The sequence below is a fragment of the Tenacibaculum sp. Bg11-29 genome, assembly GCF_002836595.1.
Taxonomy (GTDB): domain Bacteria; phylum Bacteroidota; class Bacteroidia; order Flavobacteriales; family Flavobacteriaceae; genus Polaribacter.
In genome coordinates this window covers 3,675,515-3,732,832 of sequence record NZ_PJBB01000003.1, presented here as the reverse complement: position 1 = coordinate 3,732,832, position 57,318 = coordinate 3,675,515, and the positions used below count along the sequence as shown (strand labels likewise).

The following is a 57,318-nucleotide window of genomic DNA, read 5'->3' as shown; positions in this document are numbered from 1 at the left end:
ATGATTCTTCAAGGGGTTTTATATGTGTTAAATTAAATGGGAAATGGGGATTTATTGATAAAAGAGGTAAGGAAATAACACCTTTAATATATGACGATGTAAATGGTTTTTTAGAAGGTTTAGCTCATGTTAAATTAAACGATAAATGGGGTTTTATAAATGAAAAAGGAGAAGAAATTATTCCGTTAAAATATAATTCCGTTTCTGGTTTTTCAGAAGGGCTAGCTTGTGTGTCTCTAAATGGTAAATCAGGTCATATAGATAAAAGTGAAAACAAAATTACTCTCTTAAAATATAAATTTGTTTCTAGTTTTTCAGAAGGATTAGCAGGGGTTTCTTTAAGTGGTAATTGGGGTTTTATAGATAATAAAGGGAAAGAGGTAGTGTCTTTAAAGTACGATCACGTTGAAAAGTTTTCAAATGGTGTTTCTATTGTTAAGTTAAAAGATAAGTATGGCGTTATAGATAAAGCAGGAAAAGAATTAACACCTATAAAATATGATAAGATTTATAAATTTGAACAAGGTATGGCTATGGTTATACTAAATCGTAAAAAGGGATTTATTAATATGAAAGGAAAAGAAGTTATTCCTGCGAAGTATTATAGCGCACAAAATTTTAATGACGGTTTAGCTCTTTTTAATTTAAAGGGTACATGGTACTTTATAGATAAAACAGGTAAAATGTTAATTGAAGTTCGAAAGCCAATAAAATCAGGCTATGTAATAGATGGTCAATAAAATTAATACTTGTTTTAATTTTAAGCTTTATTATTATTATTATTATTATTATTATTTCAGAAAATTATTTGGCTATATTTATTACAAAACCTATAATTAACGAGGGGTTTAGTATTTAAACCAAAGTGAAAAAGATAAAACAGTATAATTTTTTTTAGTTAAGTCTTAAATAGAAAAAACTTACTTTTTACTCTACGACTTAGCATAGCTAAAACATTATTGTGTCTAATATTAAAACCTATATACTTAAAAAATAATGCTATTCATTTCTTTAACTTTTTTGAATTTAGTATATGTAATCTTTTTAGGTCTACGAAAAAAATATTTTTTAAATGAAACTAAAGAATACTTTTACAAAATATCTATAGAAACGTTATTTATGAGTATAGTTATTGGCTTATTAGAAGGGAGTTCGTATTCTCATGGTTTTGATATACCATGGTGGGGTTTTAGTTTAATTAGTTTTGTACTTATATTAAGTTTTACTTGTTTGTTTATAGGAATGCTTAAACTAAAAAATAAATTGTATTCAATGATTAAAACAAATTTTGATTAATTACATCTTAAAAAGGATAAAGGAGAGTAATAGACTAAATTTAAATCTCGTATTTTTTTAAAATGAAAAATATAATCAAAAAAATACTGATTGTAATTTTATTCAATAGTTTAACATCTTGTTCTCAAAATAAAAAAGTAACAATAAATCAGGTTAAATTTTATTCAGAGATAAGTTACCAAGCTGAAAAACAAAATGGAATTCAATGTAAACATATGATAATTTTAGAGAAACAGTTAAAAGAATAAGATGAAAAAAATCAATAGAATAATGACAAATATCTGTTCTGATAATTTACCAGAAAGCAGAAATTTCTACACAAAATTATTTGACTTTAATGTTGATTTTGATAGTGATTGGTTTATTCATTTAATCTCGAAGGATAAAAAACTTGAATTAGGGATAATAGACCGAACAAATGATATTGTGCCGAAGGATTTTCAAGACAATCCACAAGGATTTTATGTAACGTTTGTGGTTGATAGCGCAGACGAAATATTTCAAATAGCTGAATCGGAAAACTTTGAAATTATAAGTGAGCCTACTGATACATTTTACGGTCAAAGACGATTATTACTTAAAGATCCGAATGGAGTTTTAGTAGATATATCTTCTCCTATTGAAGGATTTAATTTTTAAGGTAAAAACTGATTGTAGGTTTAATTAAAAGCAAATTAGGCTTTTTCTTAAGTCATAACTCTAATTAAAAATCCTTTTTAAATTTGACCTTTTTTCATAAGTTATTGAGCTGTTTTAGTAACTTGATAAGATAACTCTCAGAGTATTTTTGCATCAAATATAATAACAATACTAAAACAATGATTATGAATATAACATTAAGCCAAGCGGAAAAAGCAATCATAGCAGCAAAACAAAAATCTAAAGCAATTAAAACAAAAATGAACATTGCAATTGTAGATTCTGGAGCAAATTTAGTGTCATTTGTAAGAATGGATGGAGCTTGGTTAGGTTCTCTAGATATTGCTATTAAAAAAGCAAAAACAGCTCGTTATTTTGATATGAATACTGGAGTTATAGGAGAGTTATCTCAGCCAGGACAGCCATTATTTAACATCGAACATTCAAATAATGGATTAATTACATTTCCAGGAGGTGTACCAATTAAAAACGCAGCAGGCGAAATTATTGGAGCTATTGGTGTAAGCGGAAGTTCAGTTGAAAATGACCACGTAGTTGCAGAAGCTGGAGCATCAGTAATTTAATAACTTACAAATTAATTTAAAGAGGGTAGCTAAAACTAATTATTCTCTTTTCTTTTTAAAAAGGATATGAAAAAATATTTAGCTGAGTTTATAGGAACATTTGCTTTAGTTTTTTGTGGTACTGGAGCAATAATTGTAAATGAACAATCTAATGGAAGTTTAGGATTAATAGGAGTAGCATTAACTTTCGGAATAATAATTAGTGCTATGATTTATGTTTTCGGAAATATTTCAGGAGCACACATAAACCCATCTGTAACTATAGCATTAGTAATTGGAAAATTATCATCAAAAAGAGAGGCTGTGTTTTATATTTCAGCTCAAGTATTAGGAGCTGTTTTAGCAAGTAGATTACTAAAATTTACATTTCCTGAAAACTTAACATTAGGAATTACAAAACCTTCAGGAGAATTATTACAATCTTTTATAATCGAATTTATTTTAACTTTTTTTTTAATGCTTACGATTTTAGGTGTAACATCTAAAAAAGAGTTTTCTAATATTGCAGGATTTATAATTGGATTGGTTGTAACAGCAATCATTCTTTTTGCGGGAACAATTTCTGGAGGCTCATTTAATCCTGCAAGGAGTTTGGCGCCTGCAATTGTATCAGGAAACTTTACTGCTCTTTGGATTTATATCGCAGCGCCCATATTAGGTGCAATTTTAGCAATGTTAGTTTGGAAAATATTTAATAAAGTAGAAAATAACAGGTAACGAATAACTGTAATGAAAACTAAACAAGATATTTATTTTAGGTAAACAGATACCTATTTTTTTACATTAAGTTAATCCTTATTTTAATTGTAAAACTTTGTTTTATTAATTTATTAGTGATTATGAGCTAAAGGTGATTTTATACTCTTTCTTTTTTGAATATAAAATATTTACACGATTTATTGTGTTTATAGGCATTGAATGAACAGAAAACAAAAGTTTTCGGAACTTTATGTTTCATGCAATACTAATTTTGTTTCTTATATATCTTAACAAATAAAATAATAAAAAGAGCCTTCTTTTATGTTGATTTACACATATTATTCTATTAAATTTGAAATAAAAAATAAACGTTGGGTTTTAGATAAGCTAACGTTGCGTGCACATTAAAAGATTACAAATACCATCCTATTAAATGCAAGAAATCACCATTCGTAAGATAAAAGAATCTCATTTTCCTGCGAGCTTTGATATTATTAACCTTGGAGATTTACTTGTAGATATAAATATGGAAGAGGGATTGCATCGTCATGATTTTTTTTTCCTTATGGTATTAGAAGAAGCAAGTGGTAAGCATCATATTGATTTTAATAGTTTTTCCATAGCTTCAAATACCATTTTTTTTATCCGCCCTGGGCAAGTTCATGAATTAATTCTTGAACAAGGCAGCAAAGGCTATCTTATTACATTTGACGCTAACTTTTATTCGTTTAGCAGTAACCAAGAAAAAGAGGTTTTTCGAAAGGTAATTCAACATAATTATTACAATTTTGATAATGAAAAGTTTGAAGCTGTTTTATCAATTTTCAAATATATCTTTAATGAATTTACTCAAAAAAAAACAGGGTATAAAGAAGTGATTAAAGCAAATCTAAACGTTCTATTTATAGAATTGATGCGAGATATTATGAAAAATAATACGCAAAAAAAACAGAACGATCCATACGAGCAAGAGTTACTTGAAAAGTTTGTGCAATTATTAGAAAGTAAAATATGTACAAATAAACAAGTAACTGAATATTCTAAAATGTTACACATTACACCTTATAAACTAAATGCTATTACCAAAAAAATGTTTGGAAAAACCAGTTCTCAATTAATAAATGAACAAATTATTCTTGAAGCAAAAAGATTGTTGTTAGCAACATCCAATCAAATAAATGAAATTGCATTTAAATTATGCTATGAAGATCCTGCATATTTTATTCGGTTTTTTAAAAGAAATACGGGATATACACCTCAGGTTTTCCGGCAGAATTTTAAATAAGTACAATCCCTTTTGATATTTGTCCTATCAAGATAATTGGATTGCGAGTCATCTTTGCAAAGAATTTAACAATTTAATATAAAAGATGAATGCAATATTTAAAATCGTACTAATAGGAATTGGGGGTACTATTACAATGGATGTTTATGCCTTTATTTTAAAACTATTCAAAATTAAAGGGCTTGATTATAAATTTCTAGGTCGTTGGATTGGGCATATTTTTAAAGGGAAATTTAATCACAATAAAATATTTGATGCTGTACCTATTAAGTACGAGCAAATTATCGGGCAAGTAAGTCATTATTCTATAGGGATAGCCTTTGCTTTTTTACTAGTAATTGTTTTCGAAAAAAAATGGCTAGATAATCCTTCACTTTTCCCAGCTTTAGTTATTGGTTTGCTAACAATGATTGCCCCTTTTTTTGTAATGCAACCTGCATTTGGTTTTGGTGTTGCAGGTTCAAATTTACCAGATCCAAACAAAGCTAGGTTAATGAGTCTTTTTATTCATTGCGTATATGGTATTGGTTTATTTATAACAGCTTTCGTTTTAAGTAAAACTAAACTTACTGATTGAAACGAATACATAGCAAGTAAAGTAAAACACAAGTTATTTTTAAGGCTTGTTTTTGCTTTTTAAAAATTAAATTAAGAGAGCTTATAATTAACTACTATATCATTTTTTATTAAGATATTTGAACACAAATAAGTTGTAATAATTTTTTTAAAAAAAACTATGAAAAATAGAATAATAGGCGTTTTAATGGCGCTAGGGCTAATATCGTCTTGTAAAAATGCTGAAACTGAAAAAAATGCAGATGACTATAATAATAGAATTGAGTTTACAGATGGCAACGGGAATAAAATTTCAAAAAAAGAATTAGCCACTTCAACAGGAAGATTTAATTATGAAATTTATGGAGTAGAAGGGGTGTCTGATTTAGCGAAATCATTACATAACCAAGCAAGACAATTAGGACAGGCTGGTGATTATACTAGTGCAATTAAAAAATTGAATGAAGCTAATAAAGAAGTACCTAATTGGCCATATCCGCTTTATGATTTAGCATATACTTATTTATTGCTAGATGATCACGAAAATGCTTTAAAGTATTATCGAATTACAAACAAAATGGCACCTAAAGGATTTTATACGTCTAAAACTGCTTTGCATACGTTAGAACGAGAAAATAAAGGTGAATTAAAAAAAGGGTTATATAAATCATACTTATCTCTTCAGTGGATAAATAACCTTACCGAAAAAAAAAAATTATAAAGCTATTAGTTAAAAAGTATCCTTCTTTTGCACCAGCTTGGAAAGATTATTCAGATTTATTAGTAAATGAAGAAAGGCTAGCGGCTATAGAAAAAGGACTTGAGCAAAATTCAGATGTTGAAACAAAGGGGATTTTACTTATTAATAAAGCACTTGTAATAAATGAGAAAGGAAATTTAAAAGAAGCAGTCGAACTATTAACCAGCGTAATTTTTGATTTAAATGCTACTTTAGGAAATGTTGAAATGGCAAAATTTGTTTTAAATAATATTTCTGAGAATAAATAATTGGCAGTGATATTGTATTTAAAGTGATAAAATAATGGTGTACGTATAAAACGGTAGGTAAGTTAGAATGGTTAATGAGTGGAGGCTGAGACTACTTATGCATTATCTGATTTATTAATAACACTCAATAAACGAGATTAGATAAAGAATGATATAAATTCTGAATAGCCAATCTGTGTTAGTACTGTAGCATGATATAAGTTTTGTATATAAATGAGTTGCTGTTAATTTGAAAACTACTTATTACTAGGTATGTTTTTAATTATAATTTCAGTTTAATTTTAACGATTCATAACTAAATCAAATAAATATGAAAAAACGTTTCAAACAGTTTGGGTTTGCTTTTATAGCATCTATTGCTTTATCAAGCTGTGTTAATTTAAAGCACGTTAATCAATTTTCTTCAACATCATTAAAAAGTATAAAAACTTTTGAGAAATTAAATTATAGTTTTACACAAAGTTGCATTGACAGGTGTGTTATTGAAAGCTTCAATAATTTAAGAATTGATTTTAAAGAATGTGATTGTAAAATGGATAAAGTTGCTGATAGCATTACTTTAAAAATTTATGGATCAATAGGTGGTTATTTTAATAGTTTAGCAAAACTATCTGATAATGGTCTTACAGCATATAAGACTGAAATTTTGGAAACTGCGTTGACTGAAGGAAATTTTGGATCAATTACAATCGATAAAAAGCATGTAGTGTCTTATTCTAAAATATCTGAACTATTAATTGGAGCATTTACTGATGGTTACAGAAGAAGTAAGTTAAAGAAATATGTTAAAAATGCTAACGAACCTGTAAAAGAATTGATACGGTTTTTAGATTTTAATATTTCTGAAAATCTTAAGGGAAAATTAGCTGTTAAAAAAAATAGGGTTAAGGCGGTTTATTTTGATTTGTTAGCAGAGAGTTCTCTTTCTACTGTAGAGAAGAGGAATTCGATTGAAAAATATTATACTGAAATTAATAAAATTAATAAGCAACAGAAAAAATTAGAAACGTATTCAAAGGCTTTAAATAAAATATTAAAAGGTCATCAGAAACTATATGATAATATAGATAAATTAAAAGTGAAAGAAATTAAGCAATCTCTTTTTCAGTATGCAAGTGAAATCAATTTAATAATTTCAGAATTTAAAAAAATAGAAGAATAAGATGGCTAATTTAACTTCACAACAAATAAACGTGTTGGCTAATAATTTTTTAGCATTGGCACAAGCAATAGGAGAATATAGGTATACTAATTATGAATCTTTAACAGATAATCAAAATATGGTTCTTCGTGATTCACACAGGCGTACACTCGACTATTCTGATAATTTATTTACGCTGTCTGCAACTTTAGTAATGAATGATGTTGATGATTCACTGGCTAGATTAGATGCAATAACGCATGAAATAAAGAATACCTATGAATCACTATCAGATGTTCAAAAAGCGATTAATATAGCGGCAACTATTGTAACGTTAGGAGCTTCTGTTTTTAGTTTAAACCCACAAGCAATAGTTGATGCATTGTCTAATTTTACAGCTGCAATAGAGAATTAATAGAGTACTTCTAGATTATTTTATTATTAAGATATTTCAATATATTAGTATGCTATAAAGAAGCGTGAAACTTCTTTTATTTGGGTAATTATTCAGATAAATAGAAGTTTTTTTTCTAAACAGGTTATATACTATGAGACCAATAAGGTTTGAAAAATGTAAAAAAGGACAAATATTTGAATATCATTTTACCAGAAAGATGATCAACTAATTATTGACTTAGATGAACACTTTGGTAATAATAAAATACTTTAGAGAAATTGGTGTAAAAGTTCAATATATCTAATTTCAAAAAGTAGAGAATATTTTACCCTATAAGCTGTTTATTTGGGAGTTAAGTGAAAATGAAAGGTTACTTGGTAATGGAATTTACAACGTATTAGATTTCAAATATAAAGAGAGTTAAGAAATCTCAAAGTATGGTTTACATGAAAAAGAGAACATTGATATGAAAAAAATATAAAATGAATTGGATTTTTAAGAATTTACACCTTCTTATTTCTTTGTTGATAGTTATACCAACAGGAATAATTTACGGTTCGCCATCAATTTTACAAAAGCAATTAGATATTCAAGTAAACACTATCGACCTTTCAAATATGCTGAAAGCAAATATGTGCTTGTATCTTGGGGTTTCACTCGTATGGATTTTAGGAATTTGGAAAACCCAATATTGGAAACGAGCTACCGAACTGAATATATTATTTATGTTAACGCTTGCAACAGGACGTGCGCTGAGTATGATAATAGATGGGGTATCATCAGAAGGTTATATTTTTGGGATTATAGCGGAGCTTGTGCTAGGTGTTTTTTCGGTTTATCAGCTTAAAAAATATAATGTAGTTACGTGTTATTAAATATCATTAAAATGAAAATTAAACAGCTTTCAGAATCAATTTGGACTATTGACAATTTTTTGACTCCAACAGAATGTAATAACCTTGTTTTGTTTAGTGAGCAAAAAGGGTATGAAGAGGCAACTGTAAGTTTAACTTCAGGAGCTAAAATGATGAAAAACATTAGAGACAATTATAGATTAATTCATTTCGATGTTGCTTTAGCCAATAAATATTGGGAGAAGCTACTTCAATTCTGTCCTAAATATATTGAGAACAATGAAGCTGTTGGATTAAACGAACAATTTAGATTTTATAAATATGAAGCAGAACAAAGGTTTAAAAGACACATTGATGGTAGATTTAGACGAAGTGAATTTGAAGAAAGTAGAATTACCTTTATGATATACTTGAATGATGATTATATAGGTGGTCAAACGAAGTTTAATGATATAATTATAACACCAAATATAGGAACAGCATTATGTTTTATACACGAACAAAAGCACGAAGGTATTCCTGTTAAAAAAGGGGAGAAGTATGTTTTAAGATCGGATGTTATGTATCGAAGAATAACGAATGTATAGTAAAAAGTTGAAGTGAAATTCTGTATTTCCAACTTATATAGGTTGGATAATGAGATATGGATTCCGGATATAAATAATTTGGGATCAATTGAATAAAACTACACATATTTAAAAGGAAGAGCGATGAAAAATTTTCAATTATTACTATTTATTTTACTATTAATATTAGTTTCTTGTGAAGAGAGATTTAATGGTAAAGATGAAGAATCTATAAAAATCTCGATAGAAAAAATTATAAAAAAACTTAATCAAATAGAAAGAGCTAATTTATCTAAAGCACTGGATATTCTTACATTTGAAGCTTATCGATTAGAGGGTGGAAAATTAAATAAATATAAGGGGAAATCTAGCAAGGACATTTCATTTGAAATGATTGACGGGTTAACGTATTCAGCAGTATTGAATTTAGCGGATGTTATCTTGAAGAATAATAACAAACGAGATATTAAAGAGTCAACAAAAATAATTGATAGCTTAAGTCTTAAAAAAACGAAACTGGTAACAATTAGTAACCAACTTAACCTATTTAAAATAAGTTCAGTTAAAATCGTTGAATTTGTTTTTATGGATAAATTGACTCCTAAGTTAGAGGTAGAAATGGAATATACAGGTAAAAACAAACTTGTAGGGAAGAAGTCAATAATGTATCTAGTTGATACCAAATATCAGTACATTCGTATGGAATATAATTATGAAAGAGATTTAGAATGTGGTGATATACTAAAAGGAAGTGTGATTTTAACGTTAAAAGGTGAAGACTATCCAAAAAAATTTCCGGTGGAGAATCCAATTTTTTCCGATTATGGAGGTGAGTTTAATGTTAGTGTCAAGAGTTTGGTTATCGATGGAAAGACAGTTGAAATGCCTGATGGAAATATTTTGAAAATTGAGACTGAAATAGAAAGAAATATAGAAAAGTTAAAAGGGTTAAAAAATGAAAAATAAACTTTGTACAAGTTGAAATTCAGGGATAAATGAAAATAAACATTGAAATTAATGATTTAACTGATTTACTGAAAATTTAGTAAATAATCTAGAGTAAAAAAAACTATAGCTAGTAAGGGTTTTAGTGGTAGTTTCAAAGTAAATACATGTAATAAACTCATGGGGAGGTGTTCCCCCTTTGGGTGTATCGTTATAACGCTGAGTAGAATTGTAAAAACCCAAGTTTTCCTTGGGCAAAATAATATTCTAAAAATTAAATTTCGGAAATATTGTTTCCGCTTACAGTTGAAAAGTATTTAATTAGGAAAGAGAAACTCGACAGTCAAAGCGCAATAAGAATTGTAGATAAGATGGGATTAAATTGAATGATAAGTTTGAAAGGATTGGTCTTATCAATAGAAAATCGCTAATTATAAAAGCTCTTTTCGAAAAAAATAATTCTATTCTTATTTATCTTATCTTAAGAAAAATCTCTCTAAAAGTTATTAATAGAACACTTTCTAAAAAATTAATTCATAGCTCTCGTGGAATGATAATTAAGAAAGTTATAAATATTATCTTATCATTGATTTTTCTAATTATTACTTCACTAATTTGGGGAGTAAAACAAGCTGATTTAGCATTGTTTATAGGTTCCGTTTTAACATTTGTAGGAGTTGCCTTTTTTGCTCAATGGTCGTTACTGTCAAATATTACTTGTAGTATTATCTTATTTTTTAATCACCCCGTTAAATTAAATGATTCTATTATTATACTAGAATCAAAAGACTATGTAATCGAAGGCAGAGTTGTTGATATAGGTTTATTCTTTGTGACACTTGAAACAAAAGAATCTGGAAAAATTACTTTACCTAATAATATTTTTATTTTAAAAAGCATTAAGAATATTACGAATGAAATTAAAATATCAAATGATAATGTTTAACTTTATTTAGCCTAAAACTAAATCAAACTCTAAAAAATGAAAAATGAAAAAGCTTACATCAAATATTGGACTTTTAACTAAAATGATTTTTTTAGTTATAATTATCTGGATCGTTTCAACAATTCTAATAATATTTGGTCTTGATAATTGGTCTGACAGAGGTACTTTTGGTGATTTATTTGGAGCGGTAAATGCTTTGTTTTCTGGATTAGCTTTTGCAGGACTGATTTACACAATAGTATTACAAAAACAAGATTTAGAATTACAACGGAATGAAATTACTTTGAACAGAGCAGAACTTAAAAAGACTGCTAAAGCACAACAGAATTCTGAAAAAGCATTGATTGAGCAAGTTGAACAAATGAAAAAAGCATCGAAATTAAATGCGCTAAAAACATTAATTGACTATTATAATATTCAAATTGATAATTCTAATAATACTCCTGAAGTTATATTAAAAGCGAAAGAAAAAAGAAGAGCTACGATTAAAGAAATAGATATACTAATTGATAGAATAGAAGATGACGATTTAGAATAAATCAAGATATAGCAATAGTAACCGTTACATAAGCCTATAATTATAAAAATGACGATCATATAAGCTCTTTTTAGGACTTGTTTTTTATAATTTTATCTTTATTTTTTAAAACAACATATATAGTGTAAAAATTATGAGTGTAAATTGTAGCTATATTTCAGAACTAGAAAACGTAAAAAATACAGACTAATGCTTAATGTAAATTAAGTTTATACATTTTTATTATGAAAAAAATAATTTATTTCTTTATTATACTTTTAAGTTTAAATCAACTTAAAGCACAGGTATCTATAATCACTGACCAATTTAGTTCAATGATTACGAATAGGGGTTGGGATTATTCAAGTGACAGAAAGCTGTTTGAGGTAGAGTTAAATGATAAACTTACAAAAAATTATGTAGTTGTTTCTAAAAATAAAAGTGGAGCTGAAAATGATATACTTTATATAGAGAAGTTTACAAAAAACAAAAAAGCAACATTTATTAAAGGATTTGTAAAAACATTTTCTATAAAGTTTACACATAAAACAAATTTAAGTCTTTCTTTTGTTCGTAATAGAATGATGTATAAAGACATTGATAAAGATGGAAATGTTGAGTTTATTTATATAATTAAGGAACAAGAAAATGGAGTAAATAGCCCATTAATGAAAATTATTGGACTAATTATGTATAAAAACAAAGCATATAAGTTGTGGGTTCATGCTAAAGAAAGTTTTAAAACGACACATTTTGACGAAAACTTTAAAGAACTTCCTGAAAATGTATCTTCCGAATTTTTAGAATTTTGGGATAAACTTAAAAAAGAATAATTTAGTTTTATTATAAAAAAGTTATGCCCCTTAAGTTATAGAATTAATTTTCTTTAATGATAAATAAAAATAGAGTGTAAGTATAATTATACTTGTTCTATTGATAATATAAAGATTGCCTATTTTTATAGTAATTTTGTAAAACAATAAGTACCAGTTTAATAAATGAGAATCAAATCGATAATATTAATTGCTTTTCTTATTATGTGTAGCTAAAATATAAAGGATTTAACATTAGAAGAAAGTATTAGAGCTGTTGTGAATAAAAGTTCTATTAGGAGAAAAGAAAAAGTAGAGAAAATTGTTATTTATAAAAGTATTCCAATTCCTGAACTTATAGGGTTTGTAAAAGAAATTGAAAAATCTTATTTGATTTCTATTACTTTAAGATTACGAAAAAAGCTAATGAAATTTGGCATGAACAATCGACTAAATTAACTATTAAATTTTTCAAAAACGCTAAAAGTATCTGGGGTTATTTTTACAGAGATAAAAATGGAATTGATACAATATCTGAAGGCGTAATAGAGCAATGAGAATTTGAAAACGAAGAAGATGCAAAGAAAGCTTTAGAGCAAATTCAATCTGTTGGTCATTTGGTTTATTTTAATACAGAGCCATTTCATTGTAGCGTAAAGAATTACTTAATTACATTTAGAACAAGAGCTATGGGATTTAGTTACGACCAGAAAAAAGTATTTGAAGAATTTAAATCTAAAATTGAACCTTAAAAACAACCAAGGTAAAATCAAAATATTCTTAAATTTTCACAAAACACCATATATTAACTACTTAAGTTTTATTGTCAAGCTGTTTTTTCTGTGTTTTGTACATGTTTATTTCTTGAAATAAAAACTGTACATTGAGTGAAGCTATGTTTTTGTACAGAAAAAAATGAAAAAAATGAAATAAATAGAAATGTACAAGTGATGTACATTTTTTAAAACTGAAAAAAAACTGTACAAAAATGATAAAAGAAATAAGAAAACACTTTGATGCAAGAATTATATCTCTAGCTAATTATTTAGGCGTTTCTTTCGAAACAATGCAATCGATATCTGTACATCGTAGAAGCTATAGTTTTGAAGGAATGAACAAATTGTTAACACTGTAGAAAGCCTTGTCTTTAAAAGCTCCTTTAAAAGAATTACCTGGTGCAGGTGATTTTTTTATGGCAGAAAAAAAAGCTGCTGAAAAACCTTTAAATAAATTGTTAGCTACAAAAAAGAGAAACTTATATATACGAGAAACATCTTTACAAACATTAGAAACAAAACGAAAAGCTTGGCAAAGGGGATTGCATACTTCTATTAAGTTGCTAGAAAAAAGAACGTTAACCAATAGTGATGTAAAATGGGTCGATTTACGTAAAAGGCATTTAGAAATAAGATTAGCCGAGAATACTTATTTTAAAGAGATAGAATTAAAAGCAAAAACACATAGCTTAAAAGCTGAGGTAGCTTACATAGCAGCTTTTATTGCTGAGCAAAATAATGGTAATCTTTAATAATGGTGTCTACAAAATCTACTGGGTTTTGTTTTGTTGTAATTCCTGTTACTTCTATAATTTTTAAATGTAGTTTTGAAATTACTTTATGATTTCTTTTTTTTCTAGCATCATTATATACCTTTTTTATGGTATGCATATCATCATCACTTAATAATGTTGCTTGTGCGTAAATAGGCGTATAATTATCAGATATATCATTCGCAATAGTATCTCTTAAAGTAATTCTTTTCTTTTCAGTAATAACAGTAGTACCAGCGGCTAAATCGCCAAGTCGCTGCCCTTTTCCGTTTAAAAGAATTGTTAAAACAGCAACAGAACCACTAGCAAGGCTAAAATCGATAATTCGCAATAACCAACGAATTAAATAACTACCAAAAGTAGGTTTAGAGCCGTCTATTTTTACAACCCTAGTTTGGTTAAAAAATTTACCAGGAGTTTGCCCGTTCATTAAAATTTCAAAAAGTAAACTGTAAAAAAAAGTAGGCAAACCTAAAAGAAGGTATAAGCTCATATACTCCATGCTAGGTACCATATTTAGCATCCCCATTATTAAGAATATAATAATATAGTAGCCAATAATAAATAAAGCATCGATTAAATAAGAACCAATACGGGTAGTAACATGGGCTACATTTTGGGTTATAGCAATATTTTGAGCAGTTTCTATTTGAAAATTATCCATTAATTAGTTTTTCATTTTTGTTGTTGATAATTCTATAACTTTTTTTAGATTAGCGAAGATAAAAATATTCTATGAAAAGAGAGAGTTCTCATAAAACTTGCTATAATTTATTTTTTAAATGAGAGAAGCTGCTTTTGTAAAAAAAAATAAAGAGAAATGGCAGCTGTTTGAAGATGCGTTGTATAATAAAACGAGCCTTTCTCCTGATAAATTATCAGATTTATATGTTGAGTTAACAGATGATTTAAGTTATGCTAAAACCTTTTATTCAAAAGGGAATACCTTGGTATATTTAAATGCAATAGCTGCTACAGCACATCAAAAAATTTATAAAACTAAAAAAGAAAGTAAAAATAGATTCATTAGTTTTTTTAAAACAGAATTTCCATTATCATTTTACAAACATCAAAAGCAATTATTAATAGCTTTTAGTGTCTTTGCCTTTTTTAGTATCGTGGGTGCTTTCTCATCAGCAAATGATGTTGACTTCGTACGCCTTATTTTAGGTGATAGTTATGTAAACATGACTTTAGAGAATATTGAAAAAGGAGATCCTATGGCCGTTTACAAAAAAGCCAATGAGGTTGATATGTTTATCGGAATTACCATAAATAATATAAAAGTAGCCATGTATGCTTTTGTTTTAGGAATGTTATTCTCTGTAGGAACCTTATATATTATGATGCAAAACGGTATAATGTTAGGCTCATTTTTATATTTTTTTTATGATAAGAATTTACTTTGGGAATCTTCTAGAACAATTTGGATTCATGGTACTATAGAAATATCAGTAATTATAATAGCTGGTTGCGCAGGTTTAGTTTTAGGAAACGGATTACTATTCCCCAAAACCTATTCTAGATTAGAATCCTTTAAAAGAAGTATGAAAGACGGATTAAAAATAATGGTAAGTAGTATTCCGTTTTTTATAATCGCTGGTTTTTTAGAAGGTTTTGTAACCCGCCATACCGAAATGCCTGATTGGTTAGCAATTCTTATCATTTTATTATCATTAGCAAGTATTATATTTTATTACGTTATATATCCATTTCAATTACACAAAAAACAAAAAACAAATAACCAATGCATAAAGAGTACATAGAGTTTAAAAAAGAAAGAGATTTAGGTGCTATTATTAGCGATGCTTTTAAATTTATACGATTAGAAGGGAAAGAATTTTTCTTAACAATTTTTAAAATAGCTGCAATACCAATTTTAATAGCCGTTGCCGCAATGTTTTATTATATGACAGCTATCCCATCATTAGCTACACAAGAAGTAGGTGGTATAATGGGGATGTTTTCAGCAATGCTTTTAATGATGGTTGCTTATCTCGTAACTTTTGTTGTTATTAATTTAGCAGGAATGCATTATATAAAATCGTATATAGAAAATAATGGACAGGTAAATCAAGAAGAAATTACAAGAAAAACAAAAGAACGTTTTTGGTCTTTTATGGGATTTGGAACACTATCTGGTATTGTAATTGTTATTAGTTTTTTACTATGCTTTCTTCCTGTATTTTATACTTGGACAGTATTATCTTTAGGAGGCTCTATATTAGTTTTTGAAAACGAATCAGGAACATCAGCATTTGGTAAATGTTTTAGTTTTATTAGTGGTCATTTTTGGGAAACTTTTGGGGTTATAATAGTTGTAGGGCTTTTAGTAGGTATGTTAGGATACATTTTTCAAATACCAGCAACGATATATCAGTTTATTCAAATGGGTATAGGAATGAATAGTGAAGATCCTACAGCGGTATTTGGTTTATTTAGCGACCCTATTTATTTACTATTAAATTTAGTTTCTATTTTAGGACAACTAATGTTTTACTCAATAACACTAATAACGAATGTGTTTTTATATTTTGATATAAATGAGCAGAAAAACTTAACAGGAACCTTTGAAAAAATAGACGGCTTAGGTCAGTAATAATTTGAAACACTTACTTTTTTATATAGCATTTTTATTGCTTTCTTTTTCTGTGTTTTCACAAACAACAACGAAGGAAGTTAAGTTTGATGAAGCATTTATTGAGCAACGAAAATTTGATGCAAAAAAAATAGAAGCATACAAGCAACAAGATGATTTTATATATGTTGTTGAAAAAAGAGAACCTACTATTTTAGAAAAAGCATGGAGCTGGTTTAAACGAAAGGTAAAAAGCATACTGTCTTATATTTTTGATGATATTAAACCAGCTGTGGGTTTTTTATGGAGTCTGTTTAGAATTTTACCGTATGTAATTGCCGTTTTAGTACTGTACTTTATTATTAAGTTCTTTTTAAAAGTAAATGCTAGCAATATTGTAACAGGTAAAAAAGCGAAGTCGATTGTAAACTTATCTGATGAAGAAGAATTAATAAGAGATAGAGATTTACCAAAATTAATAAAGGCGGCAATAAGCGATGGGAATTACAAATTAGCAACGCGTTATTATTATTTACTGTTATTAAAAAAATTATCAGAAAAAGAGTTGATTTCTTGGCAGCAAGAAAAAACAAATGAAGATTATATAAAAGAAGTTTCATCAAATAAAAATTTGCATAAAGAATTTAAAGAAGTAACACACTTATACGATTACGTTTGGTACGGAGAATTTTTAATAGATAAAGAAAAGTTTTTACAAGCAGAAGTTAGTTTTAAAAAAGTGATTGCTAAAATTTAAGAATTTGGATAAAAAGCTAAAAATATATATTGGTTTATTGGTGTTTATTGTACTTGGTATTATATACATCGAATTGATAAAACCAAAAGAAATTAATTGGTTTCCAAGTTATGACGCGAAGCATAAAATACCATACGGAACCTATATTTTGCATAAAGAAATGCCCTCACTTTTTGCTAATAAAAAGGTAAGAGACGTATATCAAAGTCCGTATTTGTTTTTAAAAGATTCAATAAATAAAGGAACTTATTTTTTTGTTGATGGTAAGCTAAATTTTGGAGAAGAAGAGTTTAATGAGTTGTTAAAATTTGTAGCAAGAGGAAATGATGTTTTTATAGCTACTAATGGCTTAAACTTAGATACATTAAACATTAAAACAAAACAGTTAAGTACTACTGCTTTTGAAGAAAAAGCATACCAAAAGATAGTTAATAAAAAATTAGATGCGAATGAGTATCATTTTGATAGAGATTTTCCGAAAGCCTATTTTTCGAGTGTAGATACTTTAAAAACAACTGTTTTAGGAGAGTTGCTTATTAAAAATGAAAAAGATTCCATTGTAAGTCATAAGCCTAATTTTATTAAAACAGAATTCGGAAGAGGGTCTTTTTACTTACATACATTTCCGCAAGCATTTACCAATTACAATATGCTTTTAGATACCAATTATACCTATGTAGCAAGTGTATTATCGTATTTAAATAGGAATAACAATAATAGTTTAGGAGAACAGAATACGAGTTCTAGTAATAGTACAATTCTTTGGGATACGTATTATAAAACAGGGAAAAGCGGAATAAGTTCGCCAATGCATTATATTTTAAGTTCAAAACATCTTAAGTGGGCCTATTATATGGCTTTAATTGGTGTGTTGTTTTTTGTGATTTTTAAAGGGAAAAGAGATCAACGACTTATACCTGTAATTACGCCTTTAAAAAATCAAACATTAGCCTTTACCAGAACCATTGCGAATATGTATTATGAAAAATCAGATCATAAAAATATAGCAATTCATAAAATTAATTACTTTTTAGAATACATAAGAATTACACACCGGTTATCAACTTTAAAAATTGACACCATTTTTTATGAAAAATTAGCGAGTAGAAGTGGAAATTCGTTAGAAAAGGTTGAGGTTTTATTTAAAAAGATAACTATAATACAATCAAAAGAAAAAATTACCCAAGAAGAGTTGATTGTCTTGAATAGGGAGATTGAAGTGTTTAAAAAATAAAAAGACAGTAATTGATATGAAATTGAGCATAACGATAATTACTTTGTCATTAATATTATTTTCTTGTAGCGATAAAGACGATGCTGATATAAAAATAACCATATTAGATAAGGAAATTAATGTTCCTTTTTATGAAGAAAATTGGAATAATATTAATTACATTAATAATTATAAAAATCAGAAGGTAGTAAGGGTTAATTTTAAAATTGAAAATACAAGTAATAGTAATTATCTTTTTTGTCCTATTTCAAAAGATTTAATTAAGGGAAATGCACCATTTAATGCTTTTCCTACCCCTTTAAAAGGACTTAGTTTAAATAATTTTATAATTAAAGATGAGACAGGTAAAGTAATAGAAAGTGAAATAGGAAATGTTTTAGGCGGACAAAGTGAATGTGCAGAAGAGTTAATACAAAATACAAACCTTTTTTTTAATAAAATGGGAGATAGCATAAGTGATTATGATGCTATGTATAAAGGATTAGTTTCAAGAAGTTTATTTATAATTCCAAATAAAGCTACACTTTATTTTCAATCATATATAGGCTTACCAATGAACGTAACTGATTTTGAGATGTCAGATATAGAAGTGATTGATATAAAATCAGAAAAAAAATATTCAATTCAAATGATATTTTCAGCGGATAATAAAGTTGTGAAAGAGAGATTAACAAATGGATATAAGAAAACGCTAAAAGAAGGAGGTTTTAAAATTTTTAATGGAAGTATATATTCAAATAAAATACCTCTAATAATTAATAACACTAAAGACAAAAAATAAATACTTAAAAAGTATCTTACCTTATAATGATAGAGTATAATAAGTATTTATTAGATAAAAATAATACTATTAATATAATTTTTTATTTTAGAGTATTGAGTATAAAAAATTATTATGATCACTAAAGTGTATTAACAACAATTTTTAGAGTTAACGATAAAAGGAATTAAAAATGATTAAAACAGGGTTCTTACTAGTTATACTTTTCTTTAATTTAGGGTTAGGATATCGTTTACCTATTAATGCCTTAGGGAGAAACTCTATTAGTTCATTAAAGTTAACAGAGATTGGTGAATTTGGTTTGCTAAGAAAGGAAAGACCTCACGTTCCAGCTCATCTTCATACAGGAATAGATATTAAGAGACCTACAAATAATTATCAAAATGAACCAATATATCCAATATTTGAAGGAATTGTAATTAGTAAACGTCAAGATGGACCATATGCACAATTGATAATTGAACATGGAGGAGATCACAAATTTTGGACAGTTTATGAGCACATTTCAGGAATAGAAGTAGATTTATTTGATTCTGTAAGTACAGAAACTAAAATAGCTAGATTCATGAATAGAAACGAACTTAATAAGTATGGATGGCAATTTGATCATTTTCATTTTGAAATTTTAAAAGTTCAGCCTATTAAATTAAAGCAAAATAATTTAAATCCAGAAAGATTATTTTCGTCGTATACTTTGGTAGCTTACACGAAAGAGGATTTAAACAAGTATTTTTATGATCCGTTAGATTTTTTAGAGAAGCATTTAAATTGATGAATTATAGCACTGTTATCATGCGAATTTTGTTTGTAACAGTATAAATAAGTGTTAAAGGTATGTATTAATAATGGAGAAGGTAGAGTTGAAACGCTAGTATTAATAGAGGATTAAATGCTTTTAAAAGGAAAGGTTATGGATTATGAGTTAAGGGTAGAAGAATTAATAAAGGAATTAAAATTAATAAGGCGTTTAGAGTTACAAGATGTTATTTACTTAGAAGTAACGGAAGACTTAACTGAACTTATTTGGAGTAATGAATGTTTTGTTTTTCAAGTTTTTAAAAGAGACGCTAGTTATAAAAAGTTAACATATATAGAGTTTATTGAGGGGCATCTAACAAAAGAAAATTTTCCCGAATTATTTATAGAAAAAGAAGTTGTTATTGATGATGTAATTAAACGTATTAAGAATAATAAAATAATAGAAGCATGTGATGTTTTTGATTTAAAAAAAATTAAATTACCTAATGAAAGTGTTCACATATCTTATTTTAATTATACATATAGTTCTTTTGTTGTTGTAACCGAAAGTGCAAAAGTAGTTGATGTTTTTATAAAAATTTTAGAAACTATAGGTCTTTCAAATAAGAGGTTACTTAATAATAAGCTTTTAGAGGTAGTTATTGATTTAAATTTTTCAAGAAAAAAAAATGATTCAAGAGAATTTATCAATTGAAAATATAAAAGGTATAAATGATTTTTCAGATTCGATTAAGAAAGAAAATTGTGTTAGATTTGAGTTTATCAAAATATTAATATCATTAAATTTTGAAGATGATGTTTTGGTAGAGAAAACAGAAATTTTACAGAAATCAGTTTCTTATGTTATTGAATCTGATGATATAAAAGTGATTAATTTTTTAGCTAATGTGTTAGAATTTTTAGCTGTTAAATATAATAGAATGTTGTATGATAAGAATTTGGAAGTGATTAGTACTCCATACTAATATAATACTTAGAGTATAACAGGATGTGTAAAGTGAATAAAGAGTACTCAAGAATAGATAAAGAATAAAAAAATAAGAGCATGAATACAGATAATAATCAAACAACAGAAACGAATGAATTGTTTTCTAGTAGAATAGATTTATCAAAACTAAAAGAAGCTGTTGTTAATATAAAAGAGCAGTTGGCTAAAGTAATTGTTGGTCAAGAAGATTTTATAGAGTTGTTATTAGTTTCGTTATTAGCAGACGGACATGTGTTAATTGAAGGAGTACCAGGAGTTGCAAAAACAGTTACAGCAAAATTGTTAGCAAAAACTATTGCAACCGATTTTAGTAGAATTCAGTTTACGCCCGACTTAATGCCTTCGGATGTATTAGGAACGTCTATTTTAAACATGAAAACGTCTAATTTCGAGTTTAAAAAAGGGCCGATTTTTTCAAACGTTGTATTAATTGATGAGATAAACAGAGCACCTGCAAAAACCCAAGCAGCATTGTTTGAGGTAATGGAAGAAAAGCAAATTACCATGGATGGAACTCAATATAAAATGAGTCCGCCATTTATGGTTTTAGCAACACAGAATCCTATAGAACAAGAAGGAACTTATGCATTACCAGAAGCACAATTAGACCGTTTTTTGTTTAAGATAAATGTAGGATACCCTAGTTTAGAAGATGAAATTAAAATAATTGCAGCGCATAACGATCGAAAAGGAGCATTACCACAATCAAAAATTGAAGCTGTATTAACAGAGGCAGATTTATTAGAATACAGAAGTAAAGTATTTGAAGTGTTGGTAGAAGAAAAAATTATTAAATACATTGCGCAATTAATTTCAAATACGCGTAACAATGCACATTTATATTTAGGAGGGTCACCAAGAGCAAGTATTGCAGTATTAATGGCGTCAAAAGCATTTGCAGCGATTAACGGGCGTGATTTTGTGATTCCTGAAGATGTAAAAAAGAGTATTTATCCGGTATTGCGTCATAGAATTATGTTAACTCCAGAAAGAGAAATGGAAGGAATGACGACAGACAAGGTTATTGAGATGATTGTTCAATCTGTAGAAGTTCCGAGATAGTGATTCAATTCTTTAAATCAATATATATTCATAATCGCTTTTTTACGTATATAAGCGTGCTGTCGGCATTGTTTTTAATGTCGTTTTGGTTTCCTATTATATATAACGTAACATGGTTGTTGGTTTTGTTTTTTGCAATAACTATGTTTATAGATTTAGTTATTCTATATCGTTATAAAAACGGTTTTTTAGCAAAGCGAATAGTATCAGAAAAATTATCAAATTCTGATGCTAATGAAATATCAGTAACGTTAGAAAATAACTATCCATTTCAAGTTTTTATAAATGTGATAGATGAATTACCAGCACAATTTCAAAAAAGAGATTTTGCCTATAAAACAGCGCTTCAATCAGCAGAAAAATCAACATTTGTGTATAGTGTTCGACCAGTAGAAAGAGGAGCCTATAATTTTGGAAATGTACATGTATTTGTTTCTTCTGTATTACAAATGTTTTCAAGAAGATATACTTTTTCAGATGATAAAAGTGTAAAAGTATATCCGTCGTATGTGCAAATGAAAAAGTACGAATTTTTGGCAATGCATAATAATTTGACAGAATTCGGAATGAAAAAAATCAGACGAATTGGTCAAACAATGGAATTTGAGCAGATAAAAAATTACATTCCGGGTGACGATGTACGAAATGTGAATTGGAAAGCAACAGCCAAAAGAGGGGAGTTGATGGTAAACCAATACCAAGATGAAAAATCGCAACCCATTTATTCTATTATCGATTTAGGGCGTGTTATGAAAATGCCTTTTGAAGAATTAAGTCTGTTAGATTACGCTATAAATTCAACCTTAGCTTTTTCGAACATAGCCTTGTTAAAAAATGATAAAGCAGGAATGCTTACGTTTTCTAAAAATGTAGAAAAAATTATTGCCGCAAGTAATAAAAAAACAAACCTTTCGGTAATTAACGAAGAACTATATAATATAACAACCAATTTTACCGATGCTAATTTTGCACTATTGTATGCAACGATTAAAAGAAAAATTAACCAACGAAGTTTATTAATTTTATATACAAATTTTGAACATATTTCGGCTTTAAAAAGACAGTTGCCTTATTTAAAAGCAATTGCAAAAAAGCACTTATTGGTTACTGTTTTCTTTGAAAACACAGAATTGGATAGTTTGATAAATGAAAATTCAGAAGATTTACAAGATGTTTATCATAAAACAATAGCTGAAAAATATGCATTTGAAAAGCGTTTAATAGTAAAAGAATTAGAACGAAACAGTATTCATGCTATTTTAACGAAGCCACAGCAATTATCGGTTAATGTGATAAATAAATACCTTGAGTTTAAAGCAAAAGGAATGATATAAAAAAGCGACCAATTTGGTCGCTTTTTTTATGTGATTAAAATTTATTAGTAGAGTATATATACATATTTTTAAACTAACGATGTCAGGTCGAGCGGAGTCGAAATCTATTTATTATAATTTAGTAATTCCAATATTTAAAAGGTTTGAATTTAAGGTAGTTCCTCCAGCATTAATTACGTATCTAACGTTTACAAGATCGTTTTGGTTTAGCGCATACATTAAAGTACCAGTTGTACCCCAATAATCTTGTGAGGGAAAAGAAGTGAACCCTCTAGATAAATATCCACGTCTAACTCCGTTAATAAATACCCCTAAAATATATTTAGTATCACCAGAAGGCATATTTGTTACAGATATTTCTCCTGAAATTAAATAGTTACCATCATGTAGTACTCTAATTTCAGAATTTTCTACAACAGCATAATACAAGGTATTTATAAACTGTATTTGAGGAGTATTTAAAGGGAGGTCGTAAAAAGTGTTAGTACCAGTATTTAAATTAGTAGAACTATTTCTGTTTAAAATAACAGTTTTACTTTCTGTGCTAGGTGCTATTAACATTTTCCAACCGTCAATATCATCCCAAATCTTAGTTTGGGTAGGCGTATTATTTGTGTCAAACCAAATATCATTTTCTAAAGGAGATAAAGGAGCTGTATTTGAGGTTGTTACTTTGTTGTTGTTTACGTATTTAATTGTGCCTTTATTATCAACAACTCTAACTTTTTGAGCATTTAATGATAGGCAGGTAATTATAATACTAAATAATAACGTTAAATGATTTTTTTGATTATAAAACATTTTAATCGCTTGTATATGAGTTTTTTATGGGGCGTAAAAAAAACGACCAATTAGGTCGTTTTTTTATTATAAGTGATAATTTTATTGGTATTTTTCTAAAGCTTCTTGGTATTGATCCATAAAAACACTCCAATCTGTAGTGGCTAATCTATAACCTGTTAAAAGTAAGTAAACTGAGTTTATAATTAAAGCAATCATAGCAACTGTTCTAGCTGTCTTTATCGCTTTAAGTGTCGCAGAATCATAATCGTTTGGATTTGCTTGGGCATCTTTCATTTTGTTATTAGCCATAATAAAAGCAGGTGCAGCTAGTATAATACCTAAACCAGCAAAACAACAGCATAAAAAACTGATTATTGATAGAACGTAAATTACTGTTGGGTTAAATTGTTTTTCCATAGTCTTTAAAATAATTTTATATTAATTGATTCATTTTTATTAGGTAACTTACTACAATGATAAGTACATTAATAACAGCTAAAATACTTATAATTTTTTGAGCGTATTTAATTTTATAAAATAAATTAAGTACAATAATTACCGCTAAAAAAAGTAAAGTATATATAGCAGGATACATTTTAAAAGCAGCAATAAACTCACCATGAATTAATAAGCTTAAAGCACGTTGTGTACCACAGCCTAAACAATCAACTCCAAAGAATTTTTTATTTAAACAAGGCAACATATAATCATCCATTTGTAAGTACATTGTTGTTATTTAAACATATCCATTCCTGGAATATTAGGCATTCCATCTTTTGCAGCAACAGCCAATTCATGCTCATTAATATCTCCAGCCCTTTTTAAAGCTTTATTTAATGTTAAAATTAAGTAATCTTCTAACTCTTCCTTGTCTGCTAATAAAGATTCGTTAATGGTAATTGCTTTTACCTCTCTATTGGCAGTAACAGTAATTTTTAAAGCGCCATTAGCGGCATTTTCATCAATTAAAACAGAATTTAATCGTTTTTTAGTGTCTTCAACCTTTTGTTGAGCTTCTTTTAATTTGCCCATCATCCCTGAAATATCTCCAAACATTTATCGTTGTATTTATAATTATTTAAGATGACAAAAATAGTATTTTCACAAGAAAATTAACCAAACTAAATAAAAATGAAAAAAATAATACTAACTGCTATAGCTTTTAACCTTATTTTTGTGAATTGCAAAAAACAGGAAATGAAAAAAGACATTATAGCTCCAATTGCTGAAAAGCAACCAACAACTTTAAAAAAACACGGAGACGTACGTACTGATGATTATTTTTGGATGCGTTTAACCGATGCACAAAAAGAAGCTGCAATTAAAGACGAACAAACTCAAAAAGTATACGATTACTTAAACGCTGAAAACTCTTATTACAAAGAAAGTACTAAAGAAACAGAAAAGTTTCAAGAGCAGTTATTTCAAGAAATGAAAGGTCGTATTAAAGAAGATGATGAGTCGGTACCTTATAAAAGTAATGGATATTTCTACATTGCACGATATGAAAAAGGACAACAATATCCTATTCATAGTCGTAAAAAAGGAAATTTAGAAGCTGAAGAAGAAATTATATTTAATGTAAATGACGAGGCAAAAGGGCATGATTACTTTCAATTAGGTGGTTTAAGTATATCACCAAATAATAAGTTAACAACTTTTGCAACAGATACGGTAAGTCGTCGTCAGTACGTTATAAAAATAAAGAACTTAGAAACAGGAGAAATTTATCCTGATAAAATAGAAAATACAACAGGAGGTGCTGTTTGGGCAAATGATAATAAAACATTGTATTACACCAAAAAAGATCCAGAAACACTGCGTAGTTCACAAATTTACAAGCATGTTTTAGGAACAGATTCAGCTAAAGATGTGTTAATTTTTGAAGAAAAAGACGAAACTTTCGGAACTTTTGTTACTAAAACAAAATCTAAAAAATACCTAGTTATAGGTTCTTATAGTACTGTTTCTAATGAATATCAAGTATTAGAAGCCGATACTCCAAATGGTGAATTTAGAATGATTCAACCACGTGAGCGCGATTTAGAATATGATATAGCACACTACGAAGATCATTTTTATATTAAAACAAATAAAGATGGAGCAACAAACTTTAAGTTGATGAAAACTCCTGAAAGTAAAACTGAAAAAGAGAATTGGGTAGATGTTATACCGCATAGAGAAGATACTCTATTTGAAGATTTTTCAATTTTTAAAGACTATTTAGTTTTAGAAGAAAGAAATAACGGGTTAAATAAAATCCGTTTTAAGCGTTGGGATAATAGTGAAGATTATTATCTACCTTTTAATGAAGAAACATACTCAGCAGGCGTACACGGAAATCCGGAATTTGATACCGATATTATTCGATATTCTTATAATTCTATGACAACACCAAGTTCTGTAATTGATTTTAATATGAAAGATCAATCAAAAGAAGTTAAAAAAGAACAAGAGGTTTTAGGAGGTAAGTTTGATAAAAATAACTATGTAAGTGAACGTATTTGGGTTACGGCACGAGATGGTAAAAAAGTAGCATTATCAATAGTACATCACAAAAACACCAAATTAACTAAAGACACTCCAATTTTACAGTATGCTTACGGTTCGTATGGGCATATTGTTTCTGATGGGTTTTCAACTACACGTTTAAGTTTATTAGACAGAGGTTTTGTATATGCTTTAGCACATATTAGAGGAAGTGAGTATTTAGGTCGTGATTGGTATGATGACGGAAAAATGTTAAATAAGAAGAATACTTTTAATGATTTTATTGATTGTTCTAAGTATTTAATAGCTAAAGGTTACACTTCTCCAAAACACTTATATGCAATGGGAGGTTCTGCAGGAGGATTATTAATGGGAGCTATTATTAACATGAACCCTGAGTTATATAACGGAATTATAGCTGCTGTACCGTTTGTAGACGTAATATCTACAATGTTAGATGATACGATTCCTTTAACAACTGGTGAGTATGATGAATGGGGTAATCCTAATGATAAAGAATATTATGATTATATTAAATCATATTCTCCTTATGATCAAGTAACAGCAAAAGCATATCCAAACATGTTAATTACAACAGGTTTACACGATAGTCAAGTACAGTACTGGGAACCAGCTAAATGGATCGCGAAACTTAGAGATGTAAAAACAGATGACAACCTATTATTTTTGCATACTAATATGGAAGCAGGACATGGAGGTGCTTCAGGAAGATTTGATGCATTAAAAGAAACAGCAGAAGAATATAGCTTCTTTTTAATGTTAGAAGGTAAGTTAAAAAAATAATTATATTTTTGCACTCGATTTGAGTGTAAGCGTCATTGTAAAAATAACGAAGAATCTCAACAAGATAATTCGTGTTCATTTTTACAATGACGCTTTCTTATTTTATAATAAAAATGGATAGACATAAAGGTATTACCAATTCAATTTTAGATTTAGTAGGGCAAACCCCAATGATAAAGCTAGATAAAATAACTAAAAGTTTTTTAGGTACATATTATGCAAAAATAGAAGCTTTTAACCCTGGGCATTCAGCTAAAGATAGAATAGCATTACATATTATTGAAAGTGCTGAGAAAAAAGGTATTTTAAAGCCAGGAGATATTATTGTTGAAACTACATCAGGAAATACAGGATTCTCTATAGCAATGATAAGTGTAATTAAGGGATACAAGTGTATTCTGGCAGTGAGTGATAAATCGTCGCAAGATAAAATAGATATGCTAAAGTCAATGGGAGCTGAAGTACATGTTTGCCCTGCCTATGTACCCGCAGATGATTCACGTTCTTATTATGAAGTAGCAAAGAGGTTACATAAAGAAAACCCAGGGTCTATTTATATAAATCAATATTTTAATGAATTAAATATAGAGGCACATTATAAATCTACAGGGCCTGAAATATGGGAGCAAACAAAAGGTAAAGTTACTCATGTTGTAATTGCAAGTGGAACGGGAGGAACGATTTCTGGAACAGGGAAGTTTCTAAAAGAAAAAAATCCAGCTATAAAAGTTTTAGGAGTAGATGCTATTGGTTCGGTTTTAAAGAAATATCATGAAACAGGTGAATTTGATGAAAATGAAATATCTCCTTATAAAATTGAAGGGTTAGGTAAGAATCTAATTCCTACAGCAACCGATTTTGATGTAATTGATATTTATGAAAAAGTATCAGATAGAGATGCAGCATTTAAGTCAAGAGAATTAGTAAAAACAGAAGGTTTATTTTGTGGCTATACTTCAGGTGCTGTTTTACAGGCTACCCAACAGTATAATGATAAAGGATTTTTTGATAAGGATAGTGTTGTCGTTGTTATTTTACCAGATCATGGTTCTCGTTACATGAATAAAATTTACTCAGATACTTGGATGAAAGAACAAGGTTTTTTATAAAATAGATTAACAGATTAGATAAATATCTTTAGAGCCATTAAATGAGCGTAGAAAACATACCAGAATCATATCTTAAAACAAAAGGAAACATACCTGATTTGTTTGTCTATGATTTTAAAATGACTGAAAACCTTATAAAAACCAAGGTAAATTTAAACAGCCATATGTTTAGTTTTTTACAAACAGGAAAAAAACAAGTTCATTTTTCAGATACCTCGGTTTTAGTAGATAATTCACAGTCTTTATTGATTAAAAAAGGAAATTGCCTTTGGACAGAATTATTAGATACCGATGAAATTTATTACTGCAAACTTCTTTTTTTTTCGGATAAAAAGATAAAAGAATTTTTACAGAAACACGTAAAGTACAATAGCGAAATACAAGAAGCGCAATCTTATTTTACAATAGAAAATGACTCTTATATAGATTCTTATCTAAACTCATTAGCTACTATAATGGCTGCACCTGTAGCTTTTATGAATACTTTATTAAGCGTTAAATTTGAAGAATTATTATTGTATTTAACGAATAAATACGGAGAAGTATTTGAAAATTACTTAAAATCGTTAATTGAAGAAGAAACTTCTCCATTAAAAAAAACGATTGAAAAAAACGTATACACTTCACTTAGTTTAGAAGAAATTGCTTTTTTGTGTAATATGAGTTTATCTACATTTAAAAGACATTTCATAAAAGAATATAAGCAATCTCCAGGAAAATGGTTTCGAGACAAACGACTGTTAAGGGCTAAAGAATTATTAGAGACTTCAACTATAAAAGTATCAGATATCTATTTAGATTTAGGGTATAATAATTTATCTAATTTTAGTAGTGCTTTTAAAAGTAAATTTGGCATTAATCCTTCTGAAATTTAAATTATCGTATTTTTTTGACCTTTTTTCATAACAAGTTGACCTTTTCTAGTAAGTGTATACTATTATATACTGCTTAAATTTGCAGTGTAATTTATAAAACAAAAAATAAGAAAATATGAATATTACCTTAGAACAAGCAGAGAAAATTATTGGAGTAGCAAAAGTTAAATCTTTAGAGATAGATACTAAAATGAATATTGCGGTTGTTGATGCTGGAGCAAATTTAGTAGCTTTTGCGCGTATGGACGGTGCATGGTTAGGTTCATTAGATATTTCAATTAAAAAAGCTAAAACAGCTCGTTTCTTTGATATGAATACAGGAATTATAGGTGAGCTGTCTCAACCAGGAGCGCCTTTGTTTAATATTGAACATTCTAATAATGGGTTAATTACATTTCCAGGTGGTGTACCTGTAAAAGATGCGAACGGTACTATTATCGGAGCAATAGGTGTAAGTGGTAGTTCTGTAGAAAATGATCATACAGTAGCTGAAACAGGAGCAAACGCACTGTAATTTTAAAAAATAGTAGTAATTAAAAAGGATGGCTTTGCCATCCTTTTTTTTGTAAATAAACATGTAGTTGTACATTTGTTGTTAATAATAGTGTGTTTATGAGTGTTAAAAAAAGAGAAAAGAAACCTTGGCCAACAAAAGAAGCGATGGAACAGGTTTATGAAATGAAGTTGTGGGGAAGTGATAAAGCTAAATTTTATTCTGGTGAAGGTTCTCATAATGTTGAAATTGTAAATCCATACATAGCAGCGATAACTTCATTTTTAACAGCATTTAATATACCGCTTACGGTATGCGATTTGGGATGTGGCGATTTTAATGTTGGTAAAGAATTAGTAAAGTATACGAGTAAATATATTGCGGTAGATATTGTGCCAGAACTTATTGTGCATAATAAAGAGAAATTCAAAGAAGAAAATTTAGAGTTTCATTGTTTGGATATTGCGAAGGATGAGTTGCCTATTGCAGACTGTGTTTTAATAAGGCAGGTACTACAACATTTATCGAATAGCGAAGTAGCACAGGTTGTAGATAAGTTAGCCAATTTTAAATATGTTATTTTAACAGAACACCTTCCTAAAGGAGACTTTGTAGCTAATAAAGAAATTATTTCAGGTCAAGGAACTAGACTTAAAAAGCAAAGTGGTTTAAACTTATTAATTTCTCCGTTTAATTTTAAAATAAAAGAGCAAAAACAATTAATAACTGTTTCTTTAAAAGAAAATAAAGGAGTTATTGTAACAACATTATATACGGTTTTTTAAGAACGTAGTAATAATGTATGTATATTTTATAAAAAAACGCTGTTAATTTAATTATTAACAGCGTTTTTTTATTCATTTAATAGTTTTTCTCTATTTAAAATTGGTCTGGTAATAGGGTTGAGTCTTTTGAGTGTTTCTGGATGAACCCCCCTATCTGTAAAATATTCACCTTCTCCTTTTATATTTTTTCCATACCATACTAATGGGATATTTTTTTTAAAGAAAATTGTACTATCTGTAACAGTAATCCTTTTAAATGTTTCAATATTTATAGCGTATTTTCCGTTGTTAATAGCCTTTTTTGCAAGGCAAGAAGATTTTTCAAAATGATCAGTTTTCCAGATAATACAATTTCCTTTAATTGAATAGTTATTTTGATAAGTATATATTGATAATACTAACATAAATACAGTTGAAGCAATAACGACTAGTTTATTGACATCCTTTTTATACCATTTTATAGGAGTTACTCTATCTATTGTTGTTTTAGCGTTTTCAAAAACAGGATTTTTTTCTGTTTCTAGAGATATATCAGTAGTTTTTTTGATATAATCATCATAATCTTCATGTCCTAAATATTTAGACATATAATTTCTTTGAAATTTATTTGGGTCTTTGACACTTTTCTCTTTTTCTTCAATATATTTTTCATATAATCTAGTCGCTTTTCTTATACCAATGTGGTTTTCATCACCATAATTAATATTTAAATTTTCTTGAAATTCAAGATGCCAAAAACTTGCTTTTGAATTTTTATTTTTTTTGATTTCTTTTTTTTCAATCTCGTTAAAGAAATCTGTTATAAGTTGTTTAACCATAGTTGTTTAGTTGTTTGGTCAAAAATAACCACTTTGGTAAATTTTTGGTTACGGTTATCCATAAAATAGCCAAAACTATTTGGTTAAAAATTGTCTAAATCTTGACGAAATATAAACTCAAAAACCTTCCAATATTTGCAATGTCATTAATCGATAACTAAAAAAATAAAAATTGATTAATACAATTAAAAGGTTTTAAATCAGTGCTTTTATTAGAAGGAAAGCTACTAAATAGTTACTGGTTTTAAACTTCACTTTCCACGAAAGAGGCTCGAGACTCTTTTAAAATTATTAGGCTTTTCAAGTATCATTAAAAACTGGGCAACAGCTTGGAAAGGAAAACTAATGCTCAAAATTTTAAAAGAAAACATGAGGAATTTAATTTATATAGCAGTTTTAGTAGTAAGTGGAGTATTTACATCTTGTACAGATTTAGAAGAAGATATAGTACCAAATCAAGTAGAACAAGAACTTCAGAATACGGGGGGAGGAAATGATCAAGATCCTGATGAAGACGAAGACCCAGAAGGGGGCAAGTAATAATAAATTAAAAAGAGTGCATGTTATGCACTCTTTTTTAATTATTTTTAAAGTATGAAACAGAGAATAAACAAACTATTCCTTATTATACTATTAATTTTTATAGGAGCTTGTACTAATAATCAAAAAAAAGATTCTTTAGGTAAAAAAGAAATTAAGAGAAAGAACCTATCATATGATTTACGTTTAAGAAAGTCTATTTTGAGATATAAAGAGATTAAAAGGGAATCTAACTATCATGAACAGGTAAAAGAGTTGAAAGAAATAACTTTTTGTTATTCAAAGCTTGATAGTTTGGATAGTGTAATTACACATGGGAGGAAAACAATTTTATTGTCAACAAAAATAAATGATTTTTCTTCAATTGGTTTTTCGTACTATTATGTAGGATTAGGTTTTAAAAGGTTAAAACAATATGATAGTGCATATTTTAATTACCAAAAATCTAAAGATTTTTATTTGAAGTTAAAAGATAGTTTTTATGTTGCTAAAAGATTACTCAATTTAGCAAAAATAGAGTCAGCGAATGGTCTTTATTATAAGAGTGATTCAACTGCTATACAAGCTTTAAAATATTTAAAAAATACGAAGTCAAAAATAGTAACTTCTTTATATAATTGTTTAGGTATAAATGCAAATCAACAAAAACAATATAATGAAGCGATTGAATGGTATAATTTGGCTATTAATTCGAGTAATAATAAAATTAAAATTCTTAGATATCGTAATAACAAAGCAAATAATAGTGTTTTCTTAAAAGATTACAACAAAGCAATTTTGTATTATAAAAAAATAATTTCAGATGAATATTATGATAGTATTCCTTTAAAATTAAGAGCAAAAATTATTGACAATTATGCTTTGGTTAAAATATTAAATGGTCAAAATATTAATGAAAATGAATTTTTAAAAGCTCAGAAAATAAAAATAAAAATAGAAGATTATGAAGGGCTAATCTCTAATTATTCATATTTATCCGATTTCTTTAAGTTAAAAAAAAAGGATTCTAGAGCATTGGAATATGCTCATAAAATGTACAGCTTATCAAAAGAAGAAAAAAGGCCCAATGATAGAATAGAAGCAATAGATAGATTAATTAGCTTAGTAAATGATAAAGTTGTTAGAAAATATGCAAAAGAGAGAAGTTATCTGAAAGATAGTATAATCAACGCTAGGAGGAATTCTAGAAATAAGTTGGTTAAAATTATATATAATTTTGACCTTTTAGAAAAACAAAAATTAAAAGCACAAATTGATGTTGAACAGCAAAAATCTCAAAAACAACTTTGGGTTTTTATCGGTTTAACTACTTTTTTAGGATTTATAGTATACTTTTTCTATAAAAGAAATAAGACTAAAAAAGAAAAAATAATAGAAGTATATAAAACAGAAACTCGTTTGGCTAAAAAAATACATGATGAATTGGCAAATGATGTGTATTTAGCGATGAATAAAATTCAGAAAGAGAATAGGGAAGATACTTCAGTGTTATGTGATTTAGAAAAAATTTATTTGTTAACTAGAAACATTTCTCATGAAAATAGCCCTGTAGTTACAGGTGAACAATTTGAAGGCTTTTTAAAACAATTATTTTTAGAATTTTCAATAGATAGTTGTCGGGTTATGAGTAAAGGATTACCGGAAGTACAAGTAAATACTTTGGCTAAAGAAAAACAAATTGTTATGTACAGAGTGTTGCAAGAGTTATTAGTGAATATGAAAAAGCATAGCAAAGCAAATTTGGTAGTAATTTCATTTTCAGTACTAAAAGGAGCGATACAAGTAAGGTATAAAGACAACGGAATTGGTATTGATAATTTAAGTTTAAAAAATGGGTTGCAAAATATGGAAACCCGTATAAAATCGATAGGAGGAACTATTATTTTTGAATCAGAAATACAGAAAGGATTTCAAGCTAAGTTTCAATTAAAAAAATAAATATGTTTCAAAAAGTATTAATAGCAGAAGATGCTGATTTTATGTCAAGTGGAATTAGAGCAGCTTTAGATAGTTTACAAATTCCAGTAATAGAATATGCTAAATATTGTGATGAAGCTTTTTTAAAACTTAAAAAAGCTTTTGTAAACAATGAACCATTTGATTTATTAATTAGTGATTTGTCATTTGTTGAAAACCCCAATCCGCAACGATTAACATCAGGAGAAGATTTAGTAGCAGAAGCTAAAAAGTTAGACTCATTATTAAAAACAATCGTTTTTTCGGTTGAAGATAAACCATATAGAGTACAGCAATTGTGTAATGAATTAAATGTAAACGCCTATGTGTGGAAATCAATATATGGAGAAAAAGAATTAAAAAAAGCAGTACAATTAGTATTTGATGAAGCTTTTTTTATATCTCCAAAATTATCACATATTTTAAAGCATAAAGAAACTTTTGAAATAACCGATTATGATGTAATTATATTAGAGCAGTTAGCAGAAGGATTAGATCAAAAGGAAATTAGTGAAGCGTTAAAAATAAAAGATATTAAACCCAATAGTATTAGTTCGGTAGAGAAACGCTTAAAATTACTTAAAGAAAATTTTAATGCTAATAATCCTACTCAATTAATAGCAATTACTAAAGATTTTGGATTAATTTAATTTGTTATTATAGCGAGAAAAAAATAAGTAATTTTATTTAAAATATTAGAAGCCTTACGGAAATCCGTAAGGCTTTTTGTTTTTAGTAAGGTAGTTTTGAAATGCTAATAAATTAGCGGCTACTAGAAGTAGTTATAACAAATAACAATTAAAAGTAATATGTCAAAAGGAAGAATTGAAAAATTAAAAGAGCAAATTAGTAATGCTCAAGAAAATATAAAAATAACAAGAACAAATACAGCCAATCATAAAGCTAATGGTAATCCAAAGCATTATCAAGAATCTGGTAGAAGAAAGATAAAGAGTCAACAGCAGTTGATAAAACAATATAAAGAAGAAATAAGAGAGCTTAAAGGAAATAAATCGTCGAGTAAAAGAGGTAGTGCTTTTAATGGTAATATTTTATTCTTACCATTTAGAATACTTAGCTGGTTTATTAAACTTGCTTTAAAAGGCTAATTTTATTAAACGAACAATATGAGTAATTTTGGAAGAAGCCTATCTCGTGAGCTAGGAAAAAATACAGGTAAATGGATGAGTAATGCTGTTTTTGGAGATAAGCATGCAACACCACATAAGTTTATTTATAACAGGCAAGTTGAACAGCGTAATAGTGAGCGGATTCAAGTAAAAGAGTATAAATCCCATCAGAAACAACTTGAAATAAGTAGAAGAGAAAATGAAAAGGAATTAAAAAGATTAGCTAATGAAGAAGCAGAATCTCAAAAACGTTTAATAATTGGTAATAATAAAATTGAGGTAGAGGAACATAATACTTATATTCAAGTAATTCAGTCAGTTCATAAAGATTATTCTGATTATGTAGATTGGAATGAAATTGTAAATCAAGACAGTCCTAAATATATTCAAACAGTTAAAGAGGTAAGTGATATAATAGAAAAAAAGGTCGATAGGCATATTGAAAAGTCTGTTGAGATATATAAAAACGAATTAGATCTGTCTTTTTGTAGAAAGTTATTTGACAAGCTATTTAAAAATAGATTTATGCTTATTAAGAAATTAATTTTTGCAGACGATTATAAAAAAGAACAATCGATGCAGTTTAAAATTGAGGAAAAGACTAATAGTCGAGAAAATTTGATGCATAAAAAATTAGAGGAACATGAAGAGAAAAGAGAAATTTATGAACGAGAATTAAAAAATCATGAAGAACTCTTAATGGTGGCAGATGGAGTAATTGAAAAAGATTTAAATGCTTTTACATATGCTATTAACTTATTTAATCCTTTTTTTGATTTAAAAGAATATGGTTCCGATTTATCATTTTCGGTAGAGAATAATCAAATTTCAGTTGATTTTTTTGTTCATGGTGAAGAAGTTTTACCTACTGTTTCAAAAAAAACAATGAGAAATGGTTTAGAAATAAAGGAAGAACTTATACCAACTTCAAGATTTAACGAAATTTACCAAGATTATGTTTGTAGTTGTATTTTACGAATAGCAAAAGAGTCTTTCTTGTTATTACCTATTAACACAATCGATATAAATGGAAAGAGTAGTATATTAAATTTAGCAACCGGTAATTATGAAGAGAAAATAATTGTTGCTGTTCAGGTTGAAAGAAAGATTTTAGAAAAACTAAATTTTGATTTATTAGATCCATCTGAAAGCATGAGTAATTTTAAACACAATATGTCTTTTAAGAAAACAAGCGGATTTATACCAGTTTCTGAATTGGCATAATAAAACAATGCTATTTTGATGATAGTAAAACACAAAACCCTACGGATTCCCGTAGGGTTTTGTGTTTTTTGATAGGTAATTTTGAGATAGTATTAATTTAAATTTAATAAAGATGTCAAAAATGCCATTAGGAACGATTAGAAAAACAGGTCAAAAATGTCCAGAATCAGGAGTATGGGAAGCTCAAGCAAATCCTTCAGGAACAATTCCATTATCAAAAGGAGAAACATTTCCACCACATAATGGAAATGCTGTTGATTGGAAGCTAATTTCATATGCTTAAAATGACTAAAAAGGGTCTCTTGTAGTGAAATACAAGAGGTTCTTTTTTAATATTGATGAAAAAAATATCCTAATGTAAAAACAAGATTAATTGATTTAAAGTCATAGGATTTTTTTTATTAGAATAATGATTTTTGAAAGATATTTATTATGTTGATACTAATTGTGAACAAAACCTTAACCTTAATGAAAAAACATAGAAATTTTATTCTTGTTGGAATACTAACTGTATTTATGGTTAGTTGTTCTGAAAACAAAAGACAATCGGAAGAAAAGAAAGAGATAAAAAAATATAAACCGTTTAAAATTGAATTTGATAACATGAAAATATCTAAATACACAATTGAAGATATTCAAATTGTTAATACAAAAACGATAGTTGGAAGAATGTCGAATTATACAACTAAAGAACTTAATGAATTGCCAAGTAGTAAAAGACTAACGGTGTGTATTGTTGTACCATATGAGATATCAAAAGATATTCTTGAGAACACATTTAAATCAATAGTTGCAGAAAAAATAAAATCAGACAATGATATTGACGAAATAGTAATATTTGCCTACGATGATAAAAAAGATATTGGAAATACACCATATACTTTTGGAAAATTATTATGGTCACCAAATGGTAAAATAGGAATGATGACACCTGAAATAGTTGTAAATAAAGATAGGAGTAGTTATAAGTTTGATATTAAAATAAAAAATAAAGTCGGAAATATTAAAAAAGAAGATTTACCAATTAAAAGGGAACTATACATTTATAACGAAATAATGAATGAAAAATATATAGGAATGGATGATGATAAAATCAGAAAAATTGTAATGAAAAAGTTTAAAATTAAAACGAAAAAGGAGTATGAAAAAATTTATCTTAAAGTTGGAGTTTATAAGCTTTTTTAAATCCTAAAAACAAGTTGTAGTAATCTAACTTAATGCATCGTAATTATAAGGAGAACCTCTTTATTTAAGAATTTTATTAGTAATACAAGGTCAATGGATTAAGGTAAAAGTTAGAAGAACTCAAACCATTGGTTTTGTATATTATAAACATGTTGTTTTGGTTAATGATTAAGTGATTTTTTATATAAAAATAGAAGCTTACGGATTTCCGTAAGCTTTTGTTTTTTAGTGTGGTTAGTTTTGGTGTATGGAAATATTAATTACAAATTATTACGAAACATTAGCACTAGTAGCTTTATTATTAATTATCATAGACATCATTCTTTCTTTTGAGTACCCAACTCACATAGCCTATATTTTATTAACTCTTTTTTGCATACTAAAGATAAAAGCCGCTCTTGTAACTTCAATGTTATTAGCAGTAATCATATGGTTTGTTTTTATCACGTTTCATTATCTAGTTTGGAGAAAACAACTTGAAAAAATACATGATAAGATTATTTCTCCAAGAAAGCATGTAGGAGGTATAGAGAGAGTTATTGGCATGAATGGGAAGATAATAAATATAGAAGGAGAATTATTTATAGAGGTAGAAAAAGAAGTATATCAATTTGAAAGTGTGATTTTAAAAGAGATTAAAGAAGGTGAATCACACAAAATTATAAATGTAAAATCACATAAATTAATAATATAAAAATTAAAAAAGAAATGGCAATTATTTACACTATCCCACAAAACCATGTTGTACTTGTTAAAAGGTTTGGAAAACATAGTAGAGTTCAAAAAGACGGACTTAGGTTTAAAATTCCTTTTATTGAAACAATAAAATACGTTAATAACTGGAACAATGTTGCGAATAAGAAGAATTATCAGATAGAGTTGTCTGAACAACAAACTGATACTCCACCAAGACAATGTCAAACATTAGATAATGTTACTATTGATGCTGATGCTTCTGTTTATTGGAAAATTATAGATCCAGCAAAAGCAGTTTATGATATAGATATTTTACCTAAATCAATAAAAGATGTTGCTTTAAATGCCTTAAGATCTAATATAGGCAAACTAAAATTAGATCAAGTTTTATCTGAAAGACAAAATCTGAATCAAAAAATCTCTGCTCAATTAATGGATATAGCAGAAAAATGGGGTGTTGTATTTACAAGAGTTGAAATTCAGGAGATAAAATATTCAGATGATACAGCAGAGGCTATGATGCAAGAGATGACTGCTGAAAGAAAAAAAAGAGCAATAATAGCGGAAGCAGAAGGTAAAGCGCAAGCAGAAGTAACCGAGGCAAAAGCTCAGGCTGAAGCAACCTTTATTAGAGCAAAAGCACAAGCAAGTGTTTTAGGATTATTAGCTGAGGCAGATGCTAATTATTTGTCGACTCTTAAAGATGAATTAAGCTCAGATAAAGCAAGTGAAATAATTATGTTTCAAAAATACATAGACGGAATGAAAATTATTACAAATAACCCTAGTAATAAAGTTTTTTTACCTACTAATTTTAAAACGGCATTAGAATTAAACACTCATTAAAACATATTATAAGTTATTATGGAACTAACTAGCAAATTAAAAGAACTTTCAGAAAAAATAGTTACGCTAAAAGATCAAATAGAAACAGAAGAAGCTACTAAGACGGCATTTATATTACCGTTTATAAACTTATTAGGATATGATATTTTTAACCCAATAGAAGTTATACCTGAGTTTACAGCAGATATAGGATTAAAAAAAGGAGAAAAAGTAGATTATGCTATTATAGAAAATAGTGTGCCTATTTTAATTATAGAATGTAAACATTGGAATGAAAATTTGAGTTTACACAACTCACAATTATTCAGATATTTTCATGCTTCAAAATCAAAATTTGCACTTTTAACTAATGGAATCGAATATAAGTTTTTTACAGATTTAGATGCAGCAAATAAAATGGATGAAAAACCATTTTTAGAATTTGATGTAACGAAATTAAAAGAGTCAGTAATTACTGAAATATCAAAGTTTCATAAATCAAAATTCGATGTTAATAAAATAGCGAACAATGCAAGTTCACTTAAATATTCAAAAGAGATTAAAAATGTATTTAATGCTCAGTTAATTGAACCTGAAGTAGATTTTATACGATTCTTTACTTCAAAAATTTATTCAGGAAGACAAACGGAAAAAGTTATAGAGCAATTTAAAGAATTGGTTTCAAAATCAATCAATCAATTTATTGTTGAAAAAGTAAATGATCGATTACAAAACGCATTAAATAAAGAAGAAGAAAAATTAATACTAGTAAACAAAGAACCCGAAGAGGAAAGTAAAATAATAACAACAGAAGAAGAGCTAGAAGCGTATAGAATTGTTATCGCGATTTTAAGGAAGAAAGTAGCCGTTAATAGAATAGCTTTTAGAGATACACAGTCCTATTTCGGAATTTTGTTAGATGATAATAATCGTAAACCATTATGTAGGTTACACTTTAATGGTAAAACGAAGTACTTGGGGATATTTGACGAAAACAGAAAGGAAATTAAGGAAAAAATAGAGTTAATAGAAGATATTTATAAATTTGATTCGGCTCTTTTAAAAACAGTAAACTGTTATGAGGAGTATGAGACAGAAGTGGTTAATTAAAAATAGGGTTGTTATGGATATTTGTTTTTTATTCAGAAGGAAAGGAGTAATAAAATAGAAGAAAAAACATTTAAACTATTTTAAGCCTTACGGAAATCCGTAAGGTTTTGTTTTTGTATAAGTTTAGTTTTGAAGTGTCTAATTAAACAATTAAAACATGAAAAAAATAATTTTAACAAGTCTATTTATTGCCGTTTTATCAATTTTAAGCTGTTCAACAGGTGGTGATGATTTAGAAGAGACGGATTTATCAGAAACAAATTTACCTGAAACAAGAACAGAGTGGAGGTGTGGAACTCATAATGGAAAAAAATTATGGACAGGCCCCAAAGGTGGATGCTATTATAAAAATAGTAATGGGAATAAAACATACGTAGATAGATCTGAATGCAACTGTTAGTAGTATGAAAACTATTTATCCGTTAATTAAAAAAGGAAAGAGATTACCGAAGTTTATTTATAGAGAAAGAATAGCAATAACGTTTAATATAATATGTGCTTTTCTATTATTAATAGCGCTACTGCATTTACCAATTCAGTATTATCGATTTTTAAGAATTATGGTGTTTGTTGGATGCTTATTAATTATAATAAATAAAGAAGTTCAATCTTTTTGGAAACTTATTTTTCTTCCTATCACAATTTTATTTAATCCAATTCTCCCAGTTTATCTATACTTAAAACCTTATTGGATGCCTTTAGATGTTGTAGCAGCAATTCTTTTCCTTTTGATTGCCTTTTATGGATATAAAACAAGAACTAAAGAAACAATAAAGGAACCTAAAAATGAAACTCGAAACATGTATAAAATTAAAAACTAAAATATGAATCAAATAACTACCGAACTTAAAAGTCATTTCTTAAGACTTTATCAAATAGCATTTTCAGATGATAATTTTGATGTCTTAGAAATGCAAATGTTATACAAGTTTGCAGAAGAAAGGCAGGTGTCTAAACAAGAGTTAGAAGCCGTTTTATTATCACCACATCATGAAAGTATTATACCCGAAAGTTTAGAACAAAAATTAAAGTATTTATATGATTTAGCAATTATGATTTGGGCTGATGAGGTAGTTACTGATGATGAAATAAATGCTTTAAAAAAGTATTGCTTAAAATTTGGTTTCTTAGAAGAAAATATTACAGAATTGTGCGAATTTTTAATAAGTAACGCGAAAGAAAATACGACAAAAGAAGAATTATTAAAACAACTTACAGTATAAATTATGGGAGTAATAAAAAAAATATTCACAATAAAAAAAGAGGAATTTAATACTGTTAAAACATCAGAGAAAGAAGTTGTAAAAAAACTTAGATTAACTTTTTTTGAAAGCGGTTATGGTAGTTCAAAACAATCATCAGGAAATTCAAAAGTATTTAGAGCTTGTTTGAATGATTTATATATGGATTATAAAACAGAATGTGCTGAAAATGTTGAACTACAAAAAAAATTAAAAGAACCTCATGTTCAAGAAAAAGGAAGAATAGGTATTGAATTAAAGAAAAGACAAACAGCTAAAGGATTGTTTGAAGAAGAGATAAAAAAAGAAGAGGATAAGATAGAAAAGTATAAGCATGAAATAGTAGATGTGAAACAAGATCCAGAAAAATATGTTGAAGATGTTGATAAGAAACCTAGAGCACAATTTTATTTAGGGTTGGCAGTGTTAATACCAATAACTTTTTATCTCTTGGTATTTTATATGTCAGCATCATTTTCTGCCTTTTTTAAAAATTTTGAAGAAGCAGAATTATCCGCAGCAATATTTGATGGTAATTCATTATCAAAATCAATAGAGCACGGTTGGCTAGAAGCTGTTTTTATAATTACAATACCATTTGCTTTTATGGGCTTAGGATATTTGATTCATATGTTTCAAAAACATAAAAATTGGTTGTCACACGTTAAAGTTGGTGCTTTATTTATTATCACTTTTATTTTCGATGCCATTTTAGCATATCAAATAGAAATGAAGATTTATGACTTTAATAAAACACCAGATTCTCCAGAGTTTAATTTGTCAATAGCTTTTAATAAAGTAGAGTTTTGGGGAATCATCTTTGCAGGTTTTGTAGTGTATATTATTTGGGGCTTGGTGTTCGATTTTATAATGAAAGAATACGATAACATAGATAAAATAAAAGCATTTATAAGAGCTAAAAGAGAAGCTATTGTAAATTTAGATAAATTGATTTCGAAAGTAGTTGATAAACTAAATGAAGTAAAAAAAGGAATATCAGAAAAAGAAGGGAAAATTGCGGAGATGCAAAGAACTATTGATGGTTTTGTTTTTCCTAACAAACGTTATTTAACATACCACGCAGAGTATGTAAAAGGTTGGTATTTATCAATAGCAGATAATTATATAGAGTTAGATAAAAAGAATAAAGTACTCTCTACATGTGAAGTGGTAGAAAAAGATCATTTAACAAAATATGATTTGAATGACGAACACACAGAGGGAATTATTTATAAATCACAATTAAATTAAGAAGTAATGAAAAGAAGTGTATTATTTATACTAGTAGCTATTTTCTTTTTTACTACAAATGCATGTAAAAAAGAAAACGCTTCAGTGGTGGCATTAGAAACAGCAAAACAGGTTGAAGTAAAGAAGAAAAATTCGAATTTGAATATCAGTATTTTATTGGATCTTTCAGATAGAATTGATCCAGAGAAATATCCTAAAGAATCAATGGAACTTTTTCAAAGAGATATAGGCTATATAGAATTGATAGCTAAAAATTTTGAAAATCATATTCGAAATAAAAAAAGTAGAAAAATAAAAGATAAAATTCAGTTGTTTTTAGATCCAGAACCATCGGATAAAGCGTTGAATCAAAAAATATCAGATTTAAAGATCTCTTTTGATAAAACAAATGCAACTAAAGAGTTGATATTAGAAACTTCAAAAAAATATACAAAAACCTGTACCGCAATTTATGAACAGGCAATATTAGATGGAAAATATGTAGGTTCAGATACTTGGGGGTTCTTTAAAAATAAGATTGAAGATTACTGTATAGATGATGATTATAGAAACATCGTTGTAATTTTAACAGATGGTTATATTTATCATAAGGATAATAAAAAAAGAGAAAAGAACAGTACTACATATCTAACTCCAGAAACTATTAAAGGATTTAATTTAAGAACAAGTAGATGGAAAAAGAAGTTTGATGAAAAAGAGCTAGGGTTTTTACCAATAGATCAGAATTTAGAAAACTTAGAAGTTTTAGTATTAGGTATTAATCCAGATACAATAAACCCATATGAAGAAGATGTAATGAAGGAGTATTGGAAAAAATGGCTAACAGCTATGAATGTAAAAAAGTTTGAATTGAAAAGAACTGATTTACCTTCACACATTGATAAAATTATAAAAAAATTTCTCTTTAAATAAATATGCACTTAAAAATACTATTCATTTTACTATTATTTATAATACCAAAAACAGTAAAACTACCTGAAAATTTCTGTGCTAAAGTAATTGGTGTTATAGATGGAGATACTATAGAAGTGTTATATGAAAACAAACCAATACATATACGATTAGCGCATATTGATTGTCCTGAAAAAAAACAACCCTTTGGTAAAAAAACAAAGCGATTTGTGTCCAATGAAATTTTTGGGAAGAAAGTGAAAATAATCCATAGTGGTAAGTGGCATTGGAATAGATTAATAGCTGAGGTATATTATGATGGTAATAAAAATTTAAATAAAGAATTGATAAGTAATGGTTTGGCAATGCATTTTAAAAAATACTCAAAAGACCAAAAATATAAACAATTAGAAATTGAAGCCAAAAATAATAAAATAGGTATTTGGTCAGATCCTAATTTAATACCCCCTTGGGAATATAGACGAGGAGGTAAAAAGAGAAAAAGCATTGATAAAATACAACAGATAGAGAAAATGAATATGAAATTTAAAAGTATGAAAAAAATAATACCATTAATACTAGTAGGATTTGCTTTAACTGCCTTTCAAGAAAAAGAAGTTAAAAAAGTGTTTATATGTAAGAGCGTTGCAAGTAAACGTTATCATTTAAAAAAAACATGTAAAGGGTTGAAAATGTGTAAGACAGAAGTGAAAATAACAACAGTAAAGAAGGCGGAAAGACTGGGGAGAATACTGTGTAAATTAGAAAAAAAACAATTAGAAAAGAAATAAATGAAACGCTGTTAATAACTAAATTAGCAGAGTTTTTTTATTTTTACAGTAGGAAATACTACTTTAGCAGAGACTTCAATTTCCTCAACTTTTATGACTCAAGAAACAAAATATACCGAAGATAATATACGCTCGCTCGATTGGAAAGAACACATCCGTATGCGTCCGGGAATGTACATTGGTAAATTAGGTGATGGTTCGTCTGCCGATGATGGAATTTATATTTTAGTAAAAGAAGTTTTAGATAACTCTATTGATGAATATGTAATGGGGGCGGGTAAAACCATCGAAATTTCTATTCAAGGAAATAAAGTAATTGTTAGAGATTATGGTCGTGGTATTCCTTTAGGTAAAGTAGTCGATGTAGTATCTAAAATGAATACTGGAGGTAAGTATGATTCGAAAGCATTTAAAAAATCGGTAGGATTAAACGGTGTAGGTACCAAAGCAGTAAATGCGCTTTCTTCATTTTTTAGAGTAGAATCATCAAGAGATGGTAAATCTGCAGCAGCAGAATTTTCTCAAGGTAATTTAACAGATCAAGAATTCTTAGAAGAAACTTCACGTAGAAAAGGAACAAAGGTTTCTTTTATTCCTGATGAAGCAATTTTTAAAAACTATAAGTATAGAAACGAGTATGTTTCTAAAATGCTTAAAAACTATGTATACTTAAATACAGGGTTAACTATTGTTTTTAACGGAGAAAAATATGTTTCAGAAAATGGATTGAAAGATTTATTAGAAGATAACAATAGTAAAGAAGATATGTTGTATCCGATTATTCATTTAAAAGGAGACGATATAGAAGTTGCCATAACGCATAGTAAAACACAATATTCAGAAGAATACCATTCGTTTGTAAATGGACAACATACAACACAAGGAGGTACGCATCAAGCTGCATTTAGAGAAGCTATTGTAAAAACGATTCGTGAGTTTTACGGAAAGAATTTTGAAGCTTCAGATATTCGTAAATCAATTATCTCTGCTATTGCCATTAAAGTAATGGAACCTATTTTTGAAAGTCAAACAAAAACAAAATTAGGATCTACTGAAATGGGAGATGGTCTACCAAGTGTTAGAACGTATATTAATGATTTTCTAAAAACACAGTTAGATAATTTTTTACATAAAAATGTAGAAACAGCAGATAAGCTACAGCGTAAAATTATACAAGCAGAAAAAGAGCGAAAAGAATTATCTGGAATTAGAAAGTTAGCAAAAGATAGAGCAAAAAAATCAAGTTTACATAACAAAAAGTTACGTGATTGTAGAGTGCATTTAGGTGATACTAAGAAAGATGCTTATTTAGAATCAACATTATTTATTACAGAGGGAGATTCTGCATCTGGATCGATCACAAAATCTAGAAACGTAAATACACAAGCAGTTTTTAGTTTAAAAGGAAAACCTTTAAATTCTTACGGACTTAGTAAGAAAATTGTATACGAGAATGAAGAATTTAATTTATTACAAGCAGCCTTAAATATAGAGGAAGGTATACAAGATTTGCGTTATAATAATATAGTAATTGCTACCGATGCCGATGTAGATGGTATGCACATTCGTTTGTTATTAATAACGTTCTTTTTACAGTTTTTTCCAGAAGTAATTAAAGAAGGGCATTTATATATTTTAGAAACGCCTTTATTTAGAGTTCGTAATAAGAAAGATACTTATTACTGTTATTCTGAAGAAGAAAAAAGAGAGGCAATAGCTAAATTAAGAGGAAAACCAGAAATAACTCGATTTAAAGGATTAGGAGAAATTTCACCAAATGAATTTGTTCATTTTATTGGAGATGATATTCGTTTAGACCCAGTGATGTTAGATAAAGAAATGTCTATTGAGAAAATGTTAGAATTTTATATGGGAAAGAATACACCAGACAGACAAAAATTTATCATCGAGAATTTAAAAGTTGAATTAGATGTTGTTGAAGATGAAGGTTAGAGCAAGGTCTTACAAATTGTGAATTTAAAAAAAGTGTAATGAAAAAAGATATAATTATACCAAATGAAATTATTTCAAACAAAATCTATTTGATTCGAAATCAAAAGGTAATGTTAGATAGAGATTTAGCAGAGTTATATCAAGTTGAAACAAAAAGATTAAAGGAAGCAGTTAGAAGAAATCATAACCGTTTTCCAGAAGATTTTATGTTTGAATTAACAAAAGAGGAGTTTAAGAATTGGAGGACGCAATTTGCGACCTCCAATGCTGATAAAATGGGATTACGGTATGTTCCGATGGTTTTTACAGAGCAAGGAGTTGCAATGTTATCAAGTGTATTAAAAAGTGACAGAGCAATTGCCGTAAATATTAAAATTATTAGAATATTTACTAAAATGCGAGATTTATTGAGTGATAATTTAAGTTTACGATTAGAGATTGAAGATATTAAAAAGAAAATGAACAATCACGATAAAAATATAGAATTGGTATTTTCTTATTTAGATGAGTTGGTAGAAAAGAAAGAAAATTCATCAGAGAGAAGTAAAATAGGTTACAAAAAATAATTAAATAAATAATAACTCTTAAGCGAATACATATTATTTAATGAGTGAAGATATAAACGAGCACGACGAAGAATTAAATCAACCAATTGAAAATACAGAAACTATTACGAAAGTAACAGGAATGTATAAGGAGTGGTTTTTAGATTACGCTTCGTATGTAATTTTAGAAAGAGCAGTTCCTTCGTTAGAAGATGGCTTAAAACCAGTACAACGTAGAATAATGCATTCTATGAAAGACTTAGATGATGGACGTTACAATAAAGTAGCGAACATTGTTGGGCATACGATGCAATATCACCCGCATGGAGATGCTTCAATTGCAGATGCTATGGTGCAAATTGGTCAGAAAGAATTGCTGATTGATATGCAAGGAAACTGGGGTAATATCTTAACAGGAGATAGAGCTGCTGCATCAAGGTATATAGAGGCTCGTTTATCAAAGTTTGCATTAGAAGTTGTCTTTAATCCTAAGACAACCGATTGGAAAATGTCGTATGATGGAAGAAGGAGAGAACCAATAGATTTACCAGTAAAATTTCCTTTATTATTAGCACAAGGAGCTGAAGGAATTGCGGTAGGATTATCAACGAAAATACTACCACACAATTTTATAGAATTAATAGATGCTTCTGTAAAGTATTTAAAAGGGAAAAGTTTTTCGATTTTTCCAGATTTTTTAACTGGCGGAATTGCTGACTTCACTAATTATAATGATGGTATACGAGGAGGGAAAGTACGTGTACGTGCGAAAATTTCACAATTAGATAAAAAGACCTTAGTAATTACTGAAATTCCTTTTGCTACAACAACAACTACGTTAATCGACAGTGTTTTAAAAGCAAATGAGAAAGGTAAAATTAAAATTAAAAAGATTGAAGATAATACCGCGGCCAATGTAGAAATTTTAGTGCATTTACCTGCCGGAATATCGCCAGACAAAACAATAGATGCATTATACGCATTTACGAATTGCGAAAATTCAATTTCACCACTATCTTGTACTATTGAAGATAACAAACCTGTATTTGTTGGAGTTTCTGAAATGTTAAAGCACTCTACAGATTTAACGGTGAAGTTACTTAAAAGCGAACTAGAAATTCAGTTAAATGAATTACAAGAACAATGGCATTTTGCATCTTTAGAGCGAATTTTTATTGAGAACAGAATATATCGTGATATTGAAGAAGTTGATACTTGGCAAGGTGTAATTGAAGCAATTGACAAAGGTTTACAACCGCATATTAAACATTTAAAAAGAGAAATAACAGAAGAAGATATTGTTCGCTTAACTGAAATTCGAATAAAGAAAATTTCAAAGTTCGATATTGACAAAGCAAAACAACATATTGAAAGTTTAGAAGAGAAAATAGCTGAGGTAAAACATCATTTAGATAATTTAATAGAGTTTGCTGTAAACTATTTTAAAAACTTAAAAACGAAGTACGGTAAAGGTCGCGAACGTAAAACAGAAATTAGAATTTTTGATGATATCGTAGCAACCAAAGTCGTAATGCGAAACACGAAACTTTATGTAAATAGAGAAGAAGGTTTTGTAGGTACTTCACTTAAAAAAGATGAATATGTTACTGAGTGTGCAGATATTGATGATATAATTATCTTTAAAAGTGATGGTAAAATGATTGTTACCAAAGTAGCATCGAAGACTTTTGTAGGAAAAGATATTATTCATATTGCAATCTTTAAAAAGAGAGATAAGCGTACTGTGTACAATATGATGTATAAGGATGGTTTAAAAGGACCTAGTTATATGAAGCGTTTTAACGTAACGAGTGTAACACGAGATAAAGAGTATGATTTAACCACAGGTAATAAAGGATCTAAGGTTTTGTATTTTACAGTAAACCCGAATGGGGAAGCTGAGGTCGTTACTATTAATTTACGATCTGTAGGTAGTATAAAAAAACTGAAATGGGATATTGATTTTGCAGATTTAGCAATTAAAGGACGTGCAGTTCGTGGTAATCAAATAACCAAGTTTGCAATTCGAAAAATCGAATTTAAATCTGCGGGTGTTTCTACACTAAAACCTCGAAAAATTTGGTTTGATGATACAGTACAGCGTTTAAATGTTGATGATAGAGGAGAATTACTAGGCGAGTTTAGAGCAGAGGACAAAATTTTAATAGCAACACAATCAGGTAAAATTAAAGCAGTAGCACCAAATCTAGCAATGCACTTCGAAAGTGATATGATTGTATTAGAAAAGTGGAAACCAAACAAACCTATATCTGCTATTTATTTTGATGGTGAAAAAGAACGTTATTATGTAAAACGTTTTTTAATTGAAACAGCAGATAAAGAAGATGTTTTTATTTCTGATACCGAGAAATCGAAATTAGAGATTGTTTCTACTGATTACCGTCCAATGGCTGAAGTATTATTTTCAAAACGTAGCTTAGATAAAATAAAAGTGAATTTTGAAGATTTTATAGCAATAAAAGGTATAAAAGCATATGGTAACCAATTAACGACAGATAAAATACGTACCGTTAATTTATTAGAATCATTACCTTATGATGAACCAGAGGAAGAAAAGGTAGAAGAAATTGAGGTAAATGATGAGGAAGAGATTATTGAAGACAGCTTACCTTTAGATATTGAAGAAGTGCCACAAAAAGAATTTAAAACAACAAAAGAAGATAAAGCAAAAAAAGCTTTAGATAGAGCACTTCAAAAGAAAAAGACAAAAGATGACGATAGTCAAGAAAGTTTATTTTAAATGAAAACAATAGGATTAATAGGAGGTATTACTCCACAGTCTACCATTATGTATTATCAAGTGTTAAATAAATTAGCAAGTGAAACATTTGGTGAAAAACATTCAGCAAAAGTAGTAATGAACGCTGTAGATTTTGGAGAGATTTCTAAATTACAATCTGAAGGTAGATGGGATCTTTTAGGAAAGATAATGGTAAATGCAGCCGAGAGTTTACAAGCAGGAGGTGCTCATTGTATTCTAATTTGTGCGAATACAATGCATTTAACTATTAATGAAGTTAGAGAGGCTGTTACTATTCCCGTAATTCATATAGCGGAAGCTACTGGCGAGTTAATTTTAGAACAAAAATTAAAGAAAGTAGCTTTGTTAGGAACAAAGTACACAATGGAGAAAAACTTTTATACCGATGTTTTAAAAAATATGGGAATAGAAGCAATAATTCCAGAAGAAGAAGACAGAACAATTATTCATGATGTAATATATGATGAGTTGTCTAAAGGTATTTTAAATAAAGCATCTAAAAAAGCGTACCTAACAATTATAAATAAATTAGTGCAAAAAGGTGCAGAAGGTGTTATTTTAGGATGCACAGAAATTCCTTTATTAATTGAACAAAAAGACGTTTCAATTCCTGTTTTCGATACCACAACCATACATGCAACAAAAGCATTTAAACTATCGGTATAAATGAAAGAATTACTAGCATATCGTTTTAATTTAGATTCTTTTTTAGGCGTTTTAGGGTATGTATTACTCATCGTTTTTATTACTTGGGTCATTTCACGAATATTCCGCTATTTAATAGTACAAGTCATAAAGCGTAGAAAAACGGATCAAAATGGTAGAACCAGTATTTTATTTTTACGTAATTCAGTAAAGTTTTTTTTAGGCCTTTTTGGTATTGCCTATATCATTTCTACAGTACCAGCTTTTCGAAGTAAAGCCACTTTAATTTTTTCTGGAGCAGGTATTTTGGCAGCCATTATTGGTTTTGCTGCACAAGCAGCTTTATCTAATTTAATAGCAGGCGCATTTATTGTTATTTTTAGACCTTTTAGAGTTGGAGATTATATTAAGTTAGATGATACCCGTGTGGGAATTGTTGAAGATATTACGTTGCGACATACCGTAATTAATAATTTTGAAAACAAACGATTAATTATACCAAACTCGGTAATAAGTACCGATTCAGTATTAAATCATACTATTGAAGATTCACATATTCTTAGTTTCAATAACTTTAAGTTAGGAATAAAAGCAGATATTGATTTAGCAAGACAAATTATACAAGAGGAAGCTATTAAGTTACCATCTGTAATAGATTTTAGAACACCAGAACAAGTAATGGCAGATACTCAACAAGTAGATGTACGTGTAATTGATGTACATACAGATCATATACATATGCGTGCGTATGTTTGGTTAAATGAGCCATTTAAAGAATTTAAAACCAAATGTGCATTAAAAGAAGCAGTGCACAAACGTTTTTTAGCTGAAGGTGTTGCATTACCTATTCCTATCTATAAAATAGTGAATGTATAATAATATTAAATAGGGAGGTAGTAGGTTATTTATTGTGAATTTTTATTATTTGAAAATTTCTTCACTATTTTTAAAACTTTTAAATTCCAACGCATTATTACTATAATCTAAAATAAACATTGTTTGTTGAGCACCTTCTTTACCTTCATATCTTTTTTGTGGCTTAACAATAAAGTTTATGCTGTGTTTTTCTAAGCTTTTTTTTATCGTATTAAAAGTACTATCATCTACAATACAACCAAAATGAGGAATAGGTACTTTTAAGTTATCTACGATTCCGCAATGATCTAATTCAGGAATTTCATTAGACACATGTGCAGATAATTGATGTCCAAAAAAATTAAAGTCAACCCAATGAATTGTTTGCCTACCTAATTCACAACCTAAAATAGTGTGATAAAATTTAATCGTATTTTTAATATCTTTTACTTTAAATGCGAGGTGAAATTTACTATTCATAATTTAATATCCTTTTTTTAATGATACACTATTTTGTATTTCTTCTTTATTTAAGAAACGTTTGTAATTTTCTACAATTTGATTTATGGCAGTATCTACATTAGTTAAACTAGCGATATGTGGTGTTATTTTAATTTTAGGGTGTTTCCAAAAAGGATGCTCATTTGATAAAGGTTCAATTCTAAAAACATCTAAAAAAGCGCCAGAAAGTATTGAGGTATCAAGAGCATTTATTAAATCATTATCAACTAAATGTTCACCTCTTGCAACATTGATAAGAAAAGAACCTTTAGGTAGTTTATTAAAGGTGTTTTTATTTAAAATGTCTTTTGTATTTGCTGTTAAAGGTAAAAGATTAATTAGAAAATCAGCGTTATTTAAAAAAGCATCAAATTTATCTTCTTCATGATAACTTTTAACACTTGGTATTTCTTTTTTAGAATTACTCCAACCTTTTACTTTAAAACCAATCTTAGCAAATTTTTCAGCAACATAGCCACCAATATTCCCTAAACCTAAAATAGCAACTGTTGTGTTGTTAATAGATTTATAATTATATTGTTCCCATATTTTTGTTGTTTTTTGGTTTGAATATTGCTGTATATTTTTTAATTCAGATAAAACAATAGTTATTAAAAACTCCCACATATCATTAGATAATTTTTCGTCAATAATACGTGTAATAATGGTATTTGTAGGTATTGTTTGTGAATTCGTAATATGATCTATAGCAGCACCAACTGATTGAATTACTTTGATGTTGGGGAACTGTGCTAACACATTTTTAGTAGGCTTCCAACAGATAACAAAATCTATAGCATCTTTATTTTTCACTTCAGGGTATACTTCAATCGTTGTGTTTGGCAAAGCTTTTTTTAGAGCTTTTACCCAAGGCATAACGTTTTTATTTTCAAAGATAAAAAGGATGCTCATAGTTTGTGAATTTTGATATAAAATTAGAAATAAATTAGTAGAAGTTAAAATTGAATGTTTGTAATTTATTTATATTTACAATTGAAATAGCGATTTTGTGATTTAATTAAAATTGATTCGATGGTAGATGATTTAGATAGACAGTTAATTGATAATTTAAAAGATAATTCTAGATTGTCTTTTGCTGATTTAGGTAGAAAAATAAACTTATCTCCATCGGCAGTTAGAGAAAGAGTGCAAAAATTAGAAGATACAGGTATTATTCAAAAATATACAATTCAACTAGACAATAAAAAATTAGGTAATGACTTAGAAGCTTTTATTTTATTAAAAGTTTTTCCAGGGCAACTTATACATATTCTTAAAAAAATAAAAAGTTTTAAAGAAGTGAAAGAAGCACATAGAATTACAGGAAGTCAAAATATACACTTAAAGGTTGTGGTAAAAAATCAATTAAGTTTACAAGAGCTGCTAGATCAGTTAATGGTATTTAGTGATACCAATACATTCCTTATTTTATCTAAACTCTAGTTAATCTGTAATTAAAATTTAGATATTTTCGAAGTAGTTTGTTTTATGGAAGTTGATATTTTTATTTTTAAAAATTTCGAATATCAATAATGTCTCCGCTCTCTAATTGATTTTCTATATCAATTTTATAAATAGAATTAGCAACGAAATCAGGAGAATATAGTTCGTTATTATTCTTTAAATCCACAAAACGTTGTAAGCTTGTAAAATCAGATTCATGAGTGCTTCTAATTTGAGATTGCATATTTGTATCTACAACTCCAGGATAAATTGAAACACATTTCACTTCATTTTCTTCCTCATTTTGTTCTGTAGCAATCGCTTTGGTCATCATATCTATTGCAGCTTTAGAGGTGCAATACACAGACCAACCTTGATAGGCATTTTTAGCAGCTCCTGATGAAATATTTATAATTTGTTTTTTGCATACGAGTTCTTGAGTCATTTTAATAAATAAACTAGAAAGTATAAGTGGAGTAGTGGTGTTTAATTGAATAGATTTAGCAATGTCATAAGCTTTTAAATTTTCTAAATCACCTATTTTACCTAGCCTACCAGCATTGTTAACCAAAGTAATTGATGTTATTTTTTGAAGGAGTATTTCCTTTAAAAGAGAAGTGAATTTATTTTCTGTTACAGTAAGATTAGATAGATCAACTGAAATGTTTTGAACACTTTCTAATAAAGAAGCTGTTCTTGCTAAAGAAAATACTTTATAGTTTTCTGAAGCATATTTTTTTACTAATGCTTTTCCAATCCCTTTACTTCCGCCTGTAATAATTATAATATTCATAAGGTAAATATAAAGAAAACGTTATTGTGAAATTTTAAAATTAGCATATATTTTATAAGTGACTAATTCATTTTTAATATGTTATTTTAATAAGATAATTACTATTAAGTGTTTGTTTATTAGGTTTTTAGTAGTTGTGTATTTACGTTTGTGTTAAAACTATGTTTGTTAGTGGTTGATTTATAGACGCTTAAGGTCTTTTTATTAAAGTGAGATAATATAATTTTTAAATTGTATTACGAAAAATAAGGAGAAAGCTGAAAATCCATTAAAAGAGTAAGCGCAACTAACCAACTTTAATAATTAGTATTATGTCTCAAACTAAAAACGTGGCAGAAGTAGCCGCAGCAATGCAAACAGTAACAAAAAAATTTGAATGGACTTTGAGTGCTTTTGAAAAGCAAGGGAATTTATGGCTTCAATGGAGTACCAATGCCCCTTTTAGAGCACAACAAGACAAGATTGAAGTTTATGCAAATGGATGGCCTTCAAATCCTGATTCAAACGCAAAAGCATGGACATGGGCAGATGCAAAGAATAGCCCTTGGGATTCTGGATTAAGATGGGGATCAGATTGGTATTGTGCAAGAATAGCACAATCGGCACCTAATGGACCTTATGTATATGTTGAACAAATAATTACAAAAGAATAATTATAGTTATGTAGAACACCAAGTAAAGAACATTTTTTACTTGGTGTTTTATTATTTTTTTAAGATATATATTAAGAGTACCTACTAACTGCATTCTGTAATTTAGTAATCATTCGGTTACGAAGTTTTTCAGGTTTTTGAATTTCAATAGCATCTCCAAAACCAAGAATCATACGTTCTAATTCATAATTTATTTGAACTAAAATATTAAAAATTACACCATCATCGGTATGTTTAATCAATCGTTGACTTTTATGAAAAGGCTTCGTAATTACATACGGAGCATTTTTTTTATCGATCCAAAATTGAATACGTTGTGGACGTGTGTTTGAAACAGTAGCTCCAATTACATCTTTATAATATAGATCACCATCAATTGCTAAATCATTGTATTCCATTTTTTCATTAGAAAAAATATTTGATATTCTATCGAGAGCAAGTGTTATATATTGTTTTTTATGTGTTGCTAATAAAAACCACCTATTATTGTATTCTTTTAATAATTGCGGATGCACCGTCATATCACTCGCTTTATGAGCTTTAAAAGATTGATATGTAATTGTAAGTACTTTTTTATTTTGAATAGCTTTGTAAATAGGATCAATATATTCCAAGCCTTTTAATTGTTCGTTCTTATCTAAATGAATAATTGGCCTGTTCGTTTTTTGCGATGCATAAACAGAATCTTCTAATCGTTGTAAAACTCCGTCCATTTCTTTAAATAAAGAAAAGTCTTTAAACTGACGAAGTACCTGAATTGATTCATTTATAATTTTTACATCATTATCAGTTACAGGAATATTCATAATACTATAGCCTTCTTCTGCATAACGATAGTATTTTCGTTCATACACTTCAATAGGTGCATTGTACCCAAGTTTATCACTTCGCATCAGCTGAATATCTAACTGAATAGTTCGTTTGCTTATATACACATCTTTTCCTTCGTACTCATATAAAGCATCAGAGCAAGCATCAATTAAATCATTTAAAGTCCAACGTTTCATTGTATTCCGTAAACATTGATCTATCGTTTTATAACGGATAAGTGCATTTTTATTAGAAGCCATTTTACAACTTGTTTAATTCATTAGTTAAATTGTGTTTTGCTTGGTCTTCATATAAGTTTCTAAATTCTTCTGTGGCATAAATAAAGGGCTTATCTATAAAATGTTGCAGTACTTTTTTACGACCTTTTTTATAAAGTATTTTGGGTACTAACTTGTATTCTTCTCTAATTTGCTTCGTGTAATTAATGTAAGTCTCAGCAGATACTCCTAAAATACCCAAGTCGAAATCTACCATCCACTTGGTATCCTTGTCAGTTGTTTCATGTGTTTTAGTTGCTATTATTTGCTGATAAATTTTTTCTAAAAAAGAAGTTTCAATATTTATTTTTGATAGTTGCTTAACAGCAAAATCAGCACTTTTTTCTTCATTGTCTTGTTTCCAAATATTATAAATAACATCATGATAAAAAATAGAGAAAGCCAAACAATCATAGTTTTCTATATGCTGCTTGTATACATCAACATATTTAAAAATTTCATTTAAATGGGTAAGATTATGGTATGCTCTATGTTTTTCAGAATAATGTTTATGAATGTCTATCCATAGTGATTCTATTCGGTTTTCATCTTTGGTATAGTTTGAAACTAATTTGTGAAATCGCTTTTTTAAATCCATTTACATAAAAATTTCAATAAAAATAGCAATTAATTTTTTCTACGCAAAAAGATTGCGCACTTATGTAGAATATTTGCAGTGTTGTTAAGGGAAATATATATAATTACAGCATAAAATTATTCCGTTAAAAAGAAAAACGGATAATTTTTTAGAGACGTTCTTTACTATAAATAGATTCGGTAGCTCAGTAGGTAGAGCAATAGAAAATACTTTGCGCAAATAAGCAAACAAAGTTCCTATAAGATCCAAACTATGTGTCGCAGGTTCGATTCCTGCCCGAATCACTAAAAACGGACAAAGAAAGTTCCTATTCAACTTAAAAGACACTTTCCGTCGGTTTAAAAGACAAAAAGAGTTCCTATATACTGGTTCGATTCCAGTACTCGCAAGAGAATATGGTTCATTTTACTCTTCGTCTTTTATAAAATAATAGGTAAAAGGTATTCCTAAAAAATATTGATAATATACCTCACTTATAAAATGATAAAAATGAAAACATTAAAATTATTCAATGCAGTTATTGCTAATAATACAAACGAGACTTCTTTAACTAAATGTTTTATTTCTGAAAATGGTTTTATTATTGAAAAAAATGCGATGTGGGCAAAAGAAGGCATTTTAAATTATTTTGAGAATGAAAAACTAACAGGAGAAGCATTAAATAAAACATTTCATAAATCATGGGAACGTATTAAAGAAAGTACTCGATTCGAATTATATGTTGAACAAATTCAACATTATATTTCAACATACGTAACTGTTTTTAAAGCTGAGGTTTATATACCAAACGAAGTATTAAATATTCCTGATTTAAAAATAAAATACAAAGTAATAAAAGCATACTCAATAGAAGAGATGAGAGCCAAATGCCTTTCATTATTACAATCTGGTATTGCTTTAAAAGAAGAAACAATTGCTGATGTATTATCAATATTAGTTGATGAATTGAAGTATGTATTTACAGGGAAAGAAAATATAAGAAATAAGGAAGCGCTTGTTATAATTGCAGATACATATAAAATATATCCTGAAAATGTTGTGGAGTTTTTTAGATATATCATTTATAAAACAACCGATTCAACTTTAGTAATAAAAAGTAATGATTTAATTGAAGAAATTAAAAATAGTACATACAACCCAACCATTGCTTTTAGAGAATTTGGGTTAGAAAAATTGGCA

At 28.1% G+C, this 57,318-nt stretch carries 69 protein-coding genes and 1 pseudogene (2 of these 70 only partly in view); 59 read left to right on the top strand and 11 right to left on the bottom strand.

The genetic code is table 11. The annotated features are described in order from the left end of the window. From CXF68_RS16885 to CXF68_RS16795, 19 genes are all read left to right on the top strand, one after another. Positions 1–740: the 3' portion of a WG repeat-containing protein gene (locus tag CXF68_RS16885; RefSeq protein WP_101046286.1), read on the top strand. Its footprint begins 616 nt before the window's first position; the window shows 740 of its 1,356 coding nt (coding positions 617–1,356); its start codon lies off the left edge, out of view; the stop codon is at positions 738–740. Between the two features lie 379 nt (positions 741–1,119). Beyond that, on the top strand, positions 1,120–1,296 hold the full coding sequence (locus tag CXF68_RS20690; RefSeq protein ID WP_157821978.1) for a hypothetical protein: 177 nt from the start codon (positions 1,120–1,122) through the stop codon (positions 1,294–1,296). 62 nt (positions 1,297–1,358) lie between these two features. Continuing rightward, positions 1,359–1,544 carry a hypothetical protein gene (locus CXF68_RS16875; RefSeq protein ID WP_101046284.1) on the top strand — a complete coding sequence of 62 codons (186 nt, stop codon included), beginning with the start codon at positions 1,359–1,361 and terminating at the stop codon, positions 1,542–1,544. 1 nt (position 1,545) lies between these two features. Continuing rightward, the gene (locus tag CXF68_RS16870) at positions 1,546–1,935 is read left to right on the top strand and encodes a VOC family protein (protein WP_101046283.1); all 390 of its coding nucleotides are present in this window, start codon (positions 1,546–1,548) and stop codon (positions 1,933–1,935) included. Positions 1,936–2,120: 185 nt separating this feature from the next. Beyond that, complete coding sequence (locus CXF68_RS16865; RefSeq protein WP_101046282.1) at positions 2,121–2,519, top strand: heme-binding protein; 399 nt, start codon at positions 2,121–2,123, stop codon at positions 2,517–2,519. A gap of 66 nt (positions 2,520–2,585) precedes the next feature. Beyond that, complete coding sequence (locus tag CXF68_RS16860) at positions 2,586–3,236, top strand: MIP/aquaporin family protein (RefSeq protein WP_101046281.1); 651 nt, start codon at positions 2,586–2,588, stop codon at positions 3,234–3,236. Positions 3,237–3,651: 415 nt separating this feature from the next. Beyond that, on the top strand, positions 3,652–4,503 hold the full coding sequence (locus CXF68_RS16855) for a helix-turn-helix domain-containing protein (RefSeq protein ID WP_101046280.1): 852 nt from the start codon (positions 3,652–3,654) through the stop codon (positions 4,501–4,503). An 85-nt stretch (positions 4,504–4,588) separates the two neighbouring features. Continuing rightward, complete coding sequence (locus CXF68_RS16850) at positions 4,589–5,080, top strand: DUF2938 domain-containing protein (protein WP_101046279.1); 492 nt, start codon at positions 4,589–4,591, stop codon at positions 5,078–5,080. A 159-nt stretch (positions 5,081–5,239) separates the two neighbouring features. Then, the gene (locus CXF68_RS16845) at positions 5,240–5,779 is read left to right on the top strand and encodes a M48 family metallopeptidase (RefSeq protein ID WP_101046278.1); all 540 of its coding nucleotides are present in this window, start codon (positions 5,240–5,242) and stop codon (positions 5,777–5,779) included. A 597-nt stretch (positions 5,780–6,376) separates the two neighbouring features. Further along, the gene (locus CXF68_RS16840) at positions 6,377–7,228 is read left to right on the top strand and encodes a hypothetical protein (RefSeq protein ID WP_101046277.1); all 852 of its coding nucleotides are present in this window, start codon (positions 6,377–6,379) and stop codon (positions 7,226–7,228) included. Between the two features lies 1 nt (position 7,229). Further along, the gene (locus tag CXF68_RS16835; protein ID WP_101046276.1) at positions 7,230–7,622 is read left to right on the top strand and encodes a hypothetical protein; all 393 of its coding nucleotides are present in this window, start codon (positions 7,230–7,232) and stop codon (positions 7,620–7,622) included. A 464-nt stretch (positions 7,623–8,086) separates the two neighbouring features. Further along, positions 8,087–8,479, top strand: a complete 393-nt coding sequence (locus CXF68_RS16830) for a DUF4345 domain-containing protein (protein WP_101046275.1) — start codon at positions 8,087–8,089, stop codon at positions 8,477–8,479. Positions 8,480–8,490: 11 nt separating this feature from the next. Next, on the top strand, positions 8,491–9,045 hold the full coding sequence (locus CXF68_RS16825; protein WP_101047573.1) for a 2OG-Fe(II) oxygenase: 555 nt from the start codon (positions 8,491–8,493) through the stop codon (positions 9,043–9,045). A gap of 123 nt (positions 9,046–9,168) precedes the next feature. Beyond that, the gene (locus CXF68_RS16820) at positions 9,169–9,990 is read left to right on the top strand and encodes a DUF6694 family lipoprotein (protein WP_101046274.1); all 822 of its coding nucleotides are present in this window, start codon (positions 9,169–9,171) and stop codon (positions 9,988–9,990) included. Between the two features lie 529 nt (positions 9,991–10,519). Continuing rightward, positions 10,520–10,915, top strand: coding sequence for a mechanosensitive ion channel domain-containing protein (locus tag CXF68_RS16815; RefSeq protein ID WP_198553844.1), 396 nt, complete (start codon positions 10,520–10,522; stop codon positions 10,913–10,915). A 43-nt stretch (positions 10,916–10,958) separates the two neighbouring features. Then, complete coding sequence (locus CXF68_RS16810; protein WP_101046272.1) at positions 10,959–11,453, top strand: hypothetical protein; 495 nt, start codon at positions 10,959–10,961, stop codon at positions 11,451–11,453. Positions 11,454–11,677: 224 nt separating this feature from the next. Next, positions 11,678–12,265, top strand: a complete 588-nt coding sequence (locus tag CXF68_RS16805; RefSeq protein WP_101046271.1) for a hypothetical protein — start codon at positions 11,678–11,680, stop codon at positions 12,263–12,265. Between the two features lie 967 nt (positions 12,266–13,232). Continuing rightward, entirely contained in the window at positions 13,233–13,379 is a 147-nt protein-coding gene (locus tag CXF68_RS20685; RefSeq protein ID WP_157821977.1) for a hypothetical protein, read from the top strand. Between the two features lie 6 nt (positions 13,380–13,385). Next, the gene (locus CXF68_RS16795; RefSeq protein ID WP_101046269.1) at positions 13,386–13,772 is read left to right on the top strand and encodes a hypothetical protein; all 387 of its coding nucleotides are present in this window, start codon (positions 13,386–13,388) and stop codon (positions 13,770–13,772) included. On the opposite strand, the gene CXF68_RS16790 is transcribed toward CXF68_RS16795, so the two are convergent. Next, on the bottom strand, positions 13,741–14,457 hold the full coding sequence (locus tag CXF68_RS16790; protein ID WP_101046268.1) for an RDD family protein: 717 nt from the start codon (positions 14,455–14,457) through the stop codon (positions 13,741–13,743). The two genes, CXF68_RS16795 and CXF68_RS16790, sit on opposite strands and share 32 nt — an antisense overlap. A 118-nt stretch (positions 14,458–14,575) precedes the next feature. On the opposite strand from CXF68_RS16790, the gene CXF68_RS16785 reads away from it, so the two are divergent. The 10 genes from CXF68_RS16785 to CXF68_RS16740 all read left to right on the top strand — a co-directional run bounded on the left by CXF68_RS16785 (position 14,576) and on the right by CXF68_RS16740 (position 23,286). Further along, positions 14,576–15,559, top strand: coding sequence for a stage II sporulation protein M (locus CXF68_RS16785; protein ID WP_101046267.1), 984 nt, complete (start codon positions 14,576–14,578; stop codon positions 15,557–15,559). After that, entirely contained in the window at positions 15,541–16,392 is an 852-nt protein-coding gene (locus CXF68_RS16780) for a hypothetical protein (RefSeq protein ID WP_101046266.1), read from the top strand. Before CXF68_RS16785 ends, CXF68_RS16780 begins: the two co-directional genes overlap by 19 nt. 4 nt (positions 16,393–16,396) lie before the next feature. Further along, positions 16,397–17,128, top strand: a complete 732-nt coding sequence (locus CXF68_RS16775) for a DUF4129 domain-containing protein (protein WP_101046265.1) — start codon at positions 16,397–16,399, stop codon at positions 17,126–17,128. Positions 17,129–17,132: 4 nt separating this feature from the next. Further along, entirely contained in the window at positions 17,133–18,362 is a 1,230-nt protein-coding gene (locus CXF68_RS16770; protein ID WP_157821976.1) for a DUF4350 domain-containing protein, read from the top strand. Positions 18,363–18,378: 16 nt separating this feature from the next. After that, positions 18,379–19,143 (top strand): hypothetical protein, encoded by a 765-nt coding sequence (locus tag CXF68_RS16765; protein ID WP_157821975.1) that lies wholly within the window; start codon positions 18,379–18,381, stop codon positions 19,141–19,143. Positions 19,144–19,315: 172 nt separating this feature from the next. Continuing rightward, positions 19,316–19,915: a M23 family metallopeptidase gene (locus CXF68_RS16760; RefSeq protein ID WP_101046262.1), complete on the top strand. Its 600-nt coding sequence runs from the start codon at positions 19,316–19,318 to the stop codon at positions 19,913–19,915. Between the two features lie 117 nt (positions 19,916–20,032). Next, the gene (locus CXF68_RS16755; RefSeq protein ID WP_101046261.1) at positions 20,033–20,596 is read left to right on the top strand and encodes a hypothetical protein; all 564 of its coding nucleotides are present in this window, start codon (positions 20,033–20,035) and stop codon (positions 20,594–20,596) included. Then, positions 20,571–20,867: a hypothetical protein gene (locus tag CXF68_RS16750; protein ID WP_101046260.1), complete on the top strand. Its 297-nt coding sequence runs from the start codon at positions 20,571–20,573 to the stop codon at positions 20,865–20,867. Before CXF68_RS16755 ends, CXF68_RS16750 begins: the two co-directional genes overlap by 26 nt. Positions 20,868–20,947: 80 nt before the next feature. Continuing rightward, the gene (locus tag CXF68_RS16745; protein WP_101046259.1) at positions 20,948–21,952 is read left to right on the top strand and encodes a MoxR family ATPase; all 1,005 of its coding nucleotides are present in this window, start codon (positions 20,948–20,950) and stop codon (positions 21,950–21,952) included. Positions 21,953–21,954: 2 nt separating this feature from the next. After that, positions 21,955–23,286 (top strand): DUF58 domain-containing protein, encoded by a 1,332-nt coding sequence (locus CXF68_RS16740; RefSeq protein WP_101047571.1) that lies wholly within the window; start codon positions 21,955–21,957, stop codon positions 23,284–23,286. A gap of 111 nt (positions 23,287–23,397) precedes the next feature. On the opposite strand, the gene CXF68_RS16735 is transcribed toward CXF68_RS16740, so the two are convergent. The 4 genes from CXF68_RS16735 to CXF68_RS16720 form a co-directional block, all read right to left on the bottom strand. Continuing rightward, a complete protein-coding gene (locus CXF68_RS16735; RefSeq protein WP_101046258.1) occupies positions 23,398–24,087 on the bottom strand; it encodes a hypothetical protein in 690 nt (229 codons plus the stop codon). 81 nt (positions 24,088–24,168) lie between these two features. Then, the gene (locus CXF68_RS16730; protein ID WP_101046257.1) at positions 24,169–24,486 is read right to left on the bottom strand and encodes a CCC motif membrane protein; all 318 of its coding nucleotides are present in this window, start codon (positions 24,484–24,486) and stop codon (positions 24,169–24,171) included. A 16-nt stretch (positions 24,487–24,502) separates the two neighbouring features. Further along, the gene (locus CXF68_RS16725) at positions 24,503–24,796 is read right to left on the bottom strand and encodes a DUF2752 domain-containing protein (protein ID WP_232771677.1); all 294 of its coding nucleotides are present in this window, start codon (positions 24,794–24,796) and stop codon (positions 24,503–24,505) included. Between the two features lie 5 nt (positions 24,797–24,801). Continuing rightward, positions 24,802–25,125 (bottom strand): YbaB/EbfC family nucleoid-associated protein, encoded by a 324-nt coding sequence (locus CXF68_RS16720; RefSeq protein ID WP_101046255.1) that lies wholly within the window; start codon positions 25,123–25,125, stop codon positions 24,802–24,804. A 75-nt stretch (positions 25,126–25,200) separates the two neighbouring features. Here CXF68_RS16720 and CXF68_RS16715 point away from each other — a divergent pair, with 75 nt between their 5' ends. The 5 genes from CXF68_RS16715 (at position 25,201) to CXF68_RS16695 (ending at position 30,625) form a co-directional block, all read left to right on the top strand. Continuing rightward, positions 25,201–27,363 carry a S9 family peptidase gene (locus CXF68_RS16715; protein ID WP_101046254.1) on the top strand — a complete coding sequence of 721 codons (2,163 nt, stop codon included), beginning with the start codon at positions 25,201–25,203 and terminating at the stop codon, positions 27,361–27,363. Positions 27,364–27,476: 113 nt separating this feature from the next. Then, positions 27,477–28,472, top strand: coding sequence for a PLP-dependent cysteine synthase family protein (locus tag CXF68_RS16710; protein ID WP_101046253.1), 996 nt, complete (start codon positions 27,477–27,479; stop codon positions 28,470–28,472). A gap of 41 nt (positions 28,473–28,513) precedes the next feature. Next, complete coding sequence (locus CXF68_RS16705) at positions 28,514–29,347, top strand: AraC family transcriptional regulator (protein ID WP_101046252.1); 834 nt, start codon at positions 28,514–28,516, stop codon at positions 29,345–29,347. Between the two features lie 115 nt (positions 29,348–29,462). After that, positions 29,463–29,861 (top strand): heme-binding protein, encoded by a 399-nt coding sequence (locus CXF68_RS16700; RefSeq protein WP_101046251.1) that lies wholly within the window; start codon positions 29,463–29,465, stop codon positions 29,859–29,861. Positions 29,862–29,959: 98 nt separating this feature from the next. Then, positions 29,960–30,625, top strand: a complete 666-nt coding sequence (locus CXF68_RS16695; RefSeq protein ID WP_101046250.1) for a class I SAM-dependent methyltransferase — start codon at positions 29,960–29,962, stop codon at positions 30,623–30,625. Between the two features lie 68 nt (positions 30,626–30,693). On the opposite strand, the gene CXF68_RS16690 is transcribed toward CXF68_RS16695, so the two are convergent. Then, positions 30,694–31,443 (bottom strand): hypothetical protein, encoded by a 750-nt coding sequence (locus CXF68_RS16690; protein ID WP_101046249.1) that lies wholly within the window; start codon positions 31,441–31,443, stop codon positions 30,694–30,696. 369 nt (positions 31,444–31,812) lie between these two features. Here CXF68_RS16690 and CXF68_RS16685 point away from each other — a divergent pair, with 369 nt between their 5' ends. The 21 genes from CXF68_RS16685 to CXF68_RS16590 all read left to right on the top strand — a co-directional run bounded on the left by CXF68_RS16685 (position 31,813) and on the right by CXF68_RS16590 (position 51,084). Beyond that, complete coding sequence (locus CXF68_RS16685; RefSeq protein ID WP_157821974.1) at positions 31,813–31,983, top strand: hypothetical protein; 171 nt, start codon at positions 31,813–31,815, stop codon at positions 31,981–31,983. A gap of 54 nt (positions 31,984–32,037) precedes the next feature. Next, positions 32,038–33,921, top strand: coding sequence for a tetratricopeptide repeat-containing sensor histidine kinase (locus CXF68_RS16680; RefSeq protein ID WP_101046247.1), 1,884 nt, complete (start codon positions 32,038–32,040; stop codon positions 33,919–33,921). 2 nt (positions 33,922–33,923) lie between these two features. Further along, entirely contained in the window at positions 33,924–34,589 is a 666-nt protein-coding gene (locus CXF68_RS16675) for a response regulator transcription factor (protein WP_101046246.1), read from the top strand. Between the two features lie 159 nt (positions 34,590–34,748). Further along, positions 34,749–35,048 (top strand): hypothetical protein, encoded by a 300-nt coding sequence (locus tag CXF68_RS16670; protein WP_101046245.1) that lies wholly within the window; start codon positions 34,749–34,751, stop codon positions 35,046–35,048. An 18-nt stretch (positions 35,049–35,066) separates the two neighbouring features. Then, positions 35,067–36,293 (top strand): hypothetical protein, encoded by a 1,227-nt coding sequence (locus CXF68_RS16665; RefSeq protein ID WP_101046244.1) that lies wholly within the window; start codon positions 35,067–35,069, stop codon positions 36,291–36,293. A gap of 112 nt (positions 36,294–36,405) precedes the next feature. Beyond that, positions 36,406–36,576 carry a hypothetical protein gene (locus CXF68_RS20900; protein ID WP_198553843.1) on the top strand — a complete coding sequence of 57 codons (171 nt, stop codon included), beginning with the start codon at positions 36,406–36,408 and terminating at the stop codon, positions 36,574–36,576. A gap of 185 nt (positions 36,577–36,761) precedes the next feature. After that, entirely contained in the window at positions 36,762–37,478 is a 717-nt protein-coding gene (locus CXF68_RS16660) for a hypothetical protein (RefSeq protein WP_101046243.1), read from the top strand. A 247-nt stretch (positions 37,479–37,725) separates the two neighbouring features. Continuing rightward, positions 37,726–38,172 carry a hypothetical protein gene (locus tag CXF68_RS16655; protein WP_101046242.1) on the top strand — a complete coding sequence of 149 codons (447 nt, stop codon included), beginning with the start codon at positions 37,726–37,728 and terminating at the stop codon, positions 38,170–38,172. Between the two features lie 14 nt (positions 38,173–38,186). Further along, positions 38,187–39,020 carry an SPFH domain-containing protein gene (locus CXF68_RS16650; protein ID WP_101046241.1) on the top strand — a complete coding sequence of 278 codons (834 nt, stop codon included), beginning with the start codon at positions 38,187–38,189 and terminating at the stop codon, positions 39,018–39,020. Positions 39,021–39,038: 18 nt separating this feature from the next. Beyond that, entirely contained in the window at positions 39,039–40,109 is a 1,071-nt protein-coding gene (locus tag CXF68_RS16645; protein WP_101046240.1) for a type I restriction endonuclease, read from the top strand. A gap of 157 nt (positions 40,110–40,266) precedes the next feature. Then, positions 40,267–40,509: a hypothetical protein gene (locus CXF68_RS20895; protein ID WP_198553842.1), complete on the top strand. Its 243-nt coding sequence runs from the start codon at positions 40,267–40,269 to the stop codon at positions 40,507–40,509. A gap of 4 nt (positions 40,510–40,513) precedes the next feature. Continuing rightward, a complete protein-coding gene (locus CXF68_RS16635; protein WP_101046239.1) occupies positions 40,514–40,930 on the top strand; it encodes a DUF6804 family protein in 417 nt (138 codons plus the stop codon). A 3-nt stretch (positions 40,931–40,933) separates the two neighbouring features. Then, positions 40,934–41,332, top strand: coding sequence for a hypothetical protein (locus tag CXF68_RS16630; protein ID WP_101046238.1), 399 nt, complete (start codon positions 40,934–40,936; stop codon positions 41,330–41,332). A gap of 3 nt (positions 41,333–41,335) precedes the next feature. After that, positions 41,336–42,601, top strand: coding sequence for an ABC transporter permease (locus CXF68_RS16625; RefSeq protein ID WP_232771676.1), 1,266 nt, complete (start codon positions 41,336–41,338; stop codon positions 42,599–42,601). 6 nt (positions 42,602–42,607) lie between these two features. Next, positions 42,608–43,513, top strand: coding sequence for a hypothetical protein (locus tag CXF68_RS16620; RefSeq protein WP_101046237.1), 906 nt, complete (start codon positions 42,608–42,610; stop codon positions 43,511–43,513). 2 nt (positions 43,514–43,515) lie between these two features. Continuing rightward, positions 43,516–44,283, top strand: a complete 768-nt coding sequence (locus CXF68_RS16615; protein ID WP_101046236.1) for a thermonuclease family protein — start codon at positions 43,516–43,518, stop codon at positions 44,281–44,283. Between the two features lie 93 nt (positions 44,284–44,376). Next, positions 44,377–46,236, top strand: a complete 1,860-nt coding sequence (locus CXF68_RS16610) for a DNA topoisomerase IV subunit B (RefSeq protein WP_101046235.1) — start codon at positions 44,377–44,379, stop codon at positions 46,234–46,236. A 38-nt stretch (positions 46,237–46,274) separates the two neighbouring features. Next, the gene (locus CXF68_RS16605; protein WP_101046234.1) at positions 46,275–46,802 is read left to right on the top strand and encodes an ORF6N domain-containing protein; all 528 of its coding nucleotides are present in this window, start codon (positions 46,275–46,277) and stop codon (positions 46,800–46,802) included. 40 nt (positions 46,803–46,842) lie between these two features. Further along, complete coding sequence (locus CXF68_RS16600; protein ID WP_101046233.1) at positions 46,843–49,542, top strand: DNA gyrase/topoisomerase IV subunit A; 2,700 nt, start codon at positions 46,843–46,845, stop codon at positions 49,540–49,542. Continuing rightward, the gene (locus CXF68_RS16595) at positions 49,543–50,229 is read left to right on the top strand and encodes an aspartate/glutamate racemase family protein (protein ID WP_101046232.1); all 687 of its coding nucleotides are present in this window, start codon (positions 49,543–49,545) and stop codon (positions 50,227–50,229) included. Then, the gene (locus tag CXF68_RS16590) at positions 50,230–51,084 is read left to right on the top strand and encodes a mechanosensitive ion channel family protein (RefSeq protein ID WP_101046231.1); all 855 of its coding nucleotides are present in this window, start codon (positions 50,230–50,232) and stop codon (positions 51,082–51,084) included. A gap of 45 nt (positions 51,085–51,129) precedes the next feature. On the opposite strand, the gene CXF68_RS16585 is transcribed toward CXF68_RS16590, so the two are convergent. Beyond that, complete coding sequence (locus CXF68_RS16585; RefSeq protein WP_101046230.1) at positions 51,130–51,543, bottom strand: VOC family protein; 414 nt, start codon at positions 51,541–51,543, stop codon at positions 51,130–51,132. Positions 51,544–51,546: 3 nt separating this feature from the next. Continuing rightward, positions 51,547–52,476 carry a glyoxylate/hydroxypyruvate reductase A gene (locus CXF68_RS16580; protein ID WP_101046229.1) on the bottom strand — a complete coding sequence of 310 codons (930 nt, stop codon included), beginning with the start codon at positions 52,474–52,476 and terminating at the stop codon, positions 51,547–51,549. A 120-nt stretch (positions 52,477–52,596) separates the two neighbouring features. On the opposite strand from CXF68_RS16580, the gene CXF68_RS16575 reads away from it, so the two are divergent. Then, on the top strand, positions 52,597–53,007 hold the full coding sequence (locus tag CXF68_RS16575; protein WP_101046228.1) for an Lrp/AsnC family transcriptional regulator: 411 nt from the start codon (positions 52,597–52,599) through the stop codon (positions 53,005–53,007). A 67-nt stretch (positions 53,008–53,074) separates the two neighbouring features. Here CXF68_RS16575 and CXF68_RS16570 read toward each other — a convergent pair whose 3' ends face one another. Then, a complete protein-coding gene (locus CXF68_RS16570; protein ID WP_101046227.1) occupies positions 53,075–53,800 on the bottom strand; it encodes an SDR family NAD(P)-dependent oxidoreductase in 726 nt (241 codons plus the stop codon). Between the two features lie 311 nt (positions 53,801–54,111). Here CXF68_RS16570 and CXF68_RS16565 point away from each other — a divergent pair, with 311 nt between their 5' ends. Then, positions 54,112–54,453, top strand: coding sequence for a hypothetical protein (locus CXF68_RS16565; protein ID WP_028890448.1), 342 nt, complete (start codon positions 54,112–54,114; stop codon positions 54,451–54,453). A gap of 71 nt (positions 54,454–54,524) precedes the next feature. Here CXF68_RS16565 and CXF68_RS16560 read toward each other — a convergent pair whose 3' ends face one another. Both CXF68_RS16560 and CXF68_RS16555 read right to left on the bottom strand, forming a co-directional pair. After that, positions 54,525–55,523 (bottom strand): YafY family protein, encoded by a 999-nt coding sequence (locus CXF68_RS16560; RefSeq protein ID WP_101046226.1) that lies wholly within the window; start codon positions 55,521–55,523, stop codon positions 54,525–54,527. A gap of 1 nt (position 55,524) precedes the next feature. Continuing rightward, entirely contained in the window at positions 55,525–56,139 is a 615-nt protein-coding gene (locus CXF68_RS16555) for a hypothetical protein (RefSeq protein ID WP_101046225.1), read from the bottom strand. A gap of 173 nt (positions 56,140–56,312) precedes the next feature. Here CXF68_RS16555 and CXF68_RS20680 point away from each other — a divergent pair. Continuing rightward, a pseudogene (locus CXF68_RS20680) lies at positions 56,313–56,423 on the top strand. A gap of 205 nt (positions 56,424–56,628) precedes the next feature. Beyond that, positions 56,629–57,318 carry the 5' end (the start) of a hypothetical protein gene (locus tag CXF68_RS16550; protein ID WP_157821973.1) on the top strand. Its footprint extends 1,074 nt past the window's final position, so the window shows 690 of its 1,764 coding nt (coding positions 1–690); its start codon is at positions 56,629–56,631; the stop codon falls past the right edge of the window.

Bases quoted from the DNA above. Each gene is read 5' to 3' on its own strand.
- CXF68_RS20895 (WP_198553842.1), top strand. From the start codon at position 40,267: ATGAAAAAAATAATTTTAACAAGTCTATTTATTGCCGTTTTATCAATT.
- CXF68_RS16605 (WP_101046234.1), top strand. From the start codon at position 46,275: ATGAAAAAAGATATAATTATACCAAATGAAATTATTTCAAACAAAATC.
- CXF68_RS16780 (WP_101046266.1), top strand. From the start codon at position 15,541: ATGCATAAAGAGTACATAGAGTTTAAAAAAGAAAGAGATTTAGGTGCT.
- CXF68_RS16735 (WP_101046258.1), bottom strand. From the start codon at position 24,087: ATGTTTTATAATCAAAAAAATCATTTAACGTTATTATTTAGTATTATA.
- CXF68_RS16820 (WP_101046274.1), top strand. From the start codon at position 9,169: ATGAAAAATTTTCAATTATTACTATTTATTTTACTATTAATATTAGTT.
- CXF68_RS16730 (WP_101046257.1), bottom strand. From the start codon at position 24,486: ATGGAAAAACAATTTAACCCAACAGTAATTTACGTTCTATCAATAATC.
- CXF68_RS16645 (WP_101046240.1), top strand. From the start codon at position 39,039: ATGGAACTAACTAGCAAATTAAAAGAACTTTCAGAAAAAATAGTTACG.
- CXF68_RS16845 (WP_101046278.1), top strand. From the start codon at position 5,240: ATGAAAAATAGAATAATAGGCGTTTTAATGGCGCTAGGGCTAATATCG.
- CXF68_RS16685 (WP_157821974.1), top strand. From the start codon at position 31,813: ATGAGGAATTTAATTTATATAGCAGTTTTAGTAGTAAGTGGAGTATTT.
- CXF68_RS16625 (WP_232771676.1), top strand. From the start codon at position 41,336: ATGGGAGTAATAAAAAAAATATTCACAATAAAAAAAGAGGAATTTAAT.
- CXF68_RS16690 (WP_101046249.1), bottom strand. From the start codon at position 31,443: ATGGTTAAACAACTTATAACAGATTTCTTTAACGAGATTGAAAAAAAA.
- CXF68_RS16860 (WP_101046281.1), top strand. From the start codon at position 2,586: ATGAAAAAATATTTAGCTGAGTTTATAGGAACATTTGCTTTAGTTTTT.
- CXF68_RS16680 (WP_101046247.1), top strand. From the start codon at position 32,038: ATGAAACAGAGAATAAACAAACTATTCCTTATTATACTATTAATTTTT.
- CXF68_RS16850 (WP_101046279.1), top strand. From the start codon at position 4,589: ATGAATGCAATATTTAAAATCGTACTAATAGGAATTGGGGGTACTATT.
- CXF68_RS16870 (WP_101046283.1), top strand. From the start codon at position 1,546: ATGAAAAAAATCAATAGAATAATGACAAATATCTGTTCTGATAATTTA.
- CXF68_RS16715 (WP_101046254.1), top strand. From the start codon at position 25,201: ATGAAAAAAATAATACTAACTGCTATAGCTTTTAACCTTATTTTTGTG.
- CXF68_RS16615 (WP_101046236.1), top strand. From the start codon at position 43,516: ATGCACTTAAAAATACTATTCATTTTACTATTATTTATAATACCAAAA.
- CXF68_RS16825 (WP_101047573.1), top strand. From the start codon at position 8,491: ATGAAAATTAAACAGCTTTCAGAATCAATTTGGACTATTGACAATTTT.
- CXF68_RS20690 (WP_157821978.1), top strand. From the start codon at position 1,120: ATGAGTATAGTTATTGGCTTATTAGAAGGGAGTTCGTATTCTCATGGT.
- CXF68_RS16725 (WP_232771677.1), bottom strand. From the start codon at position 24,796: ATGTACTTACAAATGGATGATTATATGTTGCCTTGTTTAAATAAAAAA.
- CXF68_RS16755 (WP_101046261.1), top strand. From the start codon at position 20,033: ATGCTTTTAAAAGGAAAGGTTATGGATTATGAGTTAAGGGTAGAAGAA.
- CXF68_RS16865 (WP_101046282.1), top strand. From the start codon at position 2,121: ATGAATATAACATTAAGCCAAGCGGAAAAAGCAATCATAGCAGCAAAA.
- CXF68_RS16575 (WP_101046228.1), top strand. From the start codon at position 52,597: ATGGTAGATGATTTAGATAGACAGTTAATTGATAATTTAAAAGATAAT.
- CXF68_RS16765 (WP_157821975.1), top strand. From the start codon at position 18,379: ATGAAATTGAGCATAACGATAATTACTTTGTCATTAATATTATTTTCT.
- CXF68_RS16760 (WP_101046262.1), top strand. From the start codon at position 19,316: ATGATTAAAACAGGGTTCTTACTAGTTATACTTTTCTTTAATTTAGGG.
- CXF68_RS16565 (WP_028890448.1), top strand. From the start codon at position 54,112: ATGTCTCAAACTAAAAACGTGGCAGAAGTAGCCGCAGCAATGCAAACA.
- CXF68_RS16610 (WP_101046235.1), top strand. From the start codon at position 44,377: ATGACTCAAGAAACAAAATATACCGAAGATAATATACGCTCGCTCGAT.
- CXF68_RS16745 (WP_101046259.1), top strand. From the start codon at position 20,948: ATGAATACAGATAATAATCAAACAACAGAAACGAATGAATTGTTTTCT.
- CXF68_RS16700 (WP_101046251.1), top strand. From the start codon at position 29,463: ATGAATATTACCTTAGAACAAGCAGAGAAAATTATTGGAGTAGCAAAA.
- CXF68_RS16815 (WP_198553844.1), top strand. From the start codon at position 10,520: ATGATAATTAAGAAAGTTATAAATATTATCTTATCATTGATTTTTCTA.
- CXF68_RS16695 (WP_101046250.1), top strand. From the start codon at position 29,960: ATGAGTGTTAAAAAAAGAGAAAAGAAACCTTGGCCAACAAAAGAAGCG.
- CXF68_RS16720 (WP_101046255.1), bottom strand. From the start codon at position 25,125: ATGTTTGGAGATATTTCAGGGATGATGGGCAAATTAAAAGAAGCTCAA.
- CXF68_RS16570 (WP_101046227.1), bottom strand. From the start codon at position 53,800: ATGAATATTATAATTATTACAGGCGGAAGTAAAGGGATTGGAAAAGCA.
- CXF68_RS16595 (WP_101046232.1), top strand. From the start codon at position 49,543: ATGAAAACAATAGGATTAATAGGAGGTATTACTCCACAGTCTACCATT.
- CXF68_RS16665 (WP_101046244.1), top strand. From the start codon at position 35,067: ATGAGTAATTTTGGAAGAAGCCTATCTCGTGAGCTAGGAAAAAATACA.
- CXF68_RS16590 (WP_101046231.1), top strand. From the start codon at position 50,230: ATGAAAGAATTACTAGCATATCGTTTTAATTTAGATTCTTTTTTAGGC.
- CXF68_RS20685 (WP_157821977.1), top strand. From the start codon at position 13,233: ATGATAAAAGAAATAAGAAAACACTTTGATGCAAGAATTATATCTCTA.
- CXF68_RS16585 (WP_101046230.1), bottom strand. From the start codon at position 51,543: ATGAATAGTAAATTTCACCTCGCATTTAAAGTAAAAGATATTAAAAAT.
- CXF68_RS16620 (WP_101046237.1), top strand. From the start codon at position 42,608: ATGAAAAGAAGTGTATTATTTATACTAGTAGCTATTTTCTTTTTTACT.
- CXF68_RS16670 (WP_101046245.1), top strand. From the start codon at position 34,749: ATGTCAAAAGGAAGAATTGAAAAATTAAAAGAGCAAATTAGTAATGCT.
- CXF68_RS16750 (WP_101046260.1), top strand. From the start codon at position 20,571: ATGATTCAAGAGAATTTATCAATTGAAAATATAAAAGGTATAAATGAT.
- CXF68_RS16855 (WP_101046280.1), top strand. From the start codon at position 3,652: ATGCAAGAAATCACCATTCGTAAGATAAAAGAATCTCATTTTCCTGCG.
- CXF68_RS16560 (WP_101046226.1), bottom strand. From the start codon at position 55,523: ATGGCTTCTAATAAAAATGCACTTATCCGTTATAAAACGATAGATCAA.
- CXF68_RS16635 (WP_101046239.1), top strand. From the start codon at position 40,514: ATGAAAACTATTTATCCGTTAATTAAAAAAGGAAAGAGATTACCGAAG.
- CXF68_RS16660 (WP_101046243.1), top strand. From the start codon at position 36,762: ATGAAAAAACATAGAAATTTTATTCTTGTTGGAATACTAACTGTATTT.
- CXF68_RS16675 (WP_101046246.1), top strand. From the start codon at position 33,924: ATGTTTCAAAAAGTATTAATAGCAGAAGATGCTGATTTTATGTCAAGT.
- CXF68_RS16655 (WP_101046242.1), top strand. From the start codon at position 37,726: ATGGAAATATTAATTACAAATTATTACGAAACATTAGCACTAGTAGCT.
- CXF68_RS16840 (WP_101046277.1), top strand. From the start codon at position 6,377: ATGAAAAAACGTTTCAAACAGTTTGGGTTTGCTTTTATAGCATCTATT.
- CXF68_RS16705 (WP_101046252.1), top strand. From the start codon at position 28,514: ATGAGCGTAGAAAACATACCAGAATCATATCTTAAAACAAAAGGAAAC.
- CXF68_RS16630 (WP_101046238.1), top strand. From the start codon at position 40,934: ATGAATCAAATAACTACCGAACTTAAAAGTCATTTCTTAAGACTTTAT.
- CXF68_RS16710 (WP_101046253.1), top strand. From the start codon at position 27,477: ATGGATAGACATAAAGGTATTACCAATTCAATTTTAGATTTAGTAGGG.
- CXF68_RS16805 (WP_101046271.1), top strand. From the start codon at position 11,678: ATGAAAAAAATAATTTATTTCTTTATTATACTTTTAAGTTTAAATCAA.
- CXF68_RS16580 (WP_101046229.1), bottom strand. From the start codon at position 52,476: ATGAGCATCCTTTTTATCTTTGAAAATAAAAACGTTATGCCTTGGGTA.
- CXF68_RS16790 (WP_101046268.1), bottom strand. From the start codon at position 14,457: ATGGATAATTTTCAAATAGAAACTGCTCAAAATATTGCTATAACCCAA.
- CXF68_RS16810 (WP_101046272.1), top strand. From the start codon at position 10,959: ATGAAAAAGCTTACATCAAATATTGGACTTTTAACTAAAATGATTTTT.
- CXF68_RS16785 (WP_101046267.1), top strand. From the start codon at position 14,576: ATGAGAGAAGCTGCTTTTGTAAAAAAAAATAAAGAGAAATGGCAGCTG.
- CXF68_RS16650 (WP_101046241.1), top strand. From the start codon at position 38,187: ATGGCAATTATTTACACTATCCCACAAAACCATGTTGTACTTGTTAAA.
- CXF68_RS16835 (WP_101046276.1), top strand. From the start codon at position 7,230: ATGGCTAATTTAACTTCACAACAAATAAACGTGTTGGCTAATAATTTT.
- CXF68_RS16875 (WP_101046284.1), top strand. From the start codon at position 1,359: ATGAAAAATATAATCAAAAAAATACTGATTGTAATTTTATTCAATAGT.
- CXF68_RS16555 (WP_101046225.1), bottom strand. From the start codon at position 56,139: ATGGATTTAAAAAAGCGATTTCACAAATTAGTTTCAAACTATACCAAA.
- CXF68_RS16830 (WP_101046275.1), top strand. From the start codon at position 8,087: ATGAATTGGATTTTTAAGAATTTACACCTTCTTATTTCTTTGTTGATA.
- CXF68_RS16600 (WP_101046233.1), top strand. From the start codon at position 46,843: ATGAGTGAAGATATAAACGAGCACGACGAAGAATTAAATCAACCAATT.
- CXF68_RS20900 (WP_198553843.1), top strand. From the start codon at position 36,406: ATGTCAAAAATGCCATTAGGAACGATTAGAAAAACAGGTCAAAAATGT.